The sequence below is a fragment of the Pseudoxanthomonas sp. JC1303 genome (genome assembly GCF_058448525.1).
The window spans coordinates 903404-961074 of record NZ_CP185958.1 but is presented as its reverse complement, the minus strand read 5'-3'; the positions used below and the strand labels follow the sequence as shown (position 1 = coordinate 961074).

General features: G+C 69.4%; 47 protein-coding genes and 1 riboswitch (2 of these 48 running past the window's edge). Of the genes, 30 read left to right on the top strand and 17 right to left on the bottom strand.

Annotated features, from left to right (window positions below; translation table 11 throughout):
* The 5 genes from ACORQU_RS04305 to ACORQU_RS04285 form a co-directional block, all read right to left on the bottom strand.
* Positions 1-170, bottom strand: partial view of an ABC transporter permease gene (locus tag ACORQU_RS04305; protein ID WP_491643636.1) — the beginning only. Its footprint begins 1135 nt before the window's first position; the window shows 170 of its 1305 coding nt (coding positions 1-170); it begins with the start codon at positions 168-170; its stop codon lies off the left edge, out of view.
* 15 nt (positions 171-185) lie between these two features.
* Positions 186-1403: an ABC transporter permease gene (locus ACORQU_RS04300; protein ID WP_491643635.1), complete on the bottom strand. Its 1218-nt coding sequence runs from the start codon at positions 1401-1403 to the stop codon at positions 186-188.
* A gap of 13 nt (positions 1404-1416) precedes the next feature.
* The gene (locus ACORQU_RS04295) at positions 1417-2739 is read right to left on the bottom strand and encodes an ABC transporter permease (protein ID WP_491643634.1); all 1323 of its coding nucleotides are present in this window, start codon (positions 2737-2739) and stop codon (positions 1417-1419) included.
* Positions 2740-2769: 30 nt separating this feature from the next.
* Entirely contained in the window at positions 2770-3486 is a 717-nt protein-coding gene (locus ACORQU_RS04290; protein ID WP_491643633.1) for an ABC transporter ATP-binding protein, read from the bottom strand.
* Between the two features lie 186 nt (positions 3487-3672).
* Positions 3673-4962 carry an efflux RND transporter periplasmic adaptor subunit gene (locus ACORQU_RS04285; RefSeq protein WP_491643632.1) on the bottom strand — a complete coding sequence of 430 codons (1290 nt, stop codon included), beginning with the start codon at positions 4960-4962 and terminating at the stop codon, positions 3673-3675.
* A 431-nt stretch (positions 4963-5393) separates the two neighbouring features.
* Between ACORQU_RS04285 and glmS the strand changes: the two genes are divergently transcribed.
* The 5 genes from glmS to ACORQU_RS04260 all read left to right on the top strand — a co-directional run bounded on the left by glmS (position 5394) and on the right by ACORQU_RS04260 (position 15337).
* Positions 5394-7226, top strand: a complete 1833-nt coding sequence (gene glmS, locus ACORQU_RS04280; protein WP_491643631.1) for a glutamine--fructose-6-phosphate transaminase (isomerizing) — start codon at positions 5394-5396, stop codon at positions 7224-7226.
* Positions 7227-7238: 12 nt separating this feature from the next.
* Positions 7239-7985 (top strand): sulfite exporter TauE/SafE family protein, encoded by a 747-nt coding sequence (locus ACORQU_RS04275; protein ID WP_491643630.1) that lies wholly within the window; start codon positions 7239-7241, stop codon positions 7983-7985.
* A 385-nt stretch (positions 7986-8370) separates the two neighbouring features.
* Positions 8371-9786, top strand: a complete 1416-nt coding sequence (locus ACORQU_RS04270; protein WP_271644618.1) for a sugar porter family MFS transporter — start codon at positions 8371-8373, stop codon at positions 9784-9786.
* Positions 9787-9920: 134 nt separating this feature from the next.
* Positions 9921-14396 (top strand): CHASE domain-containing hybrid sensor histidine kinase/response regulator, encoded by a 4476-nt coding sequence (locus ACORQU_RS04265; RefSeq protein WP_491643629.1) that lies wholly within the window; start codon positions 9921-9923, stop codon positions 14394-14396.
* A complete protein-coding gene (locus ACORQU_RS04260; RefSeq protein ID WP_491643628.1) occupies positions 14393-15337 on the top strand; it encodes a diguanylate cyclase domain-containing protein in 945 nt (314 codons plus the stop codon). Before ACORQU_RS04265 ends, ACORQU_RS04260 begins: the two co-directional genes overlap by 4 nt.
* Positions 15338-15352: 15 nt before the next feature.
* On the opposite strand, the gene ACORQU_RS04255 is transcribed toward ACORQU_RS04260, so the two are convergent.
* The gene (locus tag ACORQU_RS04255; protein ID WP_491643627.1) at positions 15353-16183 is read right to left on the bottom strand and encodes a hypothetical protein; all 831 of its coding nucleotides are present in this window, start codon (positions 16181-16183) and stop codon (positions 15353-15355) included.
* Positions 16184-16329: 146 nt separating this feature from the next.
* Between ACORQU_RS04255 and ACORQU_RS04250 the strand changes: the two genes are divergently transcribed.
* Complete coding sequence (locus ACORQU_RS04250; RefSeq protein WP_491643626.1) at positions 16330-16791, top strand: hypothetical protein; 462 nt, start codon at positions 16330-16332, stop codon at positions 16789-16791.
* A gap of 9 nt (positions 16792-16800) precedes the next feature.
* Here ACORQU_RS04250 and ACORQU_RS04245 read toward each other — a convergent pair whose 3' ends face one another.
* A complete protein-coding gene (locus ACORQU_RS04245) occupies positions 16801-17289 on the bottom strand; it encodes a GNAT family N-acetyltransferase (protein WP_491643625.1) in 489 nt (162 codons plus the stop codon).
* Positions 17286-17525 (bottom strand): DUF1653 domain-containing protein, encoded by a 240-nt coding sequence (locus ACORQU_RS04240; protein WP_491643624.1) that lies wholly within the window; start codon positions 17523-17525, stop codon positions 17286-17288. Before ACORQU_RS04240 ends, ACORQU_RS04245 begins: the two co-directional genes overlap by 4 nt.
* Positions 17526-17638: 113 nt before the next feature.
* Between ACORQU_RS04240 and ACORQU_RS04235 the strand changes: the two genes are divergently transcribed.
* From ACORQU_RS04235 to madM, 12 genes are all read left to right on the top strand, one after another.
* Positions 17639-17923 (top strand): hypothetical protein, encoded by a 285-nt coding sequence (locus ACORQU_RS04235; RefSeq protein WP_491643623.1) that lies wholly within the window; start codon positions 17639-17641, stop codon positions 17921-17923.
* Positions 17920-19134: an MFS transporter gene (locus tag ACORQU_RS04230; protein WP_491643622.1), complete on the top strand. Its 1215-nt coding sequence runs from the start codon at positions 17920-17922 to the stop codon at positions 19132-19134. The genes ACORQU_RS04235 and ACORQU_RS04230 overlap by 4 nt, the downstream gene beginning before the upstream one ends.
* A gap of 37 nt (positions 19135-19171) precedes the next feature.
* On the top strand, positions 19172-20272 hold the full coding sequence (locus ACORQU_RS04225) for a PLP-dependent cysteine synthase family protein (protein WP_491643621.1): 1101 nt from the start codon (positions 19172-19174) through the stop codon (positions 20270-20272).
* Between the two features lie 149 nt (positions 20273-20421).
* Positions 20422-22062 (top strand): malonate decarboxylase subunit alpha, encoded by a 1641-nt coding sequence (mdcA, locus tag ACORQU_RS04220; protein ID WP_491643620.1) that lies wholly within the window; start codon positions 20422-20424, stop codon positions 22060-22062.
* Between the two features lie 10 nt (positions 22063-22072).
* Positions 22073-22390, top strand: coding sequence for a malonate decarboxylase acyl carrier protein (gene mdcC, locus ACORQU_RS04215; RefSeq protein ID WP_271644639.1), 318 nt, complete (start codon positions 22073-22075; stop codon positions 22388-22390).
* Complete coding sequence (locus ACORQU_RS04210) at positions 22387-23295, top strand: biotin-independent malonate decarboxylase subunit beta (RefSeq protein ID WP_491643619.1); 909 nt, start codon at positions 22387-22389, stop codon at positions 23293-23295. Before mdcC ends, ACORQU_RS04210 begins: the two co-directional genes overlap by 4 nt.
* Entirely contained in the window at positions 23286-23990 is a 705-nt protein-coding gene (mdcE, locus tag ACORQU_RS04205) for a biotin-independent malonate decarboxylase subunit gamma (protein ID WP_271644641.1), read from the top strand. The genes ACORQU_RS04210 and mdcE overlap by 10 nt, the downstream gene beginning before the upstream one ends.
* A complete protein-coding gene (gene mdcG / locus ACORQU_RS04200; protein ID WP_491643618.1) occupies positions 23983-24633 on the top strand; it encodes a malonate decarboxylase holo-[acyl-carrier-protein] synthase in 651 nt (216 codons plus the stop codon). The genes mdcE and mdcG overlap by 8 nt, the downstream gene beginning before the upstream one ends.
* Positions 24630-25502, top strand: coding sequence for a triphosphoribosyl-dephospho-CoA synthase MdcB (mdcB, locus tag ACORQU_RS04195; RefSeq protein ID WP_491643617.1), 873 nt, complete (start codon positions 24630-24632; stop codon positions 25500-25502). The genes mdcG and mdcB overlap by 4 nt, the downstream gene beginning before the upstream one ends.
* On the top strand, positions 25499-26422 hold the full coding sequence (gene mdcH, locus ACORQU_RS04190; RefSeq protein ID WP_491643616.1) for a malonate decarboxylase subunit epsilon: 924 nt from the start codon (positions 25499-25501) through the stop codon (positions 26420-26422). The genes mdcB and mdcH overlap by 4 nt, the downstream gene beginning before the upstream one ends.
* A gap of 73 nt (positions 26423-26495) precedes the next feature.
* Positions 26496-26891, top strand: a complete 396-nt coding sequence (madL, locus tag ACORQU_RS04185; protein WP_491643615.1) for a malonate transporter subunit MadL — start codon at positions 26496-26498, stop codon at positions 26889-26891.
* Positions 26888-27658 carry a malonate transporter subunit MadM gene (gene madM, locus ACORQU_RS04180; RefSeq protein ID WP_491643614.1) on the top strand — a complete coding sequence of 257 codons (771 nt, stop codon included), beginning with the start codon at positions 26888-26890 and terminating at the stop codon, positions 27656-27658. The genes madL and madM overlap by 4 nt, the downstream gene beginning before the upstream one ends.
* Before the next feature lie 70 nt (positions 27659-27728).
* Here madM and ACORQU_RS04175 read toward each other — a convergent pair whose 3' ends face one another.
* Complete coding sequence (locus ACORQU_RS04175) at positions 27729-28451, bottom strand: GntR family transcriptional regulator (protein WP_491643613.1); 723 nt, start codon at positions 28449-28451, stop codon at positions 27729-27731.
* Between the two features lie 175 nt (positions 28452-28626).
* Here ACORQU_RS04175 and ACORQU_RS04170 point away from each other — a divergent pair, with 175 nt between their 5' ends.
* From ACORQU_RS04170 to ACORQU_RS04155, 4 genes are all read left to right on the top strand, one after another.
* Positions 28627-30648 (top strand): M3 family metallopeptidase, encoded by a 2022-nt coding sequence (locus tag ACORQU_RS04170; protein WP_491643612.1) that lies wholly within the window; start codon positions 28627-28629, stop codon positions 30646-30648.
* 542 nt (positions 30649-31190) lie between these two features.
* A complete protein-coding gene (trhA, locus tag ACORQU_RS04165) occupies positions 31191-31850 on the top strand; it encodes a PAQR family membrane homeostasis protein TrhA (protein WP_491643611.1) in 660 nt (219 codons plus the stop codon).
* A gap of 347 nt (positions 31851-32197) precedes the next feature.
* Complete coding sequence (locus ACORQU_RS04160) at positions 32198-34189, top strand: glycoside hydrolase family 2 protein (protein WP_491643610.1); 1992 nt, start codon at positions 32198-32200, stop codon at positions 34187-34189.
* A gap of 211 nt (positions 34190-34400) precedes the next feature.
* On the top strand, positions 34401-36887 hold the full coding sequence (locus ACORQU_RS04155) for a methyl-accepting chemotaxis protein (protein ID WP_491643609.1): 2487 nt from the start codon (positions 34401-34403) through the stop codon (positions 36885-36887).
* A gap of 15 nt (positions 36888-36902) precedes the next feature.
* Here the strand turns inward: ACORQU_RS04155 and ACORQU_RS04150 are convergent, their stop codons facing one another.
* Complete coding sequence (locus tag ACORQU_RS04150; RefSeq protein WP_491643608.1) at positions 36903-37577, bottom strand: YitT family protein; 675 nt, start codon at positions 37575-37577, stop codon at positions 36903-36905.
* 154 nt (positions 37578-37731) lie between these two features.
* On the opposite strand from ACORQU_RS04150, the gene ACORQU_RS04145 reads away from it, so the two are divergent.
* The 7 genes from ACORQU_RS04145 to gph all read left to right on the top strand — a co-directional run bounded on the left by ACORQU_RS04145 (position 37732) and on the right by gph (position 48958).
* Positions 37732-40041, top strand: a complete 2310-nt coding sequence (locus ACORQU_RS04145) for a S9 family peptidase (protein WP_491643607.1) — start codon at positions 37732-37734, stop codon at positions 40039-40041.
* 1076 nt (positions 40042-41117) lie between these two features.
* Positions 41118-42218, top strand: coding sequence for a DNA polymerase IV (gene dinB, locus ACORQU_RS04140; protein WP_491643606.1), 1101 nt, complete (start codon positions 41118-41120; stop codon positions 42216-42218).
* Between the two features lie 40 nt (positions 42219-42258).
* Complete coding sequence (locus tag ACORQU_RS04135; protein ID WP_491643605.1) at positions 42259-42636, top strand: hypothetical protein; 378 nt, start codon at positions 42259-42261, stop codon at positions 42634-42636.
* Positions 42637-42706: 70 nt separating this feature from the next.
* Positions 42707-43978 carry a TolC family protein gene (locus tag ACORQU_RS04130; RefSeq protein ID WP_491643604.1) on the top strand — a complete coding sequence of 424 codons (1272 nt, stop codon included), beginning with the start codon at positions 42707-42709 and terminating at the stop codon, positions 43976-43978.
* Positions 43975-44946: an efflux RND transporter periplasmic adaptor subunit gene (locus tag ACORQU_RS04125; RefSeq protein WP_491643603.1), complete on the top strand. Its 972-nt coding sequence runs from the start codon at positions 43975-43977 to the stop codon at positions 44944-44946. The genes ACORQU_RS04130 and ACORQU_RS04125 overlap by 4 nt, the downstream gene beginning before the upstream one ends.
* Positions 44947-45059: 113 nt before the next feature.
* Positions 45060-48245, top strand: a complete 3186-nt coding sequence (locus ACORQU_RS04120; protein WP_491643602.1) for an efflux RND transporter permease subunit — start codon at positions 45060-45062, stop codon at positions 48243-48245.
* Between the two features lie 62 nt (positions 48246-48307).
* Entirely contained in the window at positions 48308-48958 is a 651-nt protein-coding gene (gene gph / locus ACORQU_RS04115) for a phosphoglycolate phosphatase (RefSeq protein ID WP_491643601.1), read from the top strand.
* Between the two features lie 75 nt (positions 48959-49033).
* Here gph and btuB read toward each other — a convergent pair whose 3' ends face one another.
* The 5 genes from btuB to ACORQU_RS04090 form a co-directional block, all read right to left on the bottom strand.
* On the bottom strand, positions 49034-50911 hold the full coding sequence (btuB, locus tag ACORQU_RS04110) for a TonB-dependent vitamin B12 receptor (RefSeq protein WP_491643600.1): 1878 nt from the start codon (positions 50909-50911) through the stop codon (positions 49034-49036).
* A gap of 146 nt (positions 50912-51057) precedes the next feature.
* Positions 51058-51288, bottom strand: a riboswitch (cobalamin riboswitch).
* A 24-nt stretch (positions 51289-51312) separates the two neighbouring features.
* Positions 51313-51687, bottom strand: a complete 375-nt coding sequence (locus tag ACORQU_RS04105) for a TfoX/Sxy family protein (RefSeq protein WP_333909480.1) — start codon at positions 51685-51687, stop codon at positions 51313-51315.
* Positions 51684-52169, bottom strand: coding sequence for a GAF domain-containing protein (locus ACORQU_RS04100; protein ID WP_491643599.1), 486 nt, complete (start codon positions 52167-52169; stop codon positions 51684-51686). The genes ACORQU_RS04105 and ACORQU_RS04100 overlap by 4 nt, the downstream gene beginning before the upstream one ends.
* A 408-nt stretch (positions 52170-52577) precedes the next feature.
* Positions 52578-52943: a 6-carboxytetrahydropterin synthase QueD gene (gene queD, locus ACORQU_RS04095; protein ID WP_271644671.1), complete on the bottom strand. Its 366-nt coding sequence runs from the start codon at positions 52941-52943 to the stop codon at positions 52578-52580.
* A gap of 87 nt (positions 52944-53030) precedes the next feature.
* Positions 53031-54380, bottom strand: coding sequence for a DEAD/DEAH box helicase (locus ACORQU_RS04090; protein ID WP_271644672.1), 1350 nt, complete (start codon positions 54378-54380; stop codon positions 53031-53033).
* A 384-nt stretch (positions 54381-54764) separates the two neighbouring features.
* Between ACORQU_RS04090 and ACORQU_RS04085 the strand changes: the two genes are divergently transcribed.
* The gene (locus ACORQU_RS04085; RefSeq protein WP_491643598.1) at positions 54765-55529 is read left to right on the top strand and encodes a Crp/Fnr family transcriptional regulator; all 765 of its coding nucleotides are present in this window, start codon (positions 54765-54767) and stop codon (positions 55527-55529) included.
* Between the two features lie 6 nt (positions 55530-55535).
* Here ACORQU_RS04085 and cydC read toward each other — a convergent pair whose 3' ends face one another.
* Together cydC and cydD are read right to left on the bottom strand one after the other, a co-directional pair.
* Positions 55536-57185 carry a thiol reductant ABC exporter subunit CydC gene (gene cydC, locus ACORQU_RS04080; protein WP_491643597.1) on the bottom strand — a complete coding sequence of 550 codons (1650 nt, stop codon included), beginning with the start codon at positions 57183-57185 and terminating at the stop codon, positions 55536-55538.
* A protein-coding gene (gene cydD / locus ACORQU_RS04075; RefSeq protein ID WP_491643596.1) for a thiol reductant ABC exporter subunit CydD crosses the window boundary here: on the bottom strand, positions 57182-57671 show its end. The gene runs 1199 nt beyond the window's last position; 490 of the gene's 1689 nt are visible here — the last part of the coding sequence; its start codon lies beyond the right edge, outside the window; it ends in the stop codon at positions 57182-57184. Before cydD ends, cydC begins: the two co-directional genes overlap by 4 nt.

The window sequence follows — 57671 nt, the reverse complement described above, 5'->3', positions numbered from 1 at the left end:
AACAGCACCGCGCTGCGTGTGGGCAGCGGATTGCCAGACAGGTTATGCAGGACGGTAAGCATGGTCATGGACGCGCCAATGCCCAGCGCAATGGCCAGCACCATCAGCGCGGTGAGCACTCTGTGCCGGCGGAAGCTGCGCAGGGCCAGTTGCAGGTAGTAGGCGAACATGCGGCAGTCCTTTGCTCAGGTGCTGCGAGTGGCGACAACAGGGGGGATGGCGGCCGCGCGCAGGGCCGGGCCGAGGACGGCCAGCTGGCCGACGAACCACAGCAGCAGCGCACCGATGGGCAGGTAGGACACGGGCAGGCGCGCTAGCTCGAAGTAGCGCATCAGCAACTGGTTGCCGCCGTAGGCCAGCAGCATGCCCAGGACGATGCCGCCGCTGGCCAGCAGGAAGTTCTCGGTCTGGAAGTAACGCAGGATGTCCGTGCGCGTGGCGCCCAAGGCGCGACGGATGCCGATCTGCTTGGTGCGCTGGGCCACCCAGAAGCTGGCCAGGCCGACGATGCCCAGCGCGGTGACCAGCAGCATCGCGGCGATGACGGCGACCAGCAGGCCGGCCATGGCGCGGTCGGGCCGGAAATAGGTTTCGCGCAGCTCGGCCAAGGTGCGGCTGCGATCCTGGTCCAGGACGGCCTCTGGGACGGCGCGCGCGACAGCCGCTCTGGCCGCCTGCGCGATGGCGGGCAGGTCCAGCGGATCGGCGCGCACCACGTAGGCCCCGGACTGGGCGCTATCGCGGACTGGCACGATCACCGACCATTCCGCTCCCGTGAGCCCGTCCTCGCTGCGACCAGGATCGGGACGGGTGAACTTGGCGATGACGCCGATAACGCGGAAGTGCCTGTCGCCGGACCAGAACTCCTTGCCCAACGGATTTTGGTCAGGCCACAAATGGTGAGCCAATGCTTGGGTGATCCAGACGTTGGCATCGTCGGGGACGAAAAATTCGTAGTCCTGGAAGTCGGTTGAAACGAAGTCGCGCCCCAGGCTTGGCCGCAGGCCAAGGGCCTGGCTGGCACCGGGGCCGAGCGTGTAGAAATGTGGAACGCCCCCGAAATGCCGGCCTTCGCGATCGAGCGTGATGCCGCCGTTCGCTGCCGGATCACTGAACGGCACGGTGTTGAGCTGACCCGCTGCCTCCACGCCCGGCAAGGCCCGGAGCGCGTCCAGCGCGCGATGATTGACGTCGGCGTTGTTGCAGCCATCGCAACCGTTGAGCGCGATCAAGGCCAGCCTGCGCTCGTCGATGCCGCTGTCGATTCCGATGAGGTCCAGGCGTCCGGAAATCAGGAAAAGGGCGTTGCAGAGCACCGCACACGCCAGCGCGATTTCGAGGACGATCAGGGTGGCGGCGATGCGATGGCGATTGAGCGCGGAGAAGATGGGCTGGATATCCATGGCCTGTCGTCTCTCAGAGCGTCTTGAGCTGGAGCGCGGGGGCGATGCGGCTGGCCCGCGAAGCGGGGAACAGGCCCGCGATCAGACTGGTGACGAGCGCCAGGGCGAAGGTCAGTGCGAACATCGGCAGATCCAGATGCACCAGATCGGCATAGGCGACCGGTTGACGCCGCACGGCCCAGAGGCCCGCCAGCGTCAACACGAAGCCCAGCGCCCCGCCGACAAGCCCGATCAGACCGGCCTCGGTCAGGCATTGCGCGAAGATCGCGCGCCGCGACGCGCCAAGGGCGCGGCGCACGCCGATCTCGCCGCCGCGCCGCAGGAACTTGGCCAGCAGCAGGCCGATGGTGTTGAACAGACAGATCGCGAGGAAGGTCAGTGCGAGCCAGCTTTGCAGGCGCACGTCCGAAGGCACGGCATGGTTGAAGTCCAGCCACTGCATGAGGCTGCGCAGGCGGACGTTGTCTGCCAGGCTGATGCGCCCGATGGCCTTCTGCTGCACGGCGTAATCAGCCAGGAACTGCCGGTAGGCGGTGACCTTGGCGGGCGTGTCCAACTGGACCCAGAGTTGCAGCGCCACGCAGGGGGCGTTCTGCAGGTGCCCCGGCGTCGGTGGAGTGCCCCAGCAGAAGAAATAGTTGAAGTGCCCGTCGTTGATCTCCAGGCCGGTGGCGAACGGCACGAACACGTCCTGCGGCTTGACGTAGTAGCCCGCGGTGTCGCCCTGTGCGAAGCGGCCGCCGGCCACCGTGTAGTACTGCGGCGAGGGCCGCCAGGGCTTGAGCACGCCGATGATGCGCACGTCGGCCCCTCGGACATGCACGATCTGACCCACGCTGTTGCGTCCGCCGAACAGCTTGTCGTTGAGGCTGGCGGAGATCACCGCCACCCGCGCGTGCCGGTCGTCGTCGTCCGCGCTCCAGGCATCGCCATAGGCGAAGGGGACATCGAACATCGGGAAGAAATCACGATGCACCGACAGCATGGAGGTCATCAGTGCCGGTGCCGAGGACGTGGGGACACGCAGCTTGATGGGGCTGTCGATCACCAGGGTCTGCCGGTCGGCTCGCTTGGCCCGCCACAGATCCATGGCCGAGGTGTAGTCGAGCTTGTCCGGGGGCTCGGAACGCGGCTTGTCGTCCTGCACGGCATCCACCTGCGGATAGAAGATGTGCTGGCTGCGCCCCGGCAGCGGATCGCCCGAAAGCAGGTGCATCACCGTCAGCGTGGTCATCGCCGCGCCGATGCCGACCGCAATGGACAGCACCATCAACCCGGTCAGCACCGGGTTGCGGCGCAGGCTGCGCAGGGCCAGTTGCAGGTAGTAGGCGAACATGGGCGCAGACGCCTCCTTGCCGGGGGGCGGTCAGGCCTGGGCCGAGGTGCGTTCGGTGGCGGACATCAGCCCGGCTTCGCGCACCAGGTCGGTGGCCTGGCCATCGACGATGTGCACGTTGCGCTGGGCGCGGGCGGCCAGCTCCGGGTCGTGGGTGACCATGACGATGGTGCTGCCGGCGGCGTTGATCTCTTCTAGCAGTTCCATCACGCCGCGAGCCATCTGCGAGTCCAGGTTGCCGGTCGGTTCGTCGGCCAGCAGCAGGCGCGGGCTGCCGGCCAGGGCGCGGGCGATGGCGGCGCGCTGCTGCTGACCGCCGGAGAGTTCGGCCGGGTAGTGCTTCATGCGCGAGCCCAGGCCCACGCGCTCCAGCGACTCGGTGATGCGCTGCTTGCGCTCGGCCGCGGCCATGCCGCGATAGCGCAGCGGCACGTCGACGTTGTCGAACAGGTTGAGGTCGGGAATCAGGTTGAAGCTCTGGAAGATGAAGCCGATCTTCTGGTTGCGCAGCTTGCTGCGCGCGTTGTCCGACAGGTTGGACACATCCTCGCCATCGAGCTTGTAGGTGCCGGAGGTGAAGGTTTCCAGCAGGCCCGCGATGTTGAGGAAGGTCGTCTTGCCCGAACCGGACGGACCGGTGACGGCGACGAATTCGCCTTCCTTCACGTGCAAGTCGAGTGAGCGCAGGGCGTGGGTCTGCACCTGCTCGGTGCGGAAGACCTTGGAGACGGTGTGCATGTCGAGCATGGTGGATTCCTTCTTTGGAATTGAACGGATGGAACGAAAGCGGTGATGCGTGACCTGTAGAGCGGAGCTTGCTCCGCTGTGGCTTTGGCGGGAGAGCTCCAGCGGAGCAAGCTCCGCTCTACAGGGGGGATCGGGAAAGCTCCAGCGGAGCAAGCTCCGCTCTACAGGGTTGGTTGGGTGGCTGGATCAGTGGATGGTCACGCGCTCGGCGTCGCCGAACTGGTCGGCGCCGGAGACGACCACGCGGTCGCCTTCCTTCAGGCCGGAAAGCACTTCGGTTTCCGACAGGCTCGACACGCCCAACTGCACCGGCTGGCGCACCGCGCTGGAGCCGTCCATGACGTAGGCGTAGCGCCCGCCGGACTGCTCGACGAACGGACCGCGCTCGACCTTGAGTACGTTCTTGCGGGTATCGAGCAGGATGCGTGCGCTCATGCGCTGGCTCTGGCGCAGGCCCGGCGGCTGCTTGCCATCGAAGCGCACGCGCGCGGTGACCTCGCCGGACACGACCTCGGGCGAAACTGCCGAGATCTTGCCCGGATAGGGTTGGCCGCTGCCGGTGGTCAGCTGCGCGGGCACGCCGATGGCCAGGTCGCGGGCGAAGCTCTCCGGCACCTTGATCTCGACCTCGAACTCGCTCAGGTCCACCACGCTCAGGATCGGCGCGTTGATCGCCACGTTGGTGCCCTGGGCGATCTGCACCTGGCCGACCTGGCCATCGAAGGGCGCGCGCATGGTTAGTGCGTCGACCTGGCGCTGCAGCTCTTCAACCACCGCATGCTGGCGCTGGGCCAGCAGCTGCTTGTTGCGTGCTTCCAGCTGCGCGGCCTGCTGCTTGAGCGCGGCATCCTGCTGGGCGTGGCCCAACTCGATCTCGGCTTTCTTCAGCGTGTCCTGTGCCTTGGCCAGGTCGACCTGCGGCAGGGCCCCGGCATCGAAGGCGCGCTGGTAGCGTTCCACGTCACGCGCGGCGGCCTGGCGGTCGATCTTGCCCTGGTCCACCAGCTTGCCGGCGTCCGAGCGCGCCTGGGAGACATCCAGCGTGGCGCGGCTGGCTTCGGCCTGCATGCCGGCCAGGGTGGATTCCTCCTGGGCCAGCTTGCTGCGCAGCTCGGGCGAGTCGATCACCGCCAGCGGCTGGTCCTGCTTGACCACATCGCCGGCCACCACCTTGAGCGTGACCGTGCCGCCGGCGATGGCATAGAGGGTAGGGCTGTTGGCGGTGATGACGCGGCCGTCGGCGGCGAGGTCGCGGACCAGGTCGCCCCGGGTGACGGTGGCGATACGCACGCGGCTGGCATCGAACGAGCGTCCACCGGACATCCAGCCGCTGACCACCCAGCCCAGCGCCACCAGCACGGCCAGCGCGGCGCCGCCGATCAGACCCCAGCGCTTCCAGTGGGCGCCGCGCCCGGTCTCGACCACGATGTCCTGGGCGGCGGTGTCACGGATGCGGAAGGGGGAGTCGTTCTGCATATCGGGGGGCTGCGTGGCGGAGTTCAACGAGAGCTGAAGCAGATCGCGTGCCAATCGCAAGTGATTGAAAAACAACGATGTCCGTCTGCGGACACTGTCCGCCCGGACAGTTCCGGCGTCCGCCCGGACAGCCCGGCGGCCGCCCGCTCCTGTAGAGCGGAGCTCGCTCCGCTGCCTTGCGGTCCGGTCGCCAGGAAAGCCCCCGCAGCCGTAGAGCGGAGCTTGCTCCGCTGCCTTTCGGTCAGAAGCTCCAGCGGAGCGAGCTCCGCTCTACAGGGGCATTACGGGAAAGCCCCAGCGGAGCGGGCTCCGCTCTACAGGGGCGTTGCGGGAAAAAGCTCCAGCGGAGCGAGCTCCGCTCTACGGGGACCCACACCGAGGGCCCGGCTACACTTACGCGGTTTTCCCTGTTCGTTCGAAGGAAGTGCTCCATGTGCGGCATCGTTGGCGCGATCGCGGATCGCGATGTGGTCCCTGTCCTGATCGAGGGCCTCAAGCGCCTGGAGTACCGCGGCTACGATTCGGCGGGGATCGCCGTGGTCGCCGGCGATGACGTGCGCCGCGTGCGCCGCACCGGCCGGGTGGCCGAGATGGAGGCCGCCGCGCAGGCCGAGCACTTCAGCGCCACCCTGGGCATCGGCCACACCCGCTGGGCCACCCACGGCGGGGTGACCGAGGCCAACGCCCACCCGCACATCAGCCACGGCGCGCTGGCGCTGGTCCACAACGGCATCATCGAAAACCACGAGGCCCAGCGCGAGCAGCTGGCCGCGCTGGGCTACAGCTTCGAGTCGCAGACCGATACCGAGGTCATCGCCCACCTGATCCACCATCACCAGCGCCAGGGCCTGGATCTGCTGGGCGCGCTGCAGGCCGCGGTGAAGGAACTCACTGGCGCCTACGCGCTGGCGGTTGTGTCCAAGGACGAGCCCGGGCGCCTGGTCGCCGCGCGCATGGGCTGCCCCTTGCTGGTCGGGCTGGGCGAGGGCGAGAACTTCGTCGCCTCCGACGTGTCGGCCATCATCCAGGCCACGCGCCGGGTGATCTTCCTGGAGGAAGGCGACACGGTCGATGTCAGCCGTGAATCGGTCGCCGTGTTCGATGCCGGCGATGCACGCATCGAGCGCGAGGTGCATGTCTCGGACGTGTCGCTGGCCTCGCTGGAGCTGGGCCCGTATCGCCACTTCATGCAGAAGGAAATCCACGAGCAGCCGCGCGCCATCGCCGACACCATCGAGGCGGCCGTGGATGCCAATGGCTTCCCGGCCACACTGTTCGGACAGCATGCCGACACCGTGCTGCGCGACATCGAAGGCGTGCAGATCCTGGCCTGTGGCACCAGCTATTACGCCGGCATGACCGCGCGTTACTGGATCGAGGCCATCGCCGGGCTGCCGTGCAACGTGGAGATCGCCAGCGAGTACCGCTATCGCGCCGCCTACGCCAACCCGAAGCACCTGGTGGTCACCATCTCCCAGTCCGGCGAAACCCTGGACACGATGGAGGCGCTGAAATACGCCAAATCGCTGGGCCACCTGCATACGCTGTCGATCTGCAACGTGCCCGAGAGCGCCATCCCGCGCGCCAGCGAGCTGGTCTGCTACACCCGCGCCGGGGCCGAGATCGGCGTGGCCTCGACCAAGGCCTTCACCACCCAGCTGGCGGCGCTGTTCCAACTGGCCGTGGTGCTGGGCAAGCTGCACGGCAAGGTCGATGACGCGGCCGAGGCCCAGTACCTGGACGAGCTGCGCCACCTGCCCGGCAGCGTGCAGCACGCGCTCAACCTGGAGCCGCAGATCGCCGCCTGGGCCGAACGCTTCGCGCCCAAGGAAAACGCGCTGTTCCTCGGTCGCGGCCTGAGCTATCCCATCGCGCTGGAAGGCGCGCTCAAGCTCAAGGAAATCTCCTACATCCATGCCGAGGCCTATCCGGCGGGCGAGCTGAAGCACGGTCCGCTGGCGCTGGTGGACGACACCATCCCGGTCGTGTTCATCGCGCCCAACGACCGCCTGCTGGAGAAGGTCAAGTCCAACATGCAGGAAGTCCGTGCGCGCGGCGGCGAGTTGTTCGTGTTCGCCGACCAGGACAGCCACTTCAGCGAGTCGGCGGGCGTGCACGTGATCCGCACGCCGCGGCATACCGGCGTGCTGTCGCCGGTGGTGCATACCATCCCGGTGCAGCTGCTGGCGTATCACACCGCGCTGGCGCGCGGTACCGACGTGGACAAGCCACGCAACCTGGCCAAGGCGGTGACGGTCGAGTAGGCGTCGCAGCGCGTGCCGCATGATCCACTGACCCTGCTGTTGGTGTGCGCCGTCCTGGTGCTGGCGGGCTGGGTGAAAGGCGTCGCCGGCATGGGCCTGCCAGCGGTGGGCATGGCCGCGCTGGGATTGATGATGTCGCCCGTGCAGGCCGCCACGCTGATGGTCGTCCCGCTGGTATTGACCAATGTCTGGCAGGCGTTCTCTGGCCCGGCGCTGGGCGCGCTGGTGCGCCGGTTGGGCTGGATGCTGGTCGGGATCGTGGCCGGCACCTGCGCCGGGATCGGCCTGCTGACCGCGCGTGGCTCGCCCTGGCCGGGTTTTGCGCTGGGCCTGGCGCTTGCCGCCTATGGCGTGGTCGGCCTGTGGTTGCCGCCGTTGTCGCTGCCGCAGCGCGCAGCGCGCTGGGCCGCGCCGGTGGTGGGGGCGTGCACCGGGGTGCTGTGCGGCGCGACCGGGGTCTTCAGCGTGCCGCTGGTGCCTTATCTGACGGCGCTGGGGCTGGGTCGCGACGCCCTGATCCAGGCCATGGGCCTGTCCTTCCTGGTGTGCAGCGCCACGCTCGGGGCCGCGCTGGCGGTCCGTGGGCATTACCCGGGTGGCGTGGCCTGGCAGTCGTGCCTGGCGGTGCTGCCCGCCCTGGCGGGCGTGGCCCTGGGCCAGCGCACCCGCCAGCGCATGGATCCGGCGCGATTCCGCTTCTGGTTCTTCGTGTCGCTGGTCCTGGTCGGCGGCTTCATGGCGGTGCGCGCGCTCGTGTAGCGCGGAGCCCGCTCTGCTGCCCGTTCCCGTCCGTCTGTGCAGAAAGCCCGGCGAACCCCGGTCCGCTCGACGGTGAAGCGTGGGCTGCCGTGGCGCGTGCAGGTCTCAGGTGTGCGTAGGGCGAGCTCGCTCCGCCGGGGTCTTCTCCAAGCGCCGATCGCAACGGCGCTGATCGGCGCCGCGCACACCACTTTCAGTCCATTGTGCGGCGCCGCAGCGTTCCTTCTTCGCGCGGCCTGTCTATGATCGCCGCCGGTCGCCGCCGTGGATCTGGGAGGGGCACGGCAGGCGACGTTTCTTTAGGGCCGTCCATGGTCCGTTGTCCGGCGTCGCGAGCGTCCGGCGCGGGCGCGTGCGACGCGCTGACCCATTCCCGAGGAGTGTCATGAACGACGCCGCATCGCGCCAAGAAGAAAACACCGGCTTCATCATCCTGATCAGCTGCGTGGCCACGCTGGGCGGATTCCTGTTCGGGTTCGACAGCGGGGTGATCAACGGCACCGTCGACGGCCTGCGTGCGGCCTTCAACTCCGACAGCATGGGCACGGGTTTCAACGTGGCCTCGATGCTGCTGGGCTGTGCGGTGGGTGCGTTCTTCGCTGGACGCCTGGCCGATCATTACGGCCGGCGGGTGGTACTGATCGTGGCGGCGGTGTGCTTCATCATCTCGGCCTGGGGCTCGGGCGTGGCCACCGGCTCGCTGGAGTTCGTGATCTATCGCATCATCGGCGGCCTGGCGGTCGGTGCGGCCAGCGTGATGTCGCCGGCCTATATCAGCGAGGTGGCCTCGGCGCGCTATCGCGGGCGGCTGGCCACGGTGCAGCAGATCGCCATCATCAGCGGGCTGTTCGCCGCCTTCCTCAGCAACTACCTGCTGGCGCGCGTGGCCGGGGCGTCCACCCAGCCGTTGTGGAATGGCTTCGAGGCCTGGCGCTGGATGTTCTGGGTGGAGATCCTGCCGGCGGGCCTGTTTTTGGTCGCGCTGCTGTTCATTCCGGAAAGCCCGCGCTATCTGGTGGTCAAGGGTCAGCTGCAGCGCGCCCAGGCGGTGCTTGCCCGGCTCTATGGCGCGCGCCAAGCCGAGGCCAAGGTGCGTGAGATCGATGCCAGCCGCGCCGGCGAGGCGCATCGCCCGCGCTTGTCGGACCTGATCAGCAAGACCACCGGCAAGGTGCGACCGATCGTGTGGATCGGCATCGGCCTGGCGGTGTTCCAGCAGCTGGTCGGCATCAACGTGGTGTTCTACTACGGTGCGGTGCTGTGGCAGGCGGTGGGCTTTTCCGAGAACGACGCGCTGCTGATCAACGTGCTCTCCGGTGCGCTGAGCATCGGCGCCTGCCTGGTCACGGTGGTGTTGATCGATCGGGTCGGGCGCAAGCCGCTGCTGTGGATTGGCTCGGCCGGCATGGCGCTGACCCTGGCGGCGGTGGCCTTCGCTTTCGCAAGCGGGCATCTGGACGCCAACGGTCGCCTGCAGCTGTCCGATGGCATGGGGGTGTTCGCGCTGGTGGCCGCCAACGCCTACGTGGTGTTCTTCAACGCCTCGTGGGGACCGGTGATGTGGGTGATGCTGGGCGAGATGTTCCCCAACCAGATCCGTGGCTCGGGCCTGGCGGTGGCCGGCCTGTTCCAGTGGGCGGCCAACTTCGCGGTGACCATGACCTTCCCGATCATGCTGGCCGGGGTCGGCCTGGCGGCCGCCTATGGCTGTTACGCCGCCGCGGCGCTGGTGTCGGTGTTCTTCGTGCTGCGCTACGTGCACGAGACCAACGGGCGCGAGCTGGAGCAGATGGAGGGCTGAGCCGGCGCGCCCGTGGACCGGCGTCACGCTTTGGATGACGCTTTTGCGAACAGCCCGGTTCAGGGATTGGCGCTCACTCGCGCCTGACTATACTCGGCCGCGTCCGGCGTGCGCCAAGGGTAACGATGCGAGTGTTGAAGCTGCCTGTGGCAGGCGGCGTGCTGGTTCTCGTGGTGGGCATGCTCCTCAGCGCGATACTCGCCAGCCGTCAGCATCGATTCAACCGGGAGCAGGTCAGCACCCGCCTGGACGCGCTGGCCGACAGCGCCGCCACCGACCTCAAGGCTCGGTTTGGCCTGTATGAGTACGGCTTGCGCGGTGCCCGCGGGGCGGTCATCAGCGCCGGCGACCATCAGGAAACCCGGGCGGGATTTCTGCGCTACGCGCAATCGCGCGAAATCGACCGCGAGTTCCCCGGCGCACGCGGCTTCGGCTACATCGCGCGGGTGCCGCAGGGGAGCGAGGACGCCTTCGTGGCGGCTGCGCGGGCCGATGGCGCGCCGGAGTTCGGCATCCGTCATCTCTCCCGCTATGAAGGCGAGCGTTTCGTCGTCAAATACATCGAACCCGCGCGCCGCAACCAGGCGGCGATCGGGCTGGACATCGGTTCGGAGAAGAACCGTCGGCAGGCCGCGCTGGCCGCCGCCGCCAGCGGCCGGCCGACCCTGACCGGGCCGATCACCCTGGTCCAGGCAACCGGCCAGCAGAACCGCTCGATGTTGTTGCTGCTGCCGGTCTACGCGGGCGATGCGCCGCCGGGCGCGACCGGGATGGAGCACACCCTGGGCTGGGTCTTCGCGCCGCTGGTGACCGACGAGATCCTGGCCAACTTCGAGCAGGCCCATTCGGCCTATGGCTTCAGCCTGCAGGACGTCACCGATCCGGAGCACGTGCAGGACATCTTCCAGTCCACCCAGGCCGACGGGCCGGGGAGCGGGCTGCACCGCACCCGGCAGACGAAGATCTTCGGCCGCGTCTGGCAGGTGGACCTGAAGGCCAGCCCGGCCTTCGAGGAGAGCCTGGGTCTTGTAAGTCCAGGCCAGGTCGGCGCGACCGGCGCCTTGTTCTCGATGCTGCTGGCGCTGGCGGTGTACCTGCTGATGTCGCTGAGCGCGCGCAAGCGCCGCAGCCAGCAACAGCAGGCACGCACGGCGGCCATCGTGGACAGCGTGCAGGACGCGATCATCGCCACCACCCTGGGCGGGCGGGTGATCGAATGGAACCGCGCGGCCGAACGCATGTTCGGCTACCCGGCGCAGGAGGCGATGGGCGCGGTCCTGGCCGATCTGATCGTGCCGCCGGCCGTGGCGGGCCAGGATGCGGCGATCCTGCGCAGCGTCGCGGCGGGGCAGCAGGTCGAGCCGCAGGAGACCCAGCGCCGCCATCGTGATGGCACCGTGCTGGATGTGGAGGTGACCGCCGCGCCCATCCGTGACGATCGCGGGCGGGTCGAGGGCGTCGCCACCACGCTGCGCGATGTGGCCGAGCGGGTGCGTTCTCGGCGCGAGGTGCTGCGGCTCAACGCTGGCCTGGAGCGGCAGGTCGCCGAGCGCACCCGCGCGCTACAGGAAACTTCGGCGCTGCAGCAGGCGACGCTGTTCAATGCGGGCTTTGCCATCATCGCCACCGATCCCCAGGACCGGGTGACCCTGTTCAACCCGGCCGCGGCGCGGATGCTGGGCATCGCCGCGGCATCGGTGGTGGACCAGCGCAACTCGGCCAGTTTCCTGGTCAGCGACGGCCAGGAGGCCGGCTTTGGCGCGCTGCTGGCCGCGGTGCCGGGCCCGGTGCAGGTCATGGTGCGCGAGTGCGATTACCTGGCTGCCGACGGTGAGCGCATCCCGGTGCTGCTGACCATCACCGAGCTGCGCACCGACGACGGACGTGGCCTGGGCTACCTGGGCATCGCCGCGGATCTGCGCGAGCTGCGTCGCAGCCAGCAGGCCCTGCAGATCAACGAGACCAAGCTGCGCGGGCTGTTCGAACTGTCCCCCCTGGGCATCGTGCTGACCGACCAGGACGGTTGCTTCGTGGAGTTCAACGAGGCCTTCTGCACGATCACCGGGTATACGCAAGACGAGCTGACCGGCATGGACTATCGCCAGCTCACCCGTCCCGAAGGCGCCGAGCTGCAGCGCGAGGCCAGCGTGCGCGAGCAGCTCCAGCGCGTGGGGCGCTATGGGCCGTTCGAGACGACCTATCTGCGCAAGGACGGACGCCCGGTGCCGGTGCGGCTCAATGGGGTGGCCATGCACATGGAGGGGCGCGTGTTCGCCTGGTCGATCCTGGAGGACATCTCCAGCCAGCGCGAGGTGGAGACCGCGCTGCGTGAAGCGGCCAAGGCGGCCGAGGCGGCCAGCCGCGCCAAGGGGGAGTTTCTGGCCAACATGAGCCATGAGATCCGCACCCCGATGAACTCGGTGCTGGGCATGCTGCAGCTGATCCAGCGCACCGACCTGGATGCTCGCCAGCGCGACTACCTGAGCAAGGCCGAAACGGGTGCGCGCGCGCTGCTGGCGATCATCAATGACATCCTGGACTTCTCCAAGATCGAATCCGGCCACCAGGAGCTGGAGCTGCACGAGTTCGCCATCGAGGGCCTGTTCAACGACCTGGCCGCCGCGGTGGCCGGGACGGTGGGCGACAAGGATGTGGACCTGGTGTTCGACGTGGACGAGCGCATCCCGCGTGGCCTGCTCGGCGACTCGGTGCGTTTGCAGCAGGTGCTGGTCAACCTGGCGGGCAACGCGGTCAAGTTCACCCAGTCCGGCGAGGTCCTGGTGCGCGCGGTAGCGGTGGAGACCGGCCTGGACGCCACGACGGTGCGCTTTGAAGTGCGCGATACCGGGATCGGCATTGCCCCGGCGCAGTTGGACAAGATCTTCGAGGGGTTCACCCAGGCCGAGGCTTCGACCAATCGCCGCTTCGGTGGCACCGGCCTGGGCCTGGCGATCAGCCGGCGCCTGGTGGCGATGATGGGCGGCCAGTTGGACGTGGAGAGCGAGCTGGGCCGGGGCAGCTGTTTCCGCTTCCAGATCGAGCTGCAGTCCGCATCGGGCGGGGCGCCTGCCATCCGCCGCCTGCCCGAGGCGCTGGCGCACATCAAGGCCCTGGTGGTGGACGACAACGCCGCGGTGCGCGAGGCGGTCTGCGGCATGACCCGCACGCTGGGCTGGGAGGTCCAGGCCGCGGCCAGCGGCGAGCAAGCGCTGGTGCTGGTCGAGCAGGCGCTGGCGGCCGGGAGGCCGTTCGAGGCGATCTTCCTGGATTGGCGCATGCCGGGCCTGGATGGTTGGCAGACGGGGCAGCGGATCCGGGCGTTGATGGGGGACGCGCCCGCGTCCGCGCCGCTGATCGTCATGGTGACCGCGCACGGCCGCGAGGCCCTGGCCGCGCGTACGGCCCAGGACGAGGGCACGATGGATGGGTTCGTGGTCAAGCCGGTGACCACCTCGCTGCTGGTCGACGCCCTGGCCGACACCCATGCCGCGCGCGTGCATGGCCGGCAGGACGGTGCCGCGACGCTGTCCACGCACGGCTTGCGCCTGGCCGGGCTGCGCCTGCTGGTGGTCGAGGACAACCTGGCCAATCAACAGGTCGCCCGTGCCCTGCTGGAGGCCGAGGGCGCCGCGGTGCACATGGCCGGGGGAGGTCTGCAGGCGCTGGAGGCGCTGCGCGCCGACCCGGAGGCGTTCGACCTGGTCATCACCGATATCCAGATGCCCGACCTGGATGGCTACGAGACCGCCCGTCGCATCCGGGGCGAACTGGGACTGCAGGCCTTGCCGATCATCGCCATGACCGCCAACGTCCTGGCCTCGGCCCGCGAAGCCTGCATGGCCGCCGGAATGAACGGGTATGTGAGCAAGCCGTTCGAACTGGACGTCCTGGTCGCCACGATCCGCGCGCAGGTCGGGGGTGGTGCCCACGGTGACGTACAGGCCGTCGCCGGGCCGCCGCCGATCTTCGAGTCCGTGTCTGCCGCCTCCAACGAGGCCGGCCAGGCGCAGGACGCCCCGGCGCTGGACTGGCAGCGGGCGCTGGCGCGCTTCGGCGGCGACCGGCAGGCGTTCTACTCCACGCTCGATGGGCTGGAAGGCAACCTGCAGCTGGTGCTGGCCGACCTGGAGATCGCCCTGCAGGCCAACGACCGCGACGCGGCCGCGCTGCAGCTGCACACGCTCAAGGGCGTGACCGCCACCTTTGGCGCCATGCGGTTGTCGCAGATGGCGCGCGCCATGGAAATGGAGGTCGCCCTGGACGGCGAGGACTGGCGCAGGCACGTGGACCTGCAGGCGCTGCGGGACCAGACCCTGCCGATGCTGGCCCAGGCCCAGGTCGCGCTGGCCGAGCTGGCGCCGGCCAGCCGCGGTGCGCCCGAGGCGGTGGCGGCGGCGCTGGACGTGCCCGCCCTGGAGGCCCTGCTGCGTGAGTTGCGACAATCGCGGCTGGACGCCTTGAGCGATTTCGCGAAAATCGGCCCCAGTCTGCGGCGGCACGACCCCGAGCAGCACGCGCGCATCGACCAGGCGTTGTCGCGCATGGAATTCCAGGAGGCCGCCGAGGCCGTGACCGAACTGCTCGAGAAACTCAAGAGACGTGCGACGTGATCGATGAAACCCAGCCCGGCCCGCGCGCGGCCACCCTGCAGCCACTGCCGGCGCGGATCCTGATCGTCGACGACCAGGCGCTCAACATCCATGCCATGCACCGGATGCTGTCCGGTGCGCGGCACGAGCTGTTCATGGCCACCAGTGGCGAACAGGCCCTGGCGCTGTGCCGTGACAACCCGCCGGACCTGGTCCTGTTGGACGCGATGATGCCGGGCATGGGCGGGATGGAAGTTTGCCGCCGGCTGGCCGCCGACCCGGCCACGGCCGATATCCCGGTGATCTTCGTCACTGCGCTCAGTGCACTGGATGACGAGGCCAAGTGCTGGGACGCCGGGTGCGTGGATTTCATCACCAAGCCCTTTCATGCCCAGACCCTGCTCAACCGCGTGCGCGTGCATCTGCTGTTCAAGCAGCAGGCCGACCAGCTGCGCGAGCTGGCCTGGCTCGATGGGCTCACCGGGCTGTGCAACCGCAAGCGTTTCGATGAGCGGCTGGGCGAGGAACTGCGGCGTTGCCAGCGCTCGGGCCAGCCGCTGTCGGTGGTGATGATCGACATCGACCACTTCAAGCACTTCAACGACACCTATGGGCACCTGGCCGGCGATGAATGCCTGCGCGAGATCGCCGCGGTGATCGGGCAGACCCTGCGCCGCTCGCACGATCTGGCCGCGCGCTACGGGGGTGAGGAGTTCGTCTTCCTGCTGCCCGATACCGGATTCATCGGCGCCGAGCAGATGGCCCAGCAGGTGGTCCAGCGGGTCCGCGCGCTGCAGCACCGCCACGAGGGCGTGGACACCGGCATCGTCACCCTGAGCGCCGGTTTTGCCGAATGGATTCCAGAGGCGGCGCAATCGCCTCGGGCCTTGCTGGAGCGTGCCGATCGCGCGCTGTACCGGGCCAAGGCCGACGGGCGCGACCGTGCGGTCGCCGCGTCCTAGCCACCGCCAGGCCGTTCAGGGCGTGGCGCGCTGGTACTGGCCCGCCTGCCCGTCATAGCGGAACTGCGTGGTCTTGCTGGTCGCCGCCGGGCCGGTGAGCGCCACCTGCAGCAGTGGCAGGTCCTGGCCGCGTTCCATGGCGAAACTCAGCTGACCAGTGATGTCATCGCAGTCTGGATGGGCGCGCCTGGCGGGGCAGTCCGGATTGCCTTCCTGGCCGGCATGCAGGCTGCCCACGTAGCGCCAGGCCTGTCGGTTGCGTGCGTGGGCCAGGTGCGGATCGAACAGGATCAGGTCGAAGTCGCGCAACCGCCGCTCGCCGCGCGAGTACACGGTGGGCACGGCCAGCAGCAGGTCGCCGGAAGGGGTCTGGAAGCTCTTCAGTTCGCGCGTGCCATCCAGTTCGCTGGGTGCCAGCACATCGGGCACGGTGCCCACGCGCCAGGCGCTCAGGAGCTTCCAGGGGTCGCGCGTGTCGCCCGGGTTGGCCACGAAGGTGGCCTGGCTCAGGCCCAGCCCCGCGCCCGCCGGACCCTCGTCGGACAGGTCCCAGGCAAACCCGGTGTAGTAGTGCTTGCCTTCCAGCTCGAACGGGAAGCCGAACCAGAAGTCCGTCAGCGTGCGCGCCTGTCCGTCTTCGGCGTTGCGGACGAAGTAGCGCACCGTGTCGCCATCGGGCACCGGCAGATTCTGGACGTCCATGGCCGCCTGTCCGGCGGGCACGGCCATCTCCGCGGGTGGGCCGGAAGCCGGCGCGTCGGCAAGACGGTCGGAAGGGGCGGGCTGTCCGGTGCAGGCGCTGATCGCCAGCGCGGCCAGCAGGAGCGGGATGGGACGTCGCTGCATGAAAGGGCGCGGGGGAAGACAGCCCCCGATTCTAGCGTGCCGATCCGGTTCGATCATGCCGCGCTGGCACTGTGCGCGATGGGCTGCCAACACGTGGCCGGGTCGTCGCGCTAGCGTCGGAGCACGGGGCCAACGGAGGATGCGCGATGACAGAGGCGAAGCTGCGGCAGGGGGCCGCGCTGGAGCTGTGGCAGGCACTGGTGCGCGAGGCGGCCGATCGCCATGGGCAGGCGCTGGCCGAGGCACAGGAGGCGTACCTGGTGTTCGTGCTGCTGCGCTATCAGCGCGAGCACGGCCTGCTGGCGCGCACCCAGGCTTTGGAGTGGCTCCATGCCCAGCAGCAGATCGGCCAGCAGCGCGCCGATGCGCTGCGCGACGTGGGCGACCGCTGCCTGCTGATCGCCGGGCTGTTCCCTGGCCTGGCCCGGCGCAGGCGGGTCAGCGCGGATTACTTCATCGACCTGGGGCGCGGGGCCTACGCCGAGGTCGCCGACAGCGGACGCAGCGCCACGGCCGACCTGTTCGCCCAACTGGCGGCGGGCTACCTGGGCCTGGTCGGCACCCTGCGCGCGATGCGACCGGCGCCGCCGAGCCTGCAGTGGGCCTGAGCGCGCGGTTCAGGCCGTGGGCAGCAGGAGTTCCAGGTAGCGCGTGCCGGGCACCGGGTTGTGCCGGTAAGGCGCGATCTCCACGAAACCCAACCCGGCGTACAGCGCCTGCGCGGCGTGCATGTCCGGCAGGGTATCCAGGCGCACGGCGCGGTAGCCCAGCGCCCGGGCGGCCTCGATCGCGGCCTGCGACAGGCGCCGGCCCAGCGCGTGGCCGCGTCCGTCCGCGCGGACGTACAGGCGCTTGAGTTCGGCGATGCCGGGCGCATCGGTGCCGCGCAGGCCGACGCAACCCAGGGCCTGTCCATCACCTTCGGCCAGGAACAGCGCCCCGCGCGGCGGGCCGTACTGCTGGCCGAGGTCGGCCAGCTCGGCGTCGAAATCCTGAAAGGCCAGATCCACCGTCAGCGAGGCGGCGTACTCGCTGAGCAGTGCCTGCGCGATGGCGGTGTCCTGCGGGAAGACCGCCTGGCGCAGCGCGATCGCGCCGGCGCTCACGGGGTGGCATCCTCGCGGCAGAAGCGCGGCACGGCGCGGCCGTCCAGTTCCACGGTGGAAAAGAACATGGCATGGGGCCGCACCCACAGGCCGCCTTCGCCATACAAGGCGCGATAGAGCACCAGCGGTTCGAGCGTCTCGCTGTGGCGCACGCCGCCGATGACCTCGTAGCGGCCGCCCTTGTAGTGGACGTAAAGGCCGGGCGGCGTGTCGGGCAGGGCGGGCAGGTCGGACATGAAGCGCTCGTCTGGGGGAGGGCAGACAGGATACGGCTGGCTTAGCCCATCGTTGGGTGGTGGCGCGCACATGCGCCGGCCGACAATGGTGGCGATTCCAAGCGGAGCATCCGATGGCAACGCCCGATGGCTGGGCCGGCACGCGCGCCGGCATGTCCGCACCAGGCGCCCGCGCCCAGCGCCGCCGCACGGTCTCGATACAGGCTGTGGGCGACTTGACCCGGGGCACTGGGAATCGCCACCCGCTGCACGACAAGGACGCGGTCGCCAGGGCCGCGCGCCTTGGTGGGCTGACCGTGCCCGCGAACACGCCGATCCGCACCCGCGCCAACCCGCACGGCGAGGTCTGCCGGCAGGGCGAGGCCAGCACCGACGCCATCCTGCTCGCCGGCCGATGAGCAGCTCCGCGATCGACCCGCCTGCCGCCGACGCGGGCCGCTGGCGCGCACTGGCGCTGCTGGCCCTCGCCCTGGTGTTGTCGATGAGCCCCTGGTTCTCGGCCACGGCCGTGCTGCCACAGCTGCGCGCGCTGTACGGCTTTGGCGATGGCATGGCGGCGTGGCTGACCATCGCGGTGCAACTGGGCTTCGTGGTCGGTGCGGTCGGCGCCAGTGTGCTGGGCATCGCCGACCGCTATCGGCTGCGGGCGGTGGTGGGCGTGGCGGCGCTGGGCGTGGCCGCCTGCAATGGCGCGCTGCTGCTGGCGCACACGCCGGCGCAGTGGCTGCTGCTGCGGGTGGCGACCGGGGTGTGCCTGGCCGGGGTCTATCCGCCGTCGATGAAGCTGGTGGCGACCTGGTTCGCGCAGGGGCGCGGGCTGGCGCTGGGCGTGCTGATCGGCGCCATTACCATCGGTTCGGCTTCGCCGCACTTGGTCAACGCCAGTGGCGGGGCGCAGTGGCGCGCGGTGATCGTGGCCACCAGCGTGGCGGCGCTGGCCGGTGCGCTGATCCTGGCCGGGCTGGTCCGCGAAGGACCGTATCCGTTCCCGCGTACGCCGTTCCATGCGGGCGACGCCTTACGCGCGGTGGGCAATCGTGGCGTGCTGCTGGCGATGGCCGGCTACTTCGGCCACATGTGGGAGCTGTATGCGATGTGGGGCTGGTTCGCGACCTACGCACGGCAGGCGCCGGCGCTGGCCGGCTTCAACACCGCCGCGGTGGCCTTCGCGGTGATCGCCTCTGGCGCGCTGGGCTGTGTGCTGGCCGGGCGGCTGTCCGCACGCTGGGGCAGTGCACGCACGGCGGCAGTGGCCATGGCGGTCTCGGCGGCCTGTTGCGTGGCCGCGCCGCTGGCCTTCGTCGGACCGGCGTGGCTGTTCATCGCGGTGGCGCTGGTGTGGGGGATTAGTGTGATCGCCGATTCGGCGCAGTTCTCCGCGCTGGTCTCGCAGAACGCCGACCCGCGCTTCGTCGGCACCGCCCTGACCCTGCAGGTCGGCCTGGGCTACGTGCTGACCGCCGCCACTCTGTGGCTGCTGCCGTGGTTGGCGAGCACCGCCGGGAGCTGGCGCTGGTCCGTGCTGGTACTGGCCCCGGGCCCGCTGCTGGGCATCTGGGCGATGGCTGGTCTGGGCGCGCTGCGGCGGGAGCCGGGCGTGGCCCGGTAGAATCGGGGGCGCCCGTTCCGCTTCCCTCGAAGGTCCCATGTCGCAGCGCGACTGGGTGGCCGCCGCCATCCACAAGATCGAGGCCGACTTCAACCGCTCGGCCGACACCCACCTGATCCCGCTGGCCCTGCCGGGCTATCCCGGTATCGACGTCTATCTGAAGGACGAGTCCAGCCATCCCACCGGCAGCCTCAAGCACCGGCTGGCGCGTTCGCTGTTCCTGTACGCGCTGGCCAACGGCTGGCTGCGCGAGGGCGCGCCGGTGATCGAGGCCTCCAGTGGCTCCACGGCGGTGTCCGAAGCCTATTTCGCGCGCTTGCTGGGCCTGCCCTTCATCGCGGTGATGCCGGCCAGCACCTCGCCGGAGAAGATCGCCGCGATCACCTTCCACGGCGGGCAGTGCCATCTGGTGGACGACCCCGGCGCGCTCAATGCCGAGTCCAACCGCCTGGCGCGCGAGAGCGGCGGGCACTTCATGGACCAGTTCACCTACGCCGAGCGTGCCACCGACTGGCGCGCCAACAACAACATCGCCGAGTCCATCTTCAAGCAGATGGCGGCCGAACCGCACCCGGTGCCGGCATGGATCGTGTGCAGCCCCGGCACAGGCGGCACCAGCGCCACCCTGGGCCGCTACGTGCGCTACCGGCGCCATCCCACGCAGATCCTGTGCGTGGATCCGGAGCACTCGGTGTTCTTCGATTACTACCGCGACGCGCTGGCCGGCAACGCCGATGCCACGCGCCGCCACCACTGCGGCTCGCGCATCGAGGGCATCGGCCGCCCGTGCGTGGAGGCCAGCTTCGTGCCGACCTGCGTCGATGCGATGGCCAAGATCCCCGATGCCCTGAGCCTGGCGGCGATGCGCTGGACCAGCACGGCCCTGGGGCGGCGCGTGGGCGGCTCCACCGGCACCAATCTGGTCGGCGTGCTGCACGTGGCCCAGGCCATGCAGGCCGCCGGCCAGTCCGGGTCCATCGTCACCATCCTGTGCGATGCCGGCGATCGCTACGCCCACAGTTACTACGACCCGGCCTGGTACACGCGCTGCGGCATCGATACGGCCGACAGCGACGCGGCCTGGAACGCCGCCGTCAGCGGCGCGCCACTGCCTGACCTGGCCACCGCCCAGGCCTGAGTCCGGGGCCTGGGCGACGGCGGCGAGGGCCGCTGGCAAAGGGCCTTCCGCCCGCCACGGACCCGGATCGGGCGATCTGTTGCGCCGCCGCATGCACGTAGGCAGTCGAATCATTACTCTGTAATTACGAAGTAATTCCTGGTGATGCGATGGCGGATTGGAACACCCTCAGTGCCGACCGGACCCAGCGTCTGCAGGCCGCGGCGAAGCTGGCCCGGGGCCGGCTGGTGCGCAGCGAGAACGTGGTGGCGTTGCTGGAGGCCGTGCTGCGCCCCGGCGACCGCGTCTGTCTGGAAGGCAACAACCAGAAGCAGGCCGATTTCCTGGCCGAGTGCCTGACCCGGGTCGATCCGGCGCGCGTGCACGACCTGCACATGGTGCAGTCGGTGCTGTCGCTGGCCTCGCACCTGGACGTGTTCGAGAAGGGCATCGCCAGGAAGCTGGATTTTTCCTTCTCCGGACCGCAGTCGGTGCGTCTGGCCCGGCTGCTGGGCGAGGGCCGCCTGGAACTCGGCGCGATCCACACCTACCTGGAGTTGTTCGGTCGCTACTTCATCGACCTGACCCCGCGGGTGGCGCTGATCGCCGCGCACGCGGCCGACCGCCACGGCAATCTCTATACCGGCCCCAATACCGAAGACACCCCGGCGATCGTGGAGGCCACCGCGTTCAAGGGCGGCATCGTCATTGCCCAGGTCAACGAGATCGTCGACACGCTGCCGCGCGTGGACATCCCGGCCGACTGGGTGAACTTCGTCACCCACGCGCCCAAGCCCAACTACATCGAACCGCTGTTCACCCGCGACCCGGCGCAGATCAGCGAGGTGCAGGTGCTGATGGCGATGATGGCCATCAAGGGCATCTACGCCGAGTACGGGGTCAACCGCCTCAACCACGGCATCGGCTTCGACACCGCGGCGATCGAACTGCTGCTGCCCACCTACGCCGACTCACTGGGCCTGAAAGGCAAGATCTGCCAGCACTGGGCGCTCAATCCGCATCCGGCCCTGATCCCGGCGATCGAATCGGGCTTCGTCAAATCCGTGCATTCGTTCGGCTCGGAGCTGGGCATGGAGGACTACATCGCCGCGCGCGCCGATGTGTTCTTCACCGGCGCCGATGGCTCGATGCGCTCCAACCGCGCCTTCTCGCAGACCGCCGGCCTGTATGCCTGCGACATGTTCATCGGTTCGACGCTGCAGATCGACCTGGCCGGCAACAGCTCCACTGCCACGCGCGACCGCATCGCCGGCTTTGGCGGTGCGCCCAACATGGGCTCGGACGCGCGTGGGCGTCGCCACGGCAGTCCGGCCTGGCTCAAGGCCGGCCGCGAGGCCGCCCGCCCCGGCGAGATGCCGCGCGGGCGCAAGCTGGTGGTGCAGATGGTGGAAACCTTCCGCGAGCACATGGCCCCGGCCTTCGTCGACAAATTGGACGCGTGGGAACTGGCCGAACGCGCCAAGCTCGACCTGCCTCCGGTGATGATCTACGGCGACGACGTCAGCCACGTGCTGACCGAGGAAGGCATCGCCAACCTGCTGCTGTGCCGCACCCCGGAGGAGCGCGAGCAGGCCATTCGCGGCGTGGCCGGCTACACGGCCGTGGGCCTGGGTCGCGACAAGCGCATGGTCGAGAACCTGCGCGACCGTGGTGTGATCAAACGTCCCGATGATCTGGGCATCCGCACCCGCGATGCCACGCGCGACCTGCTGGCCGCGCGCACGGTCAAGGATCTGGTGCGCTGGTCCGGCGGGCTGTACGACCCGCCCAAGCGCTTCCGCAACTGGTAAGAGGCACGCGATGGAAACCCTGCGCTACCGCTACGACGGCCGCACCGCGCCCAACGGCACGCTCGATCACGTGCTGGTCGGCGTGGTCGCCTCGGGCAACCTGGAAGTCATGATCGAACCGACCGCGCTGGACGGGGCGATGGAGATCGAGATCGTCACCGCCGCACGCGGCTTCGGCCAGATCTGGCAGGCGGTGCTGGACGACTTCGCCGCGCGCCACCCGCTCAAGGACGTGCGCATCTCCATCCACGATGTCGGTGCCACCCCGGCGGTGGTCACCCTGCGCCTGGACCAGGCGGTCGAAACCCTGCAGGAGGGCGCGGCATGAGCACGGCACGCAGCTTCTACGAGGCCGATGCCCGGGAGCGCATCGGCGGCCTGCTGGACATGGGCAGCTTCCGCGAATTCGTCGGTCCGCGCCGACGCATGATGAGCCCACACCTGGCCCAGCTGGACCAGCCGGGCGCCTTCGACGATGGCGTGGTCGTCGGCGAAGGCCTGCTGCAGGGTCGCAAGGTCCTGATCGCCGCGCAGCAGGGCCAGTTCATGGGCGGCGGCGTGGGCGAGGTGCATGGCGCCAAGCTGGTCGGGTTGCTGGAGCGCGCCGCCCAGGTCAAGCCCGAGGCAGTGCTGCTGCTGCTCGACACCGGCGGTGTGCGCCTGCACGAGGCCAACGCCGGGCTGATCGCCATTTCGGAAATCATGCGCGCCACCCTGGCCGCGCGCGCGGCCGGGGTGCCGGTGCTGGCGCTGATCGGCAGCGGCAATGGCGCGTTCGGTGGCATGGGCATCGTCGCGCGCTGCTGCAGCGCGGTGCTGATGTCCGAGGAAGGACGGCTCTCGCTGTCCGGCCCTGAGGTGATCGAGACGGTGCGCGGCGTGGAGGAGTTCGACGCGCGCGACCGCGCGCTGGTGTGGCGCGTGACCGGCGGCAAGCACCGCGTGCTGCTGGGCGAAGCCGCGCTGCTGGTGTCCGACCGCATCGACGCATTCGTCCAGGCCACGATCGAAGTCCTCGACCAGTTGCGTCCCGCCGACGACCAGGCGCAACAGCTGCAGGCACTGGAAGGCGAACACGCGCGCCTGGCCCAGCGCATCGCCGCCTTTGGCGATTGCCGCGATGGTCTGCAGGTGTGGGAGGCGCTGGGAATCGCGCAGCCGCAGCAGTTGCCACTGCTGGACACCGACGCCTTCCTGGAGGCCACCGCCGGCCGGAGGATCACATGGTATTGAACGAACTGCTGGAACGGCTGTTCCCGCTGGGCCATCGCGTCCGCGTGCGCGACGATGTGCTGACCGGCACGGCGACCACCGCGCTGGGCGAGGTCACCGTCATCGGCACGGCCAACAAGCTGGAGGTCGGCGTCGACCACGCCCTGGCCCTGGCCGCCACCGTCATCGCCAGCACCAAGGCCCATCCGCAGCGCCCGATCGTGATGCTGGTCGATACCGCGGGCCAGCGCCTGGCACGGCGCGACGAGCTGCTGGGCATCAATGGTTACTTCGCGCACTTGGCCAAGTCGCTGGAGTTGGCGCGCGGCCGTGGCGCACCGCTGGTCTCGCTGGTCTACGGCGAATCGGTCAGTGGCGGCTTCCTGTCCTTCGGGCTGATGGCCGATGCAGTCTATGCGCTGCCCGAGGCCCAGGTGCGGGTCATGGACCTGCGGGCCATGGCGCGGGTGACCAAGCAGCCGCTGGAAAAGCTGCAGGCGCTGTCGCAGAGCTCGCCGGTGTTCGCGCCGGGCGTGGAGAACTACGTGGCGATGGGCGCGGTGCGCGCGATCTGGGAGGGCGACCTGGCCCAGGCTTTGGTCGACGCGCTGCAGGCCCCGCGCGAAGGCGATACCCGGCGCGCGCTGGGCGCGCAGCGCGGCGGGCGCACGCTGGCCGCCGATGTCTCCGCTGCGGTGGCCGCCGGCGATGCCTGAGCCGCTGCGCCGCCATACGCTGGTCTGGCTGCCGCCAGACGCCGTGCACGCGGTCTCGCCGGCGCAGGCGGTGCGCCTGCGCGCATGGTGTGCGCAGGGGCATCCGATGATCGTGGCCCGGCGTCCACCCGGCACGCCGGGCGATCCGGTGCACCTGGGCGTGCCGCTGCCGCCGGCCGAGGGCAAGCAGCGCCTGGCGGCCCGCGCAGCGGCCAGCGCGGTGGTGCGGACCGCGCCGCTGCCGCCACTGGCGCAGGTGATCGACGCGGCGCCGCGCGCCCTGCAGCCGGCGCTGGCGTCGCTGCGTGCGCGGGCCGAGGCGCTGGGCTGTACGCCGCGCGTGTTCGGCGCCTTCGCCTGGCAGGCGCTCACCGGCCTGGACTACGTCCACGCAGCCTCCGACCTGGACCTGCTGTGGGACATCGACCAGCCCGAGCGGATCGAGGCCATCGTGGCGCTGCTCGCCGATTGGGAGCAGGGCAGTGGGCAGCGCGTTGACGGGGAACTGCGCCTGCGCGACGGACGTGCGATGAGCTGGCGCGAGCTGGCCTCCGGTGCGCCGCGCGTGCTGGTCAAGACCGACGACGACGCCCGCCTGGAGTCGCGCTTGGACCTGTTCGACACCCGCGAGGTGGCCGCATGAGCGCGCGCGATCCACAGCGCGCATTCGCCTTCACCGAGCAGCGGGCAGGCGATGCCCGAGTGGCAGGCCTGGGCCGCCTGGCGGTGGCTAGCCTGCACGCCGAATTCGCGCTGTCTCCCAAGCCGGGACTGGTCACGCCCTGGGACGCCGGCAGCCATGCCGACATGGATGCGCGCACCTTCTGGCGCAGCCTGATGGCGCTGCGCGGTTATTTCGATGCGATCGCCCGCGCCGGCCAGGCGCAGGCGCCGTTCGTGACGCTGCGCCAGTTAGGTGTGCAGGCCGAAGCGACGATGCTGCGCGCGACCGGCGGCATCAACACCCATCGCGGCGCGATCTTCAGCCTGGGCCTGTTGACCGCCGCGGCCGGGCGCCTGCACGCGGTGGCAGGCGGCGCGCCCGAGGCCGAAGCGGTCTGCCTTGCGGTCCGTGACTGGCGCGCCGAACTAGACGCCGCTCCGCTGGACCCGGACAGCCCCGGCCAACGCATGCGCCGGGCGCATGGCGTGGCCGGCGTGCGCGAGCAGGCGGCGCTTGGCTTCCCGCTGTTGCGCCAGGTCGCGCTGCCGGCCCTGCGCTTGGCGTGCGAGACCGGCCTGCCATCGGAGGCGGTGCAGTCCCATGTGCTGATTGCATTGATGGCCCAGGTGGATGACCTCAACCTGCTGCACCGTGGCGGCGCGGAGGGGCTGCGGTTCGCCCAAGAACAGGCCCGTGCCTTCCTCGCGCGCGGCAGCGTGTGGCAGCCCGACTGGCACGCACAGCTGCAGGCGCTGGGCGACGCCTTCGTCGCGCGGCGGCTCAGCCCGGGCGGCAGTGCCGACCTGCTCGCCTGCACGCTGTTTCTCGACCGGCAGGCGCGCGGATGAGCCTGGCGCTGCTATGTCCGGGGCAGGGCGCACAGCATCCGGACATGTTCGCGCGGCTGCGTGGGCAGGCGGCCGCCGACGCGGTGCTGAAGCAGGCCGCCTCGCTCCTGCAGGCCGCGCCGCAGGCGCTGGCAGCCGGCGAGACACGCTTCGACAATGCCATCGCCCAGCCGCTGGTGTGCGCGGCGACCCTGGCCACCTGGGCCGCGCTACAGCCACGGCTGCCCAAGCCGATCCTGGTCCTGGGCTACAGCGTGGGCGAACTGGCCGCGCACGGCGTCGCCGGCAGCATGACGCCGCAGGCCTGCCTGGCTTTGGCCCAGGCGCGCGCGGCATGCATGGACGCTGCCAGTCCCGCCGACGGCGGCCTGCTGGCGGTGATCGGCCTGTCGCGACGCACGATCGAGCGGCTGTGCGACACGCACGACCTGGCCGTGGCCATCGTCAACGACGAGGACCATGTCGTGTTGGGCGGACGCGAGGCGGGCCTGCGCGCGATGCAGCGCGAGGCCGACGGGTTTGGTGCCCGGACGGTGCGCCTGCCCGTGCGTGTGCCCGCGCATACGCGCTGGCTGGCACCGGCGGCCAAGGACTTTGCCGACACGCTGGCCAAGGCGCAGCTCCAGGCGCCGGTGCTGGACGTGCTGGCCGGCATCGATGGCCATCGCCTCGCCGATCGCGCGGACGTGATCGACAGTCTGGCCCGGCAACTGGCCGAGCCGGTGGAGTGGCACAGCGTGATGACCCAGGCGGTCGAACGCGGGGCGCGCGTGTTCCTGGAACTGGGCCCGGGGACGGCCCTGGCGCGCATGGCGCGCGATGGATGGGCCGGGTGCGAAGCGCGCGCGGTCGAGGAATTCCAGACGCTGGAAGGCGTTGCGGAGTGGGTGGAGGGCGCGCGCGAGCGCGTGATGCATTAGGCGGGTGGATGGCGCAAGCCGACTTCAACATCAGGACGCAAAAGCGTCCGGCTAGGCTCGGGAGGGCAGCTTCATGGTGATCTTTGGTGTGGCAATCCTGGCGATCTGTACGATCGTCGGGCTGTTCTTGGGAGAGCTGCTGGGCCAGCTGCTCGGGGTCAAGGCGAACGTGGGCGGGGTGGGCTTCGGCATCGTGCTGCTGATCGCCGCCTCCACGTGGCTGCACAAGCGGGGGCGCACGCCGCTGACCGATTACGGCGTCAACTTCTGGAATGCCATCTACATCCCGATCGTGGTGGCGATGGCGGCGCAGCAGAACGTCATCGGCGCGCTCAAGGGCGGGCCGGCCGCGCTGCTGGCCGGCCTGCTGGCCACGGTGGCCTGCGGGGCGTTGATCGTGGTGTTCAACAAGCTGCGGCGCACGCCGATCGTGCCGCTGCCGCCGCTCAAGGAAGGAGAACTGCCATGATCATCGATGCCTTCATGAAGGTGGTGGACAAGAACAGCCTGCTGGCCGGCTTTGCCATCATCGGCGGGATCATGCTGGTCGCCCAGCTGATCTCCAAATACCTCACCGGCGGGCGCGTGCATGCCTCGGCCATCGCCATCGCGATGGGCCTGGTGCTGGCCTGGTTCGGCGGGCTCAAGACCGGTGGCAGCAAGGGCATGGCCGACATCCCGCTGTTCGCCGGCGTGGCGGTGATGGGCGGCGCGATGTTGCGTGATTTCGCCATCATCGCCACCGCCTTCGGCGTGGATATCCGCGAGCTCAAGGGGGCGGGCATTCCCGGCGTGATCTCGCTGCTGCTTGGCGTGGTGGTGAGTTTCGTGATCGGCGCGGCGATCGCCTACGCGTTCGGCTATACCGATGCGGTGAGCATGACCACCATCGGCGCCGGTGCGGCCACCTACATCGTCGGTCCGGTGACCGGCGCGGCGATCGGCGCCAGTTCGGACGTGATGGCGCTGAGCATCGCCGCCGGCCTGATCAAGTCGATCCTGGTGATGGTGTGCACGCCGTTCGTGGCCAAGTGGATCCAGCTCAACAACCCGCAGACCGCGATCGTGTTCGGTGGGCTGATGGGCACCACCAGCGGCGTGGCCGGTGGCCTGGCGGCGACCGATCCGCGGCTGATGCCGTACGGGGCGATGACCGCGACCTTCTACACCGGCCTGGGCTGCCTGATGTGTCCGTCGATCCTGTTCCTGGCCACGCGCGCGGTGATGGGCGGCTAGCCTTCGCTGCGGCGTTTTGGGAGACGGCCCGACGGCCCGCCAGTGGTGGCGGGCCGTCGGCGTTGGTGCGTCAGCGCGCGCCGCTGCGCGGCAGGGGCGCGGGCACGTTGAGCTTGCCGCCGGCGGCGACGTACTTGGCCAGCGCGTCGCCCTGGCTGAGCAGGTGGCGGTTCATGGTGCGCTCGGCTTCGGCGGCATCGCCGTTGCGGAAACACGCCATCAGTTCGCGGTGTTCGCTCAGCGACATGGCCATGCGCCCGGGCGTGAGCAGCTGGCGGCCGCGGTGCATCTTGAGGATGCGGTGCAGGTCGTGGGTGACCCGGATCAGCCAGGGGTTGTCGGCGTGGTCCTGCACGGCCTCGTGGATGAGGTAGTTGTTGCGGTAGAACTCGGCCATGTCGCCGCGCTCGGCGGCCGCTTCCATCGCCGCATGCAGCGATTCCAGGCGGGCCAGGCCATCCGCGTCGATCTTACGCACGGCTTCGAAGGCGCAGCGGCCTTCCAGCATCGCCATCACCGGGAACAGCTCGTTGAGGTCTTCCAGGGTCAGCCGCGTCACGCGTGCGCCGCGCCCGGGTTCGATCTGCACCAGACCTTCGGCGGCCAGCAGCTTGAGGCTCTCGCGCAGCGGCGTGCGGCTGATGCCCAGTTCCTGCGCCAGGGCCGGCTCGTCGATCCAGTCGCCCGGCGGCAGCACGTAGTCGTAGATCTTCTGGCGCAGGGTGTCGGCCACTTCCTCGTACATCGGCACGCGCCGGCGGGAGCTGGTGGACTTGTCGGGCGTCAGGGTCATGGACGGGCGCAGGCCGGTGCGAAAGATCAGGCCGCCATCTTAATCCTTGGGGGCACGCCCCGCCGTGCGCGATCCCGGGATTTGGGGCGGCGCCGTATCATGGCGCGCGCGCTTGCCCGCGGGCCGTCGTGTCCCCAGATTGGTCCTCTGCCCCACGCTTTTGGAGTCCTCCACCATGAATCCGCTGCTCGATTTTTCCGGCCTGCCCAAGTTCGATGCGATCAAGCCCGAGCACGTCGCACCGGCCATCGATACGCTGCTGGCCGATGCGCAGGCGGCGGTGAAGCACGCCGAGACCGTCAGCCCGGTGACCTGGGACAGTTTCGTGGTGCCGCTGGACGATGCGACCGAAAAGCTCTGGCGCGCCTGGGGCCAGGTCAATCACCTGCAGGGCGTAGTCAACTCACCCGAGCTGCGCAAGGCCTACAACGACAACCTGCCCAAGGTGACGCGCTTCGGCAGTGCGTTGGGGCAGAACCTGGCGCTGTTCTCGCAGTACCGCGCCCTGGCCGAAAGCCTGGACCCGGCCACGCTGGATGCGGCGCGCGCCAAGACCCTGGACAACGCGTTGCGCGATTTCCGCCTCGGCGGTGCCGAGTTGCCCGAGGCGCAGAAGGCGCGTTTTGGCGAGCTGCGCGAGGAACTGGCCAGCCTGTCGGCCAAGTTCTCCGAAAACGTGCTCGACGCCACCGACGAGTACGAGTTCTGGATCAAGGACAAGCAGCACCTGTCCGGCCTGCCGGAGGACGTGATCGCGGCCTGCCGCGCGGCGGCCAAGGCCGATGGCGAGCCGGGCTGGAAGTTCACCCTGCAGATGCCGTGCTTCCTGCCGGTGCAGAGCTACGCCGACGACCGCGCGCTGCGCGAGACCCTGTACCGCGCCTACGCGGTACGCGCCTCGGAGGCCGGCGAGGAGAAGCTGGACAACTCGCCGCTGATCTACCGCATCCTCGCCCTGCGCACCGAGCTGGCCCAGCTGCTGGGCTTTGCCTCCTATGCCGAGTATTCCCTGGCCACCAAGATGGCGGGCAGCCCGGCCGAGGTGCTGACCTTCCTGCGCGATTTGGGCACCCGCGCGCTGCCGTACGCGCGGCAGGACCGCGCCGCGCTGGAAACCTATGCCCGTGCCGAGCTGGGCCTGGAAACCCTGGAGCCGTGGGACGTGGCTTATGTCAGCGAGAAGCTCAAGCAGGCGCGTTACAGCTTCTCGGCGCAGGAGGTGAAGCAGTACTTCACCGAGGACGCGGTGCTGGCCGGCCTGTTCGGCGTGATCAAGTCGCTCTACGGCGTGGACGTGGTGGCCGATACCGCGCCGGTGTGGCACCCGGATGTGCGCTTCTTCCGCCTGCAGAACGCCGACGGCACCCTGGTGGGCCAGTTCTACCTGGACCTGTACGCGCGCGAGGGCAAGCGCGGCGGCGCGTGGATGGACGACTGCCGTAACCGGCGCCAGCGCGCGGACGGTGACCAGACCCCGCTGGTGTATCTGGTGTGCAACTTCGGCAAGGGCGTGGGGGGCGCGCAGGCGACCTTCAGCCACAACGATGTGATTACCCTGTTCCACGAGATGGGCCACGGCCTGCACCAGCTGCTGACCGAAGTCGGCGAGCTGTCGGTGGCCGGCATCAACGGCGTGGAATGGGACGCGGTGGAGCTGCCCAGCCAGTTCATGGAGAACTTCTGCTGGGAGTGGTCGCGCGTGGAGGGCATGACCCGACACGTGGAGACCGGCGAAGCGTTGCCGCGCGCGCTGTTCGACAAGATGATCGCGGCCAAGAACTTCCAGAGTGGCATGCAGACCGTGCGCCAGCTGGAGTTCGCGCTGTTCGACATGGAGCTGCACAGCGCTTTCGATCCGTCCACCGACAGCGTGATGGACCTGCTGGAGCGGATCCGCGATGAGGTCGCGGTCAACCGCGCGCCCAAGTGGGGGCGTTTCCCGCATGCCTTCAGCCATATCTTCGCCGGGGGCTACGGCGCGGGTTATTACAGCTACAAGTGGGCCGAGGTGCTCAGCGCCGATGCCTATGCCGCCTTCGAAGAGGCGCCGGACCAACTGGCCGACACCGGCGCTCGGTTCCGTGCCGAAATCCTCTCGCGTGGCGGCAGCCGCACGGCGCTGGAGAACTTCACCGCCTTCCGCGGTCGCGCGCCCTGCATCGACGCGCTGCTGCGACACCACGGCATGGCCGCCTGACCCCGCGTGCGTGATGGTTGTAGCGCCGAGCTTGCTCAGCGGTGGCTTTCCCAGGAAAGCAGCGGCGGAGAGCAGCGGACCAAGGTCCGCTCTACAGACAGGCCCGGTGTAGCGCCGAGCTTGCTCGGCGGGGCTTTCCCAGGAAAGCGGCGGCAGAGAGCAGCGGACCGAGGTCCGCTCTACAGACAGGCCTGGTGTAGCGCCGAGCTTGCTCGGCGGGGGCTTCCCGGGAAAGCAGCGGCAGAGAGCAGCGGACCAAGGTCCGCGCTACAGACAGGCCCGGTGTAGAGCCGAGCTTGCTCGGCGGGGGCTTTCCCAGGAAAGCAGCGGCGGAGCGCAGCGGACCGAGGTCCGCTCTACAGACAATCCCGGTGTAGCGCCGAGCTTGCTCGGCGGGGCTTTCCCAGGAGGGCGGCGGCGGAGCGCAGCGGACCAAGGTCCGCGCTACCGCGAGATCTGGACCGGCATCTTGCGGCGCTGGGCGATGGCACACGCTGCCACCGCGTATCCTGTTCGGCCCCACTGCTGTCCCGATGAGTTCCGTGCCCGGTTCCCCCATTTCCGCGCCGCATTACAAGACCGCCGCCGCACGTCGCGCCGACCTGATCGTCCACGTCGCCGGGCTGGCGCTGGCCATCGCCGGCGGGGCGCTGATGGTGTGGCGCGCACTCGCCAACGAGGCATTGCTGCTGGCCACCTGCGTGTATGCGCTGGGGCTGCTGGTGATGTTCGCCTGTTCGGCCGCGTACAACTTCGCCGCGCCCGCGCGCCAGCCGGTGCTGCGCAAGCTGGATCATGCGGGGATCTTCGTGATGATCGCCGGCTCGTACACGCCGTTCCTGGTGCTGGCGCTGTCCGGCGCGTGGGTGTGGACGATGATCGCGGTGGTGTGGGGCGTGGCGCTGTTCGGGGTGTTCGCCAAGCTGTGCCTGCCCGGGCTGGGCAAGGGCTTCTGGGTGGCGATCTACCTGTTGCTGGGCTGGGTGGGCATCGTGGCGATCAAGCCGATGATCGCGGGATTGCCTGCGCCGGTGCTGTGGCTGATCGCAGCCGGCGGCCTGATCTACACCATCGGCGTGGGGTTTTACGTGCGCAAGGCGATGGTCTACAACCGCGCGCTGTGGCATGCGCACGTGCTCGGGGGCGCACTGGCGCACTGGATCGCCATCTGGCTGTGCCTGAGGCCGTTGCCGCAGGGTTGATCCTGGCGCTCGAAGCCCGCGTCGATGCAGCGCCTCGCCTGCATCTGCATGATCGCGATCTCCGCGTCTTCCCGCCTGCGCGCACGGCCGGTCCCGCGTGAAAACGCAACACGCCTCTGATGATCCTGCAGTGCCAGCGCGATCGCTTCGGAGCATGCCAACCCGTCCCGGGTCACACCTAAAATTTTTAACTTGCACTGCGGCTTGCCATGGCTTGCAGGCGCGTGGAATGATCGGCCGCGTTCGTCATATTGTCGGACATTAGCTGCGGCATCGCGTCCGGTGGTGCCGCCCGGCTCATCCGTGTCGGCGTCTGGCGCCTGCACGCCACTGAAGGATCCGTACACATGACGATCAAGGCCGTCCGCGTCCCGCTGGCCCTCGCCGCGCTGTGCTTCCTCGCTCCCGGCATCGCGCTGGCGCAGCAGCCCGCCGCCATCGGCGACGACCATGTCTACACCAGCGACCTGATCACACGTTGGGGCAAGCAGGTCACGCCGGAGAATGCCTGGCGCAGTTATCCGCGCCCGCAGATGCAACGTGCGCAATGGCAGAACCTCAATGGCCAATGGGACTACGCGATACGGCCCAAGACCGAAGTTCAGCCCACTGCGATGGACGGGAAGATCCTGGTGCCGTTCGCAGTGGAATCCAAGCTGTCAGGCGTGGCGCGCAAGGTCACACCCGAAGACCGCATCTGGTACCGGCGCCAGTTCACCATTCCCGCCGACTGGTCCGGGCAGCAGGTGCTGCTGCATTTCGGTGCGGTCGACTACGAGGCGCACGTGCTGGTCAACGGTGGTGTCGTCGGCTCGCATCGCGGTGGCTCGGATACGTTCACCTTTGACATCACCGACTACCTCAAGCCCGGTGACAACGAGCTGGTGGTGCAGGTCACCGATCCCACCTCCGACGGCGCCCAGCCGCGCGGCAAGCAGCAGCTCGACCCCAAGAGCATCTGGTACACGCCGGTCAGCGGCATCTGGCAGACGGTGTGGCTGGAGCCGGTGCCCAAGCTGCACATCGAAGACGTCAATATGACCCCGGACATCGATGCCGGCATGCTGGACGTCAACGTCGCGCTCAACCGCAGCGCCAGCGATGCCGACGCGGTGCGGATCACCGCGCGCGACGGCAAGCGCGTGGTGGCCACGCGCGTGGTGCGCGCCAACCGCCGCACGCGCCTGGCGATCCCCGAGGCCAAGCTGTGGTCGCCGGACCGACCCTTCCTCTATGACCTGGACGTGGAACTGGTGTCGGTGCAGCCACCCTTCGACCAGACCGACGCCTCACAGCACCGCCCCAATGGCCGACGCGACGATTCCCTGCTCACCGAGGTCGAGGCGCAGGCCTATGCCAAGGCCAAGGTGGTCGGCACGCCGCGCGACCAGTTACGCAGCTACTTCGCCATGCGCAAGAGCTCCATCGGGCCGGGCCCCATCCCGGGCCAGCCGGTGATGCTGCTCAACAACCAGCCGCTGTTCCAGAACGGCACGCTGGATCAGGGCTGGTGGCCCGACGGCCTGCTCACCCCGCCGTCGGAAGAGGCGATCGCCTTCGAACTGAAGTTCCTCAAGCGTGCCGGCTTCAACATGTTGCGCAAGCACATCAAGGTCGAGCCGGCGCAGTACTACGCCATGGCCGACAGGCTGGGCATCTTGATCTGGCAGGACATGCCCTCGGGCGAGGAGGAGGACAGCCTGGATCAGTTCGTGCGGCAGGCCTCCAACGACGAAGTGCTGTTCCCCGCGCGCGTCTCCGATGAATTCGAGTACGAGCTGCTGCGCATGATCAGCGACCTGCGCAACCATCCGTCCATCGTCACCTGGGTGGTCAATAACGAAGGTTGGGGCCAATACGCCTCCACGCGCCTGGCCCAGGCGGTCAAGGCGCTGGACCCGAGCCGCGTGGTGAACAAGACCAGCGGTTGGCTGGACACCGGCGATGCAGGTTCGGATCTGTTCGACATCCACACCTACGAGGACGTGCCGCACGTGCCGGAGCGACACACGCACCGGGCCATCGTGATTGGCGAATACGGCGGCATCGGCCTGCCCATCGAGGGCCATCTCTGGTTCCCGTCCAATCGCAACTGGGGATATCAAACCGCCAAGGATCAGGACGATTACCGGCAGCGCTACCAGCGCAAGTTCGCCGAGATCATCCGCCAGGCGCGCGAGGTGGGCCTGAGCGCGGCGGTCTATACCCAGACCACCGACGTGGAAGGCGAGATCAACGGCCTGATGACCTACGACCGCGAGGTGCCCAAGATGCCGGCCGCCGACTTCGCCCGGGTCCACGCGCCGTTGGTCGAAGCGTCCCAGGCAGCGGCCGACTGACGCCTCCCGCGCGACAGGCGTCGGCCCGTCGCGCGTCAATCGCCGCATGCGCCGCGGCACGCCGGACCCCGTGCCTGTCATGGCGCCGTCATCGTTGGGTGATGTGCTTGCGCATCCGCGCCAGGCCTTGCCTGGCTGCGCTTGAAAAAAAGCGCTCAAGTCCGCGCTGGCCGGGCCGATACAGGGGCGTCATTGCGCCTGGTGCCCCTCGATGAAACTCCCCATGCTCACCATTGCGACCAAGCTCCGCGTGAGCCTGATCGCCGTTGTCCTTGGACTTGCCGTGGTCGGCTTTGCCTACTGGCGGGTCAGTGCCGGAACCACGGCGGCCGATACCGAACTGCAGCGCTTCCAGGAGCGGAACGCCACCGTCCAGCGGCTGGCCCAGGCCTTCAACGAGGCGCGCCGGCTGCAGGCCGAGTATGCCCTGTCTTTCTCGGTGGACAGTGGCAAGCGCTTCAACGCCGCGCGCGCCACGCTGCGCCGCGACCTGGCCCAGGCAGCGCTGGGCAAACCGTCTGGCACCGGGCCGGCGGCGACGTTCCAGGCCACGGTCAAGGACTACCTCGCCTCGGCCGAGTCGCTGGACGAGCGCATCGCCGAACTGGGGCACGATGCCGATTCCGGACTGCAGGGCGAACTGCGTGAGGCGGTGCATGGCGTGGAGAACGTGCTGGGCCAGTACGACGCGCCGGCCCTGCAAGTCTCCATGCTGACCATGCGCCGGCACGAGAAGGACTTCATCCTGCGTCGCGACCAGAAGTACGCCGACCAGCTGGGGGCCGAGGCCATGCCCTTCGAGCTGCTGCTGCAGAAATCCAGGATCCCAGAGACCGCCCGCGAACAGATCCGCACGCTCATGCAGCAGTATCAGGATCGCTTCATCGCCTATGCCGCTGCCCGTTACGGGGTCGACAGCGAAGTCCAGTCGCTGGACGCGGCCGCGGCCAAGGTGGTGCCCGCTCTGGCCGCGCTCAACAGGCAGCAGGACACGCTGCTGCGGCAGGGGCGCAAGACGCAGGCCGAGGAGCGTGCGTGGATGAACGCGATGTTCTCCATCACCCTAGTCGCCGTCGCGGTTGTTTTGGTGGTGATGCTGGTCCTGCTGCTGCGCGCCATCGTGCGTCCGCTGGAGCAGGCCGTCGCCTTCGCCAGGGACATCGCCGACGATCGCCTCGACAGCCGTTTGGCCATCCACAACCCCAACGATGAACTGGGGACCCTGGGGGCCGCGTTGCAGCACATGCAGGCCAGCCTGCGGCAGCGGATCGAAGGCGAACGCGCCACCGCGCGGGAGAACGCGCGCGTGCGTCAGGCGCTCGACGCGGTCCAGGCCAGCGTCATGGTCACCGATGCACAGGGTGTGGTGGTCTACGTCAACGACGCACTGACCGATGACTTCGCCCGTGCCGGGCTGAGAGGGGAGACCCTGCTGGGCACCCGGGCGGGCGAGTTGGGCACGCAGGTAACGGCGATGCTGACCGCCGCGTGCGAGCGCGCCGAACCTCAGGCGGGCGAGACCGAGCTGGGCATGAGTCATTTCCGCCTGCAGGTCAGCCCGGTACTGGACGACGGCCAGCTGCTGGGCCTGGCAATGGAATGGCAGGATCGCCGCCTGGAGCGCGTGATCGAGCACGAGGTGGCCGCGCTGGTGGCCGATGCCGCGCGCGGCCATCTGGAGGAGCGCATCGGACTGGAGGGCAAGGCGGGCTTCGTGCGAGTCCTGGCCGAAAAGATCAACTTGTTGCTCGACAGCGTCGAGACGCGCCTGCTGGAGGTCACCCGGGTCATGGAGGCCTTCGCGCGCGGCGACCTGCGCGAGCGGATGCGTGGCGATCACCAGGGGCTGTATGCCAGCCTGCGCCAGGGCCTGGATGCGGCGATCGAGCAGGTCGGTGGCATCGTCACCGGCATCCAGGGCTCGGCCGGCGAGGTGCGCGCTTCAGCAGAGGAAATGGCCTCTGGCACCTCGGACCTGTCGGCCCGCACCGAGCGCCAGGCCAGCGATCTGGGGGCGGCGATGCAGTTGATGGACCAGGTATCAGGCGAGGTCGAACAGAACATCGCCCGCGTGCGCGACACCGTGGCGATGGCGGTCGAGGCCAGCGAGGCGGCGCGCCAGGGGCGGGAGATCGCCCACGCCGCGGTGGCCGGGATGGATCACATCCGGGGCTCGTCGCGGCGCATCGCCGAGATCGTCGCCACGGTCGACGGCCTGGCCTTCCAGACCAACCTGCTGGCCCTCAACGCCGCGGTGGAAGCCGCGCGCGCGGGCAGCCACGGGCGCGGGTTTGCGGTGGTGGCCAGCGAGGTGCGCAACCTGGCACAGCGCTCGTCGGCCTCGGCGCAGGAGATCCGCAAGCTGGTCGATGGCTCGCTGCAGCAGGTCGAGCAGGGCGCCAAGCTGGTGGGTTCCACCGGCGCGACCATGGACGACATCCTCTCGCGCGTGGAGCGCGTGGTCGGCGTGGTCGAGCAGATCAACGCCGCCTCGCAGCGCCAGGGCGAGGCGGTGGGCGGCGTCGACCGGCTGCTGCGCGGGATCGGCCAGGGCACCGAACAGAACGCCGCCCTGGCCGAGGAGTCCAATGCGGCGGCGCGCAGCCTGCTCGAACAGGCCGGGCATCTGAGCGAAGCGGCGCAGGCCTTCATCGTCCAGTCCGAGCCGGTCAAGGCCAAGCTGCGGGCGGTGGGCTGAGCCACCGCGGCGGCTTCAGCCGGCGGTGTACCAGTCGCGGCGGTGGTTGAAGGCGATGCTCAGGTTCATCACCACCACGCCCAGCGCCGAGACCGCGACCGCGCGCAAGGGCAGCACCGCGCAGGCGCACGCCATCAAGGTCAGGTCGAAGCCCAGTTGCAGCCAGCCGGCCCGGAAGCCGGTGCGGTCCTGGACGTACATCGCCAGGATGCCCATGCCGCCGCAGCTGGTGCCATGGCGGAACAGGGCGATCAGGCCGATGCCCGCGCAGAAGCCACCGACGACGGCAGCCAGGACCGGGCTCAGGCGTGCGTAATCGATCCACTGGCCGGCGTGGTCGGCCAGCAGGCCGACCGCGACGATGGCCGCCAGGCTGCGCGCGGCGAACGCCCAGCCGCGCACGCGCAAGGCGAAGGCATAGAAGGGCAGGTTGACGATCAGGAACAGCAGCCCGAACGACTGCCCGCTCACGTGCGCGCCCAGCAGCGACAACCCGGCCAGTTGGCCACTGATCAGCCCGGCGGCTTTGAACATGGACGTGCCGAACGCCAGCATCACCACACCGAAGGTGAAGCCTTGCAGGTTATCCAGCCAGGAATGGCGGGCAGGGGCGACGCGCAAGGGCGCCGACGCGGCGGGCGCGGTCGGGGTGGAGGACATGGCGATGCGGTGCGACGTGGGGACGGCCATTCTAGCCGCTCGGCCCCGTGTCTCCCGGCGGCTCTGGGGACGACCGGGACCTTCGGCAGGGGAGGGGGCGTGCCCTGGGCGGTACGATCGCGTGTTCGCACGCGCGTTGGCCCCCCGGCCGCGGCGCCCGTCCCACCCTTACCTGGGGATCTGCATGCTCCTGAACTCCATCGCCCCGCGCCTGATCGGCGCCCTGGTCCTGACCGCCGCGGCGGCCAGCGCCGGTGCGGTCACCGAGGCCGACTACGCCCGGGCCGCCAAGCTGGCCTATGCCCAGCCGCTGGTCGACCACGCGGTGACCCGCGTGACCTGGCTGGACGCCAGCCACTTCGTCTACACCGACCACGACGCCAGCGGCGACCGCCTGCTGCAGACCGACACGGCCACCGGCAAGACCGCGCCGCTGTTCGATGCCGATGCGCTGGCCGCCGCGCTGACCACCCTGCTGGAGGCCAAGGACAAGCCGGTCAAGGCCGACAAGCTGGGCATCCGCGGCATCAGCACCACCGCCGGCGGCCGCTACCGCTTCTCCGTGCGCGGCACCGAGGTCGCCTGCGACGCGCAGGCGCATTGCGCCAAGGTCTATGCCAAGGCCGATGCCGAGCCCGGCGCCCTCTCGCCGGACAAGAAATCCGAGGCCTTCATCCGTGACTGGAACCTGTGGGTGCGCGACCTGGCCACCGGCAAGGAGACCCAGCTGACCACCGATGGCGTCACCGACTACGGCTACGCCACCGACAACGCCGGCTGGAAGCACACCGACATGGCCATCGTGGAGTGGTCGCCGGATTCGAAGAAGATCGCCACCTTCCAGCAGGACCAGCGCAAGACCAGCGAGATGTACCTGGTCAGCACCCAGGTCGGCGCGCCCAAGCTGGAGGCGTGGAAATACCCGCTGCCCGGCGACAAGGACGTGACCATGATCGAGCGCGTCATCATCGACGTGCCCACGCGCAAGGTCACCCGGTTGAAGATGGAGCCCGACCAGCACCGCTCCACCCTGTGCGATGACATCAGCTGCGGCCCCGATGGGGGGTGGGACGATGTGAAGTGGGCGCCGGACAGCAAGACGGTTGCCTTCGTGTCGACCTCGCGCTACCACAAGGACGCCTGGTTCCGCATCGCCGACGCGGACACCGGTGCGGTGCGCACCGTGTTCTCCGAGCACGTCAAGACCCAGTACGAAAGCGGCAACGGCGCCGCCAACTGGGCCTACCTGCCGCAGACCCACGAAGCGGTGTGGTTCTCCGAGCGCTCCAACTGGGGGCAGTTGTACCTGTACGACCTGACCACCGGCAAGCTCAAGCACGCCATCACCACCGGTGAGGGCAACGTCACCGAGATGCTCAAGGTCGACCCGGCCACGCGCACGGTGTGGTTCCGTGGCGTGGGCCGCACCGCCGGCATCAATCCGTACTACCAGCAGTTCTGGAAGGTCAGCCTGGACGGCGGCAAGCCGACCCTGCTCACCCCGGAAGCCAGCGACCACACCGTCTCGCTCTCGCCCGACGGCAAGCTGTTCGTCGATGCGTACTCGACCACCACGGTGCCGCCGGTGACCGTGTTGCGCAGCGCGGCCGACGGCCAGGACGTGGCCCCGGTCGCCAAGGCCGACATCACGCGCCTGAAGGCCATCGGTTGGGTCCCGCCGGAGCCGTTCACGGTCAAGGCGCGCGACGGCAAGACCGATCTGTACGGGATCATGTTCAAACCGTCCGACTTCGATCCGTCCAAGAAGTACCCGATCGTCAACTACATCTACCCCGGTCCGCAGACCGGCTCGGTGCGCGGGCGCAGCTTCCTGGCCACGCATGGCGACAACCAGTCGCTGGCCGAGCTGGGCTTCATCGTGGTGGCCATCGACGGCATGGGCACGCCGTGGCGCTCCAAGGCCTTCCACGACACCTGGTACGGCGACATGGCCGACAACACCCTGCCCGACCAGGTGGCCGGCATGAAGGCGTTGGGCGCCAAGTACCCGTGGATCGACCTGTCGCGCGCCGGCATCTGGGGCCACTCGGGCGGTGGCAACGCCTCCACTGCCGCGATCCTGCGTTACCCGGATTTCTTCAAGGTGGCCTGGTCGGAGAGCGGCAACCACGACAACCGGGGCTACGAGGACGACTGGGGCGAGCGCTACCAAGGCGAATTGATCGTCAGCAAGGACGGCAAGGGCAACTACGACAGCCAGGCCAATGCCTCGCTGGCGGGCAACCTCAAGGGCCACCTGATGCTGGTCCACGGCACGATGGACGACAACGTGCCGCCGTACTTGACCTTGCTGGTGGCCGATGCGCTGATGAAGGCCAACAAGGACTTCGACATGCTGATGATCCCCAACGTGCACCACGGCTACGGGGCGATGTCGGCGTACATCGCGCGCCGGCGCTGGGATTATTTCGTGCGTTATCTGGCGGGGGAGACGCCGCCGAAGGACTTCAAGCTGGAGGCGCCGAAGGATTGATCGGCGGTTGAGGGATTGATGTTGGGAAGGCCGGGCCTGGGGACAGGTTCGGCTTTTTCTTTGGTGCTTTCTTCGGTTGCTTGGCGTCTCCTTCGAAATGTTGGAGCAGGAGCTTTCACGCCCTGCGGGCGCGACTTCCTTTTGTCTTGGCAAAAGGAAGCAAAACCGCTACTCGCCGGGACGCACGTCGACGCTGCGCGTCGAGCCCCTGTGCTCCTCGCGAAGCAGGGCGCGGCGCCCAAACTCGCTTCGCTCAAACAGGGCGCCTCTTCGGCCCTGCTTCGCTGCGGTGCTCGGCGTGCTTTACGGCTCAGACAGGAGAAGCTGCAAGCAACAGTACAGCACAGCACAGCAACGGCAACGGCAACGGCAACGCACAGCAACTGCTTCAGGTGCGTCGAGCAGATTTTCGTGGCTCTGTTTGCGCCGCGGTGGGCAGGCTCAGCGAACGCCTTGCTCGACGCCTCTGTGTTTTCTTTTGCTTCTGCTTTGCGCTGTTGCCTTCAATCCCCCGTGAGGCACGGCGGAGGGGCGAGGACAAGACCCGTAGGGCACCGTGCAGGGATGCACGGTGTTTTTGGAAGGGACAAGGATGTCCCTTCCAAAAATCCCTCGGCCCGGAGCGGACCCGCGAAGCGGGCGTGCCGCCCGGGGCGTGTTTCTTTGCCTAGCTTTCTTTGCACGAGCAAAGAAAGTAGGTCGGGCGGCGAAGCCGCACGAAAGCTCTTGCTCTCGCTTCGCAAAGCCAAACAAACCAAACACCGAGGATGGTCCATGGATGCACGATGTTTTTCGGAAGGGGCAGGGATGTCCCTTCCAAAATCCTCTCTGCCCGCAGCGGATCTGCGCTTGGCACAGGCGTGCCGCCTCAGGGCGTGTGTCCAGACATTCGTCTGCTGAGAAGCGCTTCTTTGTTGACCTCTGTTTGCGCAAGCAAAGCAAGTGGATTGGCTGCGAGGCTCCACGAAAACGCTTGCCATTGGTCCAAGACGACCACGCGCAAACCGGGCAAGGCTCAGCCACGTCAACGAAGCGTCTCGCCCCCCGAGACCCCTCCGCGCGATACTGCGCATCCCATGCGCAAGATCCTCCACATCGACATGGACGCCTTCTACGCGTCGGTCGAACAACGCGACGACCCCGCCCTGCGCGGCAAGCCGGTCGTCGTCGGTGGCAGCGCGCTGCGCGGGGTGGTCTGCGCGGCCAGCTACGAGGCGCGCAAGTACGGCGTGCGCTCGGCCATGCCGGGCGTGCGGGCGCGGCGGCTGTGTCCCGACGCGATCTTCGTGCCGCCGGATTTCCCGCGCTATCGCGCGGTGTCACGGCAGATCCGCGAGATCTTCCTGCAGCACACCGACCTGGTGCAGCCGCTGTCGCTGGACGAGGCCTACCTGGATGTGACTGAGCCCAAGATCGCCTCGCCCAGTGCCACGGCCACCGCGCAGGCGATCCGCGCGCAGATCTTCGAGGCCACCCAGCTGACTGCTTCGGCCGGGATCGCCCCCAACAAGTTCCTGGCCAAGATCGCCTCGGACTGGAACAAGCCCAACGGGCAGTTCGTGATCAAGCCGGCCCAGGTCGAGGCCTTCCTCACCCCGCTGCCGGTCGGTCGCATCCCCGGGGTGGGCAAGGTGGCCGAGCGCAAGCTCGCCGAGATGGGCATCGCCACCGTCGGCGACCTGCGCGGCTTCACCCGGGAAGACCTGCAGCAGCGCTTCGGCCGGTTCGGCGAGGCGCTGTACCGGCGCGCACGCGGCATCGACGAGCGCCCGGTCGAGCCGGACCAGCCGGTGCAGTCGATTTCGGCCGAGGACACCTTTGCCGAGGATCTGCCGCTGTCGGCGCTGGAACCGGCCATCGTGCACATGGCCGAGCGTGCCTGGATCGCGACGCGCAAGACCGACCGCATCGGCCACACCGTGGTGCTCAAGCTCAAGACCGCACAGTTCCGCATCCTCACCCGCAGCTTCACGCCCGAGGCGCCGCCGGCCTCGCTGGCCGAGTTCACTCGCATCGCCCTGTCGCTGCGCGAGCGCGTGGAGCTGCCGGCCGACACGCGCTATCGGCTGGTGGGCGTGGGCCTGGGCGGCTTCCGCGAGCGTGACGAAGTGGTGCTGCAGGGCACGTTGTTCGACGAGGACGCCCTCGCCATGGGCGATGACCATCCGGTCAGTTGAGATTGTCTAACGCCGTGGCCGCGCACTAGCATCGCCGGCCATGCTCCCGCGTTCCGCCCGTCCGGTTTCCCTTTGGCTGCGCCTGCCCGCGCTCGCGCTGCTGCTGTGGGCGGTGCTGGCCAATCCGGTCCTGGCCGCGGTGGGCGACCTGCACGAGGCCACGCGTGGGGCCGCCGAACACCTGCACCAGGCCGACGCGCACGCGCTGGCTGATGATGTGCAAGACCACGACGATGCCGATGACCTGCTGCACGCGCTGATGCATGCCGCGCACTGTTGCGGGCATCCCACCGCCATCCCGTCGCACGTGGCGATCCCGCCGGTCGTGGCCATGTCCGGTGGCTGGATTCAGGGCGTGGTGCTGTCTACCCGCTCACATGCGCCCGCACTGACCCTGCGTCCGCCGATCGCGGCCTGATGCGCTGCCGCGCGCTGCGCCCCTGAAGGGCGCCGCGCGCGTTTCGTCATCGCCCTTTCGGAGATTCCCCATGTGGTTGCGACTGGCGGCATTGGCCGTCTTCGTGATCGTGCCCTGTGCGTTCGCGCAGGACCGGTCGCCGGCTCCCCTGAGCCTGGATGACGCGCTCATGCGCGTGTCCGACACCCATCCCACCCTGCGCCTGCTGGCCGGTGAGCGCCCCGCGCTGGAGGCGCGCGCGCAGGCCGCGGCGCTGAAGCCGCCCCTGACGCTCGGCGTCGATCTGGAAAACGCGCTCGGTACCGGCCAGACGCGCGCCTTCGACGCGGCCGAACTGACCGTCTCCCTGTCCGGCGTGCTGGAGCGCGGCGGCAAGCTGGATGCACGCCGCGCCCTGGCCCAGGCCAACCTCGACGCGTTGGCGCCACGGCGCGAAACCGCGCGCCTGGACCTGCTGGCCGAGGTGGCCCGGCGCTACCAGGCGATCGTGGCGGCGCAGCGCGAGGAGGCCATCGCCCGGCTGGACATCGACCAGCGTCAGCGCGCCGTGCAGGCCGCGCGCGCCCGGCTGCGGGCCGGTGCCTCGCCCGAGTCGGTCCTGCTCACCGCGCGGGCGCAGCTGGCCCAGGCCGAGCTGGATCGCGATCGCGCGCGCCAGGCCGATCGCGCCGCCCGTCTGGCCCTGGCTGTGCTGTGGGGCCAGCGCGAGGCAGACTTCTCCGCCGTCAGCGGCAGGCTGGACCGCCTGCCCGCGTTGGAATCCTTCGACGCGCTGGCGCAGTTGCTCGAACGGACGCCGGAACTGGCCGAGGTCGCCGGCCAGGCGCGCGTGCAGGAGGCTCAGCTGCGCCTGGCCCGGAGTGAGGGCCAGGCCGACCTGCAATGGCAGCTTGGCGTGCGCCGGCTGCAGGACACTGATGACACCGCGCTGGTCGCCGGGCTGAGCCTGCCGCTGGGCAGTGCACGCCGCGCCGCGCCTGGAATCCGCGCCGCGCAGGCCGACCTGGCGCAGAACGCGCTGCAGCGCGACGCGGTCCTGCTGCAGCTGCACGCGACCCTGGCCGAGGCGCACGGCCGCTACCTCACCGCACGCCTGGAGGTGCAGCGCCTGGACGATGAGGTGCTGCCAAGGCTGCAGCAGGCCGAGCGCGCCGCCGAGCAGGCCTGGCGCGCCGGGGCCATCAGTTATCTGGAGTGGGCGCAGCTGCAAGGCCAGCGCGTGACGGCGCTGCGGCGCCAGCTCGACGCCGCCGTGCAGGCCCAGACCGCCCTGATCGAACTGCAGCGGCTGACCGGGCAGCCGCTCGTCGCTGCCCGTGCACCGCAGGAGAGCACGCCATGAATCCCACTTTCCGTTTCCCGACGCTGCTTCTGCTGCTGGCCGCGCTGCTGGCGGGCGGCTGCGGCCAGACCCCACCGGCCGCAGCCGACGCACATGCCGATGAAGACCACGACGCAGCGCATGACGCGCAGACCGAGGAGGCACATGCCGAGGCCGCCGTGATTCCTGCGGCCATCGCGCATGAGGCCGGCATCCGGGTCGCGCCCGCAGGGCCTGGCACGATCTCCGATACACACGAAGTGCAGGGCCTGCTGACGCCGGTCGATGGTCACATCGCCGAAGCGACGGCGCGCTTTCCCGGTCCGGTCCGCAGCCTGCGGGTCAGCGTCGGCGACAGCGTGCGCGCCGGCCAGACCCTGGCCACGGTCGAAAGCAATCTCAGCCTGACTTCCTACCCGGTGACCGCGCCGATTGCCGGGGTGATCAGTGCGCGCCATGTGCAGCTGGGCAGCGCGGTGGGCGAAGGCGCGGCGCTGTTCGAGATCGCCGACCTGTCCACGCTGTGGGTGGACCTGCACATCTTCGGCAGCGACACCCAGCACATCACCGCCGGGGTGCCGGTCACCGTGACCCGCATGAGCGATGGCGTCAGCGCCGACACCACGCTGGCGCGCATCCTGCCCGGGACCGCGACCGCCAGCCAGAGCACGGTGGCCCGCGCCACGCTGCGCAACACCGACGGGCGCTGGCGACCCGGCGCGGCGGTCACCGCGCGCATCGTGGTGGCTTCCACGCCCGCCGCGCTGGTCGTGCCATTGACCGCGTTGCAGACCATGGAGGGGCGGGACGTCGTGTTCGTGCGCGAAGGCGACGAGCGCTACCTCGCGCGCCCGGTTCGGCTCGGGCAGCGCGACGGACGCAAGGTCGCGGTGCTGAGCGGTCTGACCGCAGGCGAGCAGGTCGTGGTCGAACAGAGCTATGTGGTCAAGGCCGACCTCGGCAAGGCGGGTGCCGGTCATGCGCATTGATCCCCACGCGTCGCCCGCTTCCATCGAGCCCAACAGGTTGTCGCAGGGCCTTCGCAGCGCGCGGTTTCCCTCGCCCGAAGCGCGTCTGACCACCCCGTGCGGAGGACGCCTCCATGCTTGAGTCCATCCTGCGCGCCAGCATCCGTCATCGCTGGCTGGTGCTGGCACTGACCGGCGTGCTCATCGCGGTGGGCGGCTACAGCTTCACCCGGCTGTCCATCGATGCCACGCCCGACATCACCAACGTCCAGGTCCAGATCAACACCGGTGCGCCGGGGTATTCGCCGCTGGAGGCCGAACAGCGCATCACCTTCCCAGTGGAGACGGTCATGGCCGGTCTGCCGGGTCTGGAATCCACCCGCTCCCTGTCGCGCTACGGGCTCTCGCAGGTCACGGTCGCCTTCAACGATGGCACCGACCTGTACTTCGCCCGCCAGCAGGTGGCCGAACGCCTGCAGCAGATCCGCTCGCAGCTGCCGGACGGGCTGGATCCGCAACTGGGCCCCATCGCCACCGGCTTGGGGGAGATCTTCTCCTACACGGTCGATGCCGCGCCGGATGCGCGCAAGCCCGATGGCACCCGCTACACCGCCACCGACCTGCGCACCCTGCAAGACTGGGTGATCCGCCCGCAGCTGCGCACCGTGCCCGGCGTCACCGAGGTCAACACCGTCGGCGGCTATGCGCGGCAGATCCACATCACCCCGGACCCCGCGCGGCTGCGGGCGCTCGGGCTGACCCTGGACGACGTGGTCCAGGCCGTGCGCATCAACAACCAGAACGTCGGCGCCGGTTACATCGAGCGCAACGGCCAGCAGTTCCTGGTGCGCATCCCCGGCCAGGTCGATGGCCTGCGGCAGCTGGGCGACATCGTGCTGGCGCGTCGACAGGGCGTGCCGATCCAGATTCATGACGTGGCCGAGGTCGCCGAGGGGCCGGAACTGCGCAGTGGCGCGGCGACCCAGGACGGCCATGAGGTGGTGCTGGGCACGGTGATGATGCTGGTGGGTGCCAACAGCCGCGCCGTGGCCCAGGCCGCCGCCGACAAGCTCCAGGTCGCCCAGCGCAGCCTGCCGCCGGGAGTGAGCGCCACACCCACCTACGACCGCACCGCCCTGGTGGACCGCACCATCGCCACCGTGGCCCGCAACCTGGTGGAAGGCGCGCTGCTGGTGATCGTGGTGCTGTTCGTGCTGCTGGGCAACCTGCGCGCGGCGTTGATCACCGCGGCGGTGATTCCGCTGGCGATGCTGTTCACCCTGACCGGCATGGCCCGCGGCGGCGTGTCGGCCAACCTGATGAGCCTGGGCGCGCTGGATTTCGGCCTGATCGTCGATGGCGCGGTGATCATCATCGAGCACTGCCTGCATCGCTTTGCGGAGCGTCAGCAGGCGTTGGGGCGGGTGCTCACCGATGACGAGCGCTTCGAGGAAACCGCCAGGGCCAGCGCCGAGGTGATCCGGCCCAGCCTGTTCGGCCTGGGCGTCATCACCGCAGTCTATCTGCCGATCTTCGCGCTGACCGGGGTGGAGGGAAAGATGTTCCACCCCATGGCGATCACCGTGGTGCTGGCGCTGAGCGGGGCGATGCTGCTGTCGCTGACCTTCGTGCCGGCGATGATCGCCCTGTGCCTGGGGCGTCGCGTGCACACCCGGGAAAATCTGGTCATGGGCTGGCTGCGACGGCGCTACATGCCCCTGCTCGATGCCAGCCTGCGGCATGCGCGCGCGGTGGTGATCGGGGCGGCGGCCCTGGTGGTCCTCAGTGGCCTGCTCGCCACGCGGCTGGGCAGCGAGTTCGTGCCGCAGCTGGACGAAGGCGACATCGCCATGCACGCCATGCGCATCCCCGGCACCTCGCTGACCCAGTCGGTGGACATGCAGCTGAAGGTGGAGGCCCGCGTGCAGCGCTTTGCCGAAGTGGCGCACGTGTTCTCCAAGATCGGCACGCCCGAGGTCGCTTCCGACCCGATGCCGCCCTCGGTGGCCGACACCTTCATCATGCTCAAGGACCGCGCGGACTGGCCCGATCCACGCAAGCCCAAGGCCGCGCTGGTCGAAGAGATCGAAGCGGCCGTGCGCCAACTGCCCGGCAACAACTACGAGTTCACCCAGCCGATCCAGATGCGCATGAACGAGCTGATCTCCGGCGTGCGCGCCGACGTGGCCATCGCCCTGTACGGCGATGACCTGGACACCTTGCGCCAGGTCGGCGCGCGCATCGAGGCGGTGGCGCGGGGCGTGCCCGCCGCGGCCGATGTGCGCCTGGAGCAGACCGATGGCCTGCCGCTGCTGTCGGTGCTGCCCGATCGCGTCGCCCTGGCCGGCTACGGCCTCAATGCCGGCGATGTGCAGGCGACCGTCGCGACCGCCGTCGGTGGCGAGGTGGCCGGGCAGCTGTTCGAGGGCGATCGCCGCTTCGATATCGTGGTGCGCCTGCCCGAAGCCCTGCGGTCCGACCCGGCGGCGCTGGCCGACCTGCCGGTCTCGCTGGCCCCGGCACTGGAAGGCGATGACGCCGACGAGACCGGCAACGTCGGCGGCTGGAACGAGGCGCGCGCTTCTGGCCCTGCGCCACGCACCGTGCCGCTGCGCGAGGTCGCCCGCATCCAGGCCAGCGAGGGACCCAGCCAGATCAACCGCCAGGACGGCAAGCGCCGCATCGTGGTCACCGCCAACGTGCGCGAGGGCGACCTGGGCAGTTTCGTCCAGCGCCTGCGTGCGGCGATCGACGCCCAGGTGACGCTGCCTACCGGGTACTGGATCGCCTACGGCGGCAGCTTCGAGCAGCTGGTGTCTGCGAGCCGGCGCCTGGCGATCGTGGTGCCCGCCACCCTGGTGCTGATCTTCGCGCTGCTGTTCTGGGCGTTCGGCTCGGCGCGTGATGCGGCAGTGGTGTTCTCCGGAGTGCCGCTAGCACTGACCGGCGGCGTGCTGGCCTTGGCGATACGCGGCCTGCCGCTGTCGATCTCGGCCGGGATCGGGTTCATCGCGCTGTCCGGCGTGGCCGTGCTCAACGGGCTGGTGTTGGTGAGCTTCGTGCGTGATCTACGCGCGCAAGGCACGGCCGTGGCCGATGCCGTGCGCGAGGGGGCGTTGGGCCGACTGCGGCCGGTGCTGATGACCGCGCTGGTGGCCTCGCTCGGCTTCGTGCCGATGGCCTTCAATACCGGCGCCGGTTCGGAAGTGCAGCGGCCGCTGGCCACGGTGGTGATCGGCGGGATCGTGTCCTCCACGCTGCTCACCCTGCTGGTGCTGCCGCTGCTGTATCGCTGGGCGCATCGGCGCGAGGCGGCATGATCCGGCCGCGACAGGGGCCGGGCGTAGAATGCCGCTCCCATGTCGCTGCCGGAGTCCATGCCTTGTCCTTTCCACACCCGCTGGTGATCTTCGATCTGGATGGCACGCTGGTGGACAGCGCGCCGGACATCGCCGAGGCCGTCAACCGCACGCTCACCGACTGGAAGCTGCGTAACTTCGACCTGGACCAGATCACCAACTGGATCGGCGAAGGCTCGCGCCAGCTGATCACCTACGCGATGCGCGCGGCCGGCAGCGAGGTCGACATCGACGAGGTGATGCCCGGCTTCCTCAAGCACTACGGCGACACCGCGCTGGACGGGCAGCTCTATCCAGGCGTGGCCGAGACCCTGGCCGCGCTGCATGCGCAGGGCGTCAAGCTGGCGGTCTGCACCAACAAGCCCGGACAGTTCGTGCGTCCGCTGCTGGAGGCGCGCGGCGTGCTGCAGTATTTCGACGGCATCGTCGCCGGTGACACGCTGCCCCAGCGCAAGCCCGCGCCCGAGCCGCTGTGGCACCTGGTCGAGCAGTTCGGCGCGGCGCTGAAGAGCTGCCTGATGGTGGGTGATTCGGAAAGCGACGCGGTCTCGGCGCACAACGCCGGCATGCCGCTGGTGATGGTGCGCTACGGCTATCGCAAGCAGTACGACCTGGACGCGGCCGGCGCCGTGGCGGTGCTGGACACGTTCCCGCAGCTGCTGCAGCTGGCCTGACGGCCCGGTCTTCCTGCGCAAACAAAAAGCCGGCATCCCTGCCGGCTTTTTGCTGTGTGGCCAAACGCGTCTGGCTTACTGCCTGGCCTGCCAGCGCACGCTGACCATGTACTCGCGACCGGGCTGGTTGTACCAGGCCACGGTCTCGTAGTCGCGGTCGAACACGTTGCTGGCCTTGGCCTGCAGCGTCCACTCCGGGGTCAGCGCATAGGCCACGCGCACGTCCAGCGTGGCATAGCCGCCCAGGCGGTCGGTGTTGGCGGCGTTGTCGTAGCGCTGGCCGGCGGCGTTGCCGGTCAGTCCCACGCGGAAGTCGCCGATCGCATAGTCCAGATCCAGCCGCGCCGTGTCGCGTGCGCGACGCGCCAGCCAGTTGTCGTGATTGGCGCCATCGCCGTCGTCGCGCGCGTCGGCGTGGCTGAGCTGGGCGTTGATGTCCAGGCCGGCCAGGGTGATGAAGCCGGTCAGCTCGGCGCCGCGGATCTTCGCCTTGTCCACGTTGACCACGTTGAAAGCCGTGTCGTAGCCGATCAGGTCCTCGATGCGGGTCTCGTAGGCGTTGAAGGTCCAGTTCCAGCCCTGGCCGTACTGCGCCAGCCCCAGGTTGAGCGACTTGCTCTTCTCCGGCTTGAGATCCGGGTTGCTGAAGCCCGGGTAGTACAGGTCGTTGAAGTTGGGCGCCTTGAAGCCGGTGCCGGCGCTGGCGGTGAACTTGAACCCGTCGCCGAAGCCGAAGCCATAGCCCAGGCTGCCGGTGGTGTGCGAGCCGAACTGCTCGTTGTCGTCGTTGCGCACCGAGGCCTGCAGCGACTGGGCGCCGAAGGTGCCCTGGTACTCGGCGAACACGCCGGTGTTGTCGCGGTCGGCCACCTCGTAGTCGGTGGTGCTGGTGACCTGGTCGTTCTGCCAGTCGCCGCCGAGGGTGATCGTCTGGCCTTCGGCGAACTGGTAGTCGGCCTGCGCCGAGGCGGTGTCGCGACGCGTGTCGAAGGTGCTGACATAAGTGCGCGTCCCGGTGCCGGCATCGACGTAGTGATTGTCGGCCTGGTCGTCGTTGCGCCCGGCCTGCACCGTCAGCTTGAACGCCTCCGACGGCGTCCAGGTCAGCTTGCCGCCGGCCACGCGCTGCAGGTTGTCGGCGAGGTTGCCGCCAAAAAGGCTGCCGTCGAATTCGTTGGTGCTGTCGGCGTTGAGGAAGTTGCCTTCCAGGGCCAGCGTGTCGGTGAGGCGGTACCCGGCGCGCAAGCCGAAGGAGGTGTTCTTGTAACCGTCGCGGTCTGGCTCGTCGGCATAGCAGCCAGCGCCGAACGGGGCCTCGGCATTGCCGGCGGTGCCGAGGCAGGCGTTGATGCCGTCGGTTTCCTGGTAGCCGGCGTTGGCCGACAGCCAGCCGCGATCGCCGCGGTAGCTGAAGCCGGCGCTGTGGTTGCGCAGGTCGTGGGTGCCGAAGCCGGCCTGGGCATAGGTGGTCAGGCCCTGGCCACCGTCACGGGTGAAGATCTGGATGACGCCGCCGATGGCCTCGGAGCCGTACAGGCTCGAGCGCGGGCCGCGCACGATCTCGATGTGGTCGATCTGCGCCACCGGCAGGTCCTGGAATGCGGCCAGCCCGGCGGTGACCGAGCCGATGCGTACGCCATCGACCAGGACCAGCACGTGGTCCGATTCGGTGCCGCGCAGGAACACACTGGTCAGCTTGCCCGGTCCGCCCTGGTTGGCGATGTTGATGCCGGCGCGGCCGGCCAGCAGCTCCGGCAGAGAGGTCGCCTGGCTGCGCTCGATCTCGGCGCGGGAGATGACCTGGATCGGAACCAGGCTGTCCTGCACGGCGACCTCGGTGCGGGTGCCGGTCACGGTGACCTGATCAAGGTCGGTGGCCGTCTCGGCGGTCTGGGCGCCGGCATTGGCGGAAAGCCCCAGCGCGATGGCCAGGGAAAGCAAGCGGTACTGCATGGTGTCGTGTACTCCGTCGCGCGCCCCGCGCGCATGGAAAGCAGGGGAGGAGCTGCACGCGAAGGAAGACAGGCGGACGGCACGCGCCTGGGAAGGTCGCGCGGTACCCGCGACGCCCTCCGCATCGCAACCGGTGGTGGGCCCAAAGGGACCCGTGCTGTCAGGCCGGTCTCCGGGCTTGCGAGCTGGAAGTGCTGGACTTCCGCCGTCGCGCCTTCCCGTGCGCCCGAGGGCACACAGTGGCCGATGCGTTGGCATGGCTCGCTTACCGTTGCGGGGGCAGCGCCGGAATCGTCCCCTCCATGGGGCTCACCGGCTTCCCGTTTCAACCCGCGGCGCGGTGCGCGCAGCAGGTCACCTGAAAGCGGCGCGGATTGTACGCGATCCCGGGCCGGCCGACCTCAGTCGTCGTGTCCGCCGGGGCTGTCGAGGAAGTCGAACGTGGGCGCGCTATCGCCCTCTTCGCTGCCCTGGGTGGTGGTGACCGGCGCGGCGGCGGGGCGGCCGCGCGGGGGCGGCAGGGCCGCGGCGGCTTCCTCGACCTGCGCCACCATCTCCTGGCGCCGGGCCTCGGGCACGTCCTGCCACTGGCAGCCGCGCAGTGCGCCTTCCAGGGAGTAGAGCAGGTTGAGGCTGGGACGGAAGCCGGCGCGCTTGATCCGCATGAAGGCGTCCACCGCACCGGCCGCGCGCAGGTCCTCCTCACTGCGCAGGCCGACCTGGCGCAGCCACGCGGCGGACTTGGGCCCGATATTGCGCAGCTGCGTGATGCTCATGCCAGGGCCTCGACCCAGGCGGCGGCGATGGCTTCGATGCCGCGTTGGTCGTCCTCGTCGAAGCGGCCCACCAGCGGGCTGTCGATGTCCAGCACGCCAATCAGAGCGCCCTTCTTGACCAGGGGCACCACGAGCTCCGAGCGCGAAGCCGCGTCGCAGGCGATATGGCCGGGGAAGGCTTCCACGTCGTGCACGCGCTGGGTCTGGCCGGTGCTGGCGGCCGCGCCACACACGCCCTTGTCCAGGGCGATGCGCACGCAGGCCGGCAAGCCCTGGAACGGGCCGACCACCAGCTCGGTGCCATCAAAGAAATAGAAGCCCGCCCAATTGAGGTCGGGCAGCGCGTTGAAGAGCAGGGCCGAGAGGTTGGCCGCGTTGGCGATGCGATCGGCTTCGCCGTACATCAGGCCGCGCGCCTGCTCCAGCAGCTGGGCGTATTGCTCGGGCTTGGTGCCCGAAAGGGTCTGGCTGGCAAATGACATGGCACGATTCTACGCCGCGCCTCTGGATTCGGACTGTCATTGGCGTTGCGCATCAACGCGGTGGCGCGGTGGCGCCCGGGACACGCGCAGGCGGTCGCTCGTGGTGGCGTCGGCGCGCCCGGGGACAGCCGCGCGGGCATAAAAAAAGCCCGACAGGGGGAGGGACCTGTCGGGCCGGGATTTGTGCGGGGGGAGGGACCCACACAAATTGGGGTGCGTGGCGTGAAACGCCTGCGCTGAATCGGGATCGTGTCGCTGGCGAAGAAGTGGCCGGTGGCTCGATGTTGCGACGCAGCATATCGAGCGTTCTGGTGCATTGCAACACGCTTAGCGCGCATGACCGACGAACGGTTCAATTTCGTTTCAGCAGGACGAAATCACGTCAAGAATCTGACGAAATTTCGTCGGTCAGCCCGCTGCGGGCCCGCGATAGCGGCTGCCGGCGGTGCAGGTTTCGTGCACCACGACCTGGCTCAGCAACGGCAGGGCCGGCTTGAGGTGGTCCCAGATCCATTCGGCGATCCGCTCGCTGGTCGGGTTCTCCAGGCCCTGGATGTCGTTGAGGTAGTGGTGGTCCAGCCGGTCGTAGAGCGGCTTGAAGGCCGCCTTGACGTCGGCGAAGTCCATGACCATGCCGGTGTGCGGGTCCAGCGGGCCGCTCAGATGCAGTTCGATGCGAAAGGAGTGGCCGTGCAGGCGTGCGCACTTGTGGCCCTCGGGCACGTTGGGCAGCCGGTGCGCGGCTTCCAGGGTGAAGACCTTGAAGATGTCCATGGCGACATTCTCGAACCGGCGCCAAGGCACCGGCAAGGGGAAGAGGGGGCGGACGCGCCGGCGATCCGGCACGTCCGCCGTCTTGGCTTACTGCGCCGGGCGCGGGCTGCCCTGGCGGCGTCCGCCATCGCGACGCCCGCCGTTGTTCGGCGCGCCGCCGCCATGCTTCTTCGGACCGGCATGGGCATGACGCGGGGCGTCGCCGTGCGGACGGCGACCGTGGCGACGCGGCGGCCGGTTGCCGCCGGGCTGCTCGGCCTTGCCGGGCGCGCTGTTGCCCCAGCGGATCGGCGTCTGCGGCACGAAGCCGGGCACATCCTTGATCTCCAGGTCGCGATCGAGCAGACGCACGATCTGGCGCAGCAGCTTGGCGTCCTCCTGCGCGACCAGCGACACCGCCTCACCGGTGGAGCCGTTGCGGCCGGTGCGGCCGATGCGGTGCACGTAGTCCTCGGCCACCATCGGCAGGTCGAAGTTGATGACCTTCGGCAGCTCGTTGATGTCGATGCCACGCGCGGCGATGTCGGTGGCCACCAGCACGCTCACCTTGCCGGCCTTGAAGTCACGCAGCGCGCGCAGGCGCTGGGCCTGGCTCTTGTTGCCATGGATGGCCGCGGCCTGGATGCCGGACTTCTCCAGGAAGGTGGCCAGCTTGTCGCTGCCGTGCTTGGTCTTGGCGAACACCAGCGTCTGCACGCGGGAGTCTTCGGCCAGCAGGTGCAGCAGCAGCTCGCGCTTGCGGCTGGCGTCGACCGGGTGCACGCGATGGGTGATGGTCTCGGCCACGGTGTTCTTCGGGGTGACCTGGATTTCCAGGGGGTCGTCCATGAACTCGCGCGCCAGCGCCTTGATCGGCTCGGCGAAGGTGGCCGAGAACAGCAGGGTTTGACGGTTCTGCTGGGGCAGCTTGGCCAGAATGCGCTTGATCGAGGGCAGAAAGCCCATGTCGAGCATGCGATCGGCCTCGTCCAGGATCAGGACCTCGATGCCCGACAGGTCAACGCTGCGACGGTCCAGATGGTCCAGCAGCCGGCCCGGGCAGGCGATCACCAGGTCCACGCCACGACGCAGCGCATCCAGCTGCGGGCCCATGCCCACGCCGCCGTAGATGGTGGTCGAGGGAATGCGCAGGTACTTACTGTAATCGCGCAGGCTCTCGTGGACCTGGGTGGCCAATTCGCGGGTCGGGGTGAGGATCAGTGCGCGCGGCCGGCGCGCGCCGCGACCCACTTCCTGCGGGGTGGTGCCCAGGTGCTGCAGCAGCGGCAGGCCGAAGGCGGCGGTCTTGCCGGTACCGGTCTGCGCGCCGGCCAGCAGATCGCGACCTTCCAGTGCGGGCGGGATGGCCTGCTCCTGGATCGGGGTGGGATTTTCATAGCCCTGCTCGGCCAGCGCACGCAGCAGGAACGGGGCAAGCCCCAGGGTTTCAAACGACATTGGAAAGCTCCGGATGAACGCCCGGTCCCGCGGAAAACGCCACGCCCGCGACGCACCAGGCGCCACGGGCCGCGAAAGCCGTTGGATAGAGCGTGTGTTGCCCGAAGCGTTCCCGAACCGCGCTGCGAGTAACCTTGGATAGCGGCGCTGCCGGTAGTGGCAAGACCGTCTTTGCGAAGCGAGAAGGCGTCGGAGGATGGGCTGGCACGGGGCGTTGGAGCCGGTCCGCGCCGCAGGTCCCTTCTGGGGAAACACGACTGCCGCTAAAGCGAAGCCCGCGCATGTTAACCGATCCGCGGGCGCACGGGGGGCTTTTCACGCAGGTCCGGGTGTCAAAGCGGCGTTATCATGGCGCCTTCGCCGCAACGGGGAGCCGCCGCGTCCATGACCCTGCGCATCCATCGACACGCCAGCGAGGCCGGCACCACACGCAGCGATGTGGCCGAGCGCCACGCCGCCGAACATGGCTGTGGCGCCTGCGTCGTGCGCCACCTGGCCGTCTGTACCGCGCTGCCGGCCGACCGCGCCCAGGCGCTGGAGCAGATGTCCGGCGACGTGGAACTGGAGCCCGGGCAGCTCCTGGCCCGGGAAGGCGAGGCACGCAAGTACGTGTTCACCGTGACGGCCGGGGCCCTGCGCCGGACCCGCACCCTGGCCGATGGCCGCCGCCTGGTGGCCGGCTTCCTGATGCCCGGGGACTACATCGGCTTCAGCGGGGCGCCGCGCTACCGGCACACCATCGAGGCCATCGTCGGCTCCACCCTGTGCGCGGTCTCGCGCGAGGACATGCGCGCGCTGTGCGAGGCGCATCCAGGCCTGGAGCACGAGCTGATGGAACGCGCCTGCGTCGAGCTGGACGCCACCCGCGACAAGTTGATGTCGCTGGCGCGCATGACCCCGCCCGAGCGCCTGGCCGGCTTCCTGCTGGACATGGCCGGTCGCCGCCGCCGGCAGGGGCTGGACGATGCGGTCCTGCAGCTGCCCATGACCCGCACGGACATCGCCGACTACCTGGGCCTGACGATCGAGACGGTGAGCCGCTGCTTCACCCGCCTGCGCGGCGAGGGCCTGATTGCCACGCCGGAGCCGCACACCGTGCAGTTGCTCGATCGCAAGCGCCTGGACGCCCTGGCCGAGGCCAGCGGCTAGGGCGCCCTAGGCCACCGGGCGCAGGCGGCCGCCTTCCAGCTGGTAACGCGCATCGGCCCAGCCCACCGGCAGGGCGTCGTGGGTGATGACGATCACCGTGCGCCCGGCCGTGGTGCGGGCGATATCGGCCAGCAGCAGGTGCGCGGTATCCACGTCCAGGCCTTCGGTGGGTTCGTCCAGCAGCAGGACCGCGGCTTGGCGCAGCAGGGCGCGGGCCAGGGCGATGCGCCGGGCCTGGCCGGCGGACAGGGTGCGTCCATGCTCGCCCAGCCAGGCGTCCAACTGTCGGGGCAGCCCACGCACCAGCGTGTCCAGCCGTACCTGGGCCAGCACCTCCCACAGACGTGTGTCATCGGCTTCCGGCGCGCCCAGGCGCAGGTTCTCGCGCACGCTGCCGGCGAAGACCGGGGCATCCTGCGGCAGCCAGGCGATCTGGCGGTGCCAGTCGGCCTGCGCCAGTTGGCGCACATCCGTGCCGGCATAGTGGATGACGCCGCCGTCCGGATCGCACAGGCGCAGTAGCAGAGCGACCAGCGAGCTCTTGCCCGCGCCACTGTCGCCGCCGATGGCGACACGACATCCGGCGGGGATGTCCAGATCCAGGTCCTGCAGGACGTGGCGAGGCTGCCCCGGCCAGCGCAGGCCGACACCCTCCAGCGACAGCGCCCCGGCTGACGGCATCGGCGCGGGCACGGCCGGTTCGTGCACCTGCGGCCGATCGCCAACGCTGGTGCGCAACCGGGACCGCGCGCTGCGGGCGGCCTGCAGTTCGCGCCAGGCCAGCGCGGCACCCGCGCAGGCTTCCAGGGTGGCCACGGTCATGAAGAACAGGCCGGCGGCGGCCGGCGCGCCCAGCTGTCCGGCGGCCGCGGCGGCCAGCAGCACCCCCAGCATCGCGGCCAGGGTGAGCGCGTTGCCCAGCCCGTGGGCCAGGGTGCCGTAGGCCAGGATGCGCTTGCGTTCGCGTTCGCGCTCGGCCAGCTGAAGGCTTGAAGCCTCGATACGGGCGCCCCATTCGGCCTGGGCGTGCAGGGCGGCCAGGTCGCCGGCGCCCTGGACGCCGTCGAGCACGTCGGCACGCAGGGTGGCCCGGGCCTGGGCGCGCGCGTGCTCCTGGGCATGCGCGCCGCGGGTGGTCAGCCACGGCAGCAGGCCGGCCAGGGCCAGGCATGCGGCCAGCAGGACCAGGCCGGCCGCCGGCAGGGCGAACAGGGCCACGCCGCAGGCGATGAGGATCAGCACGCCCAGGGCCAGCAGCGGGCCGATCGCGCGCACCAGCCCGCCTTCGACGCGCTCGATGTCGGCCACCAGCTGGGACAGCAACTCGCCGGTGCGCAGCCTTCCCAGGCCCAGTGGCGCCAGCGGCAGGGCCTTGCGGAAGAAATCCACCCGCAGGTCGCGGCCGATGCGCAGAGTGACATCGTGGCCGACCAGCTTTTCGAAATAGCGCGAGAGGATGCGTACGAAGGTCAGCCCGCGGATGCCGGCCGACGGGCCGAACAGGTTGAAGCCCAATGCGCCCACCCCCGCCAGCGAGGCAGCGGTGAGGAAATGTCCGGCCAGTCCCAGCAGCGCGGTGCCGGCCAGCAGGGTCAGGGTGAGCAGCGCAAGGGTCAGGGCGATGCCGCGGCGGTGCGGGGCGAGGATCGCGTTCATGCCGCCTCCCTTGCCGATTCGAGCCGACCCTGCGGCAGCCACAGCACCTGGCCGACGCGGCGCATCACCGCCTCGCTGTGGGTGGCGATCACCAGCGTGCGGCCGCGCGCGAAGGCCAGCAGGGCGTCCAGCAGCGCCGCCTCGGTGTGCGGGTCGAGGAAGGCGGTGGGTTCGTCCAGCAGCAGGACCTGCGGATCCTGCAGCAGCAGCCGGGCCAGCGCCACGCGCCGGGCCTGTCCGCCGGACAGGCCAAAGCCACCTTCGCCGATGCGGGTCTGCAGGCCTTCGGGCAGGGCCTCGGTGAAGGCGAGCACCTGGGCCGCGCGTGCGGCACGCTGCACCTCTTCTGGCGTCGCCTGCGCCGCGCCCAGGCGCAGGTTCTCCTCGATGGTGCCGCAGAACAGATGGGGGCGTTGGGGCGCGTAGCCGATGCGCAGGTCCGGCGCGCGCAACAGCTGGCCCTCGCTCGGCTGCATCCAGCCGGCC

Bases quoted from the DNA above. Each gene is read 5' to 3' on its own strand.
- ACORQU_RS04300 (WP_491643635.1), bottom strand. From the start codon at position 1,403: ATGGATATCCAGCCCATCTTCTCCGCGCTCAATCGCCATCGCATCGCC.
- ACORQU_RS04295 (WP_491643634.1), bottom strand. From the start codon at position 2,739: ATGTTCGCCTACTACCTGCAACTGGCCCTGCGCAGCCTGCGCCGCAAC.
- ACORQU_RS04290 (WP_491643633.1), bottom strand. From the start codon at position 3,486: ATGCTCGACATGCACACCGTCTCCAAGGTCTTCCGCACCGAGCAGGTG.
- ACORQU_RS04285 (WP_491643632.1), bottom strand. From the start codon at position 4,962: ATGCAGAACGACTCCCCCTTCCGCATCCGTGACACCGCCGCCCAGGAC.
- glmS (WP_491643631.1), top strand. From the start codon at position 5,394: ATGTGCGGCATCGTTGGCGCGATCGCGGATCGCGATGTGGTCCCTGTC.
- ACORQU_RS04270 (WP_271644618.1), top strand. From the start codon at position 8,371: ATGAACGACGCCGCATCGCGCCAAGAAGAAAACACCGGCTTCATCATC.
- ACORQU_RS04255 (WP_491643627.1), bottom strand. From the start codon at position 16,183: ATGCAGCGACGTCCCATCCCGCTCCTGCTGGCCGCGCTGGCGATCAGC.
- ACORQU_RS04250 (WP_491643626.1), top strand. From the start codon at position 16,330: ATGACAGAGGCGAAGCTGCGGCAGGGGGCCGCGCTGGAGCTGTGGCAG.
- ACORQU_RS04240 (WP_491643624.1), bottom strand. From the start codon at position 17,525: ATGTCCGACCTGCCCGCCCTGCCCGACACGCCGCCCGGCCTTTACGTC.
- ACORQU_RS04235 (WP_491643623.1), top strand. From the start codon at position 17,639: ATGGCAACGCCCGATGGCTGGGCCGGCACGCGCGCCGGCATGTCCGCA.
- ACORQU_RS04230 (WP_491643622.1), top strand. From the start codon at position 17,920: ATGAGCAGCTCCGCGATCGACCCGCCTGCCGCCGACGCGGGCCGCTGG.
- ACORQU_RS04225 (WP_491643621.1), top strand. From the start codon at position 19,172: ATGTCGCAGCGCGACTGGGTGGCCGCCGCCATCCACAAGATCGAGGCC.
- mdcA (WP_491643620.1), top strand. From the start codon at position 20,422: ATGGCGGATTGGAACACCCTCAGTGCCGACCGGACCCAGCGTCTGCAG.
- mdcC (WP_271644639.1), top strand. From the start codon at position 22,073: ATGGAAACCCTGCGCTACCGCTACGACGGCCGCACCGCGCCCAACGGC.
- ACORQU_RS04210 (WP_491643619.1), top strand. From the start codon at position 22,387: ATGAGCACGGCACGCAGCTTCTACGAGGCCGATGCCCGGGAGCGCATC.
- mdcE (WP_271644641.1), top strand. From the start codon at position 23,286: ATGGTATTGAACGAACTGCTGGAACGGCTGTTCCCGCTGGGCCATCGC.
- mdcG (WP_491643618.1), top strand. From the start codon at position 23,983: ATGCCTGAGCCGCTGCGCCGCCATACGCTGGTCTGGCTGCCGCCAGAC.
- mdcB (WP_491643617.1), top strand. From the start codon at position 24,630: ATGAGCGCGCGCGATCCACAGCGCGCATTCGCCTTCACCGAGCAGCGG.
- mdcH (WP_491643616.1), top strand. From the start codon at position 25,499: ATGAGCCTGGCGCTGCTATGTCCGGGGCAGGGCGCACAGCATCCGGAC.
- madL (WP_491643615.1), top strand. From the start codon at position 26,496: ATGGTGATCTTTGGTGTGGCAATCCTGGCGATCTGTACGATCGTCGGG.
- madM (WP_491643614.1), top strand. From the start codon at position 26,888: ATGATCATCGATGCCTTCATGAAGGTGGTGGACAAGAACAGCCTGCTG.
- ACORQU_RS04175 (WP_491643613.1), bottom strand. From the start codon at position 28,451: ATGACCCTGACGCCCGACAAGTCCACCAGCTCCCGCCGGCGCGTGCCG.
- ACORQU_RS04170 (WP_491643612.1), top strand. From the start codon at position 28,627: ATGAATCCGCTGCTCGATTTTTCCGGCCTGCCCAAGTTCGATGCGATC.
- ACORQU_RS04160 (WP_491643610.1), top strand. From the start codon at position 32,198: ATGACGATCAAGGCCGTCCGCGTCCCGCTGGCCCTCGCCGCGCTGTGC.
- ACORQU_RS04155 (WP_491643609.1), top strand. From the start codon at position 34,401: ATGAAACTCCCCATGCTCACCATTGCGACCAAGCTCCGCGTGAGCCTG.
- ACORQU_RS04150 (WP_491643608.1), bottom strand. From the start codon at position 37,577: ATGGCCGTCCCCACGTCGCACCGCATCGCCATGTCCTCCACCCCGACC.
- ACORQU_RS04145 (WP_491643607.1), top strand. From the start codon at position 37,732: ATGCTCCTGAACTCCATCGCCCCGCGCCTGATCGGCGCCCTGGTCCTG.
- dinB (WP_491643606.1), top strand. From the start codon at position 41,118: ATGCGCAAGATCCTCCACATCGACATGGACGCCTTCTACGCGTCGGTC.
- ACORQU_RS04135 (WP_491643605.1), top strand. From the start codon at position 42,259: ATGCTCCCGCGTTCCGCCCGTCCGGTTTCCCTTTGGCTGCGCCTGCCC.
- ACORQU_RS04130 (WP_491643604.1), top strand. From the start codon at position 42,707: ATGTGGTTGCGACTGGCGGCATTGGCCGTCTTCGTGATCGTGCCCTGT.
- ACORQU_RS04125 (WP_491643603.1), top strand. From the start codon at position 43,975: ATGAATCCCACTTTCCGTTTCCCGACGCTGCTTCTGCTGCTGGCCGCG.
- ACORQU_RS04120 (WP_491643602.1), top strand. From the start codon at position 45,060: ATGCTTGAGTCCATCCTGCGCGCCAGCATCCGTCATCGCTGGCTGGTG.
- btuB (WP_491643600.1), bottom strand. From the start codon at position 50,911: ATGCAGTACCGCTTGCTTTCCCTGGCCATCGCGCTGGGGCTTTCCGCC.
- ACORQU_RS04105 (WP_333909480.1), bottom strand. From the start codon at position 51,687: ATGAGCATCACGCAGCTGCGCAATATCGGGCCCAAGTCCGCCGCGTGG.
- ACORQU_RS04100 (WP_491643599.1), bottom strand. From the start codon at position 52,169: ATGTCATTTGCCAGCCAGACCCTTTCGGGCACCAAGCCCGAGCAATAC.
- queD (WP_271644671.1), bottom strand. From the start codon at position 52,943: ATGGACATCTTCAAGGTCTTCACCCTGGAAGCCGCGCACCGGCTGCCC.
- ACORQU_RS04090 (WP_271644672.1), bottom strand. From the start codon at position 54,380: ATGTCGTTTGAAACCCTGGGGCTTGCCCCGTTCCTGCTGCGTGCGCTG.
- ACORQU_RS04085 (WP_491643598.1), top strand. From the start codon at position 54,765: ATGACCCTGCGCATCCATCGACACGCCAGCGAGGCCGGCACCACACGC.
- cydC (WP_491643597.1), bottom strand. From the start codon at position 57,185: ATGAACGCGATCCTCGCCCCGCACCGCCGCGGCATCGCCCTGACCCTT.